The sequence below is a fragment of the Thermodesulforhabdus norvegica genome, from assembly GCF_900114975.1.
Lineage (GTDB): Bacteria > Desulfobacterota > Syntrophobacteria > Syntrophobacterales > Thermodesulforhabdaceae > Thermodesulforhabdus > Thermodesulforhabdus norvegica.
The window spans coordinates 286,977-344,647 of the sequence record NZ_FOUU01000001.1 but is presented as its reverse complement, the minus strand read 5'-3'; the positions used below and the strand labels follow the sequence as shown (position 1 = coordinate 344,647).

55 protein-coding genes (2 of these 55 cut by a window edge) are annotated in these 57,671 nt (G+C 49.3%); 37 read left to right on the top strand and 18 right to left on the bottom strand.

The window, feature by feature from the left end; genetic code table 11:
• Positions 1-1,295, bottom strand: the 5' portion of a protein-coding gene (locus BM091_RS01660; RefSeq protein WP_177193481.1) for a UPF0182 family protein. The gene continues 1,330 nt to the left of window position 1, outside the view; only the first 1,295 of its 2,625 coding nucleotides appear in the window; its start codon is at positions 1,293-1,295; the stop codon falls past the left edge of the window.
• A gap of 128 nt (positions 1,296-1,423) precedes the next feature.
• On the opposite strand from BM091_RS01660, the gene BM091_RS01655 reads away from it, so the two are divergent.
• The 3 genes from BM091_RS01655 to BM091_RS01645 are packed head-to-tail and all read left to right on the top strand — an operon-like array spanning position 1,424 to position 3,890.
• A complete protein-coding gene (locus tag BM091_RS01655) occupies positions 1,424-2,086 on the top strand; it encodes a precorrin-8X methylmutase (protein WP_218148767.1) in 663 nt (220 codons plus the stop codon).
• Entirely contained in the window at positions 2,086-3,108 is a 1,023-nt protein-coding gene (locus tag BM091_RS01650; RefSeq protein WP_093392988.1) for a FecCD family ABC transporter permease, read from the top strand. The genes BM091_RS01655 and BM091_RS01650 overlap by 1 nt, the downstream gene beginning before the upstream one ends.
• Positions 3,109-3,149: 41 nt before the next feature.
• On the top strand, positions 3,150-3,890 hold the full coding sequence (locus BM091_RS01645) for an ABC transporter ATP-binding protein (RefSeq protein ID WP_177193480.1): 741 nt from the start codon (positions 3,150-3,152) through the stop codon (positions 3,888-3,890).
• Here BM091_RS01645 and BM091_RS01640 read toward each other — a convergent pair.
• Positions 3,820-5,283 carry a CDP-archaeol synthase gene (locus BM091_RS01640; protein WP_093392985.1) on the bottom strand — a complete coding sequence of 488 codons (1,464 nt, stop codon included), beginning with the start codon at positions 5,281-5,283 and terminating at the stop codon, positions 3,820-3,822. The two genes, BM091_RS01645 and BM091_RS01640, sit on opposite strands and share 71 nt — an antisense overlap.
• A 12-nt stretch (positions 5,284-5,295) precedes the next feature.
• Complete coding sequence (locus BM091_RS01635; protein WP_093392984.1) at positions 5,296-6,279, bottom strand: calcium/sodium antiporter; 984 nt, start codon at positions 6,277-6,279, stop codon at positions 5,296-5,298.
• A gap of 146 nt (positions 6,280-6,425) precedes the next feature.
• Here BM091_RS01635 and BM091_RS01630 point away from each other — a divergent pair, with 146 nt between their 5' ends.
• Complete coding sequence (locus BM091_RS01630) at positions 6,426-7,739, top strand: TIGR04013 family B12-binding domain/radical SAM domain-containing protein (protein WP_093392982.1); 1,314 nt, start codon at positions 6,426-6,428, stop codon at positions 7,737-7,739.
• Positions 7,736-8,218 (top strand): flavodoxin family protein, encoded by a 483-nt coding sequence (locus tag BM091_RS01625; RefSeq protein ID WP_093392981.1) that lies wholly within the window; start codon positions 7,736-7,738, stop codon positions 8,216-8,218. The genes BM091_RS01630 and BM091_RS01625 overlap by 4 nt, the downstream gene beginning before the upstream one ends.
• 99 nt (positions 8,219-8,317) lie before the next feature.
• Here BM091_RS01625 and BM091_RS13815 read toward each other — a convergent pair whose 3' ends face one another.
• Positions 8,318-8,467: a hypothetical protein gene (locus tag BM091_RS13815; protein ID WP_177193479.1), complete on the bottom strand. Its 150-nt coding sequence runs from the start codon at positions 8,465-8,467 to the stop codon at positions 8,318-8,320.
• Between the two features lie 97 nt (positions 8,468-8,564).
• Positions 8,565-10,613 carry an elongation factor G gene (gene fusA, locus BM091_RS01620; RefSeq protein ID WP_093392979.1) on the bottom strand — a complete coding sequence of 683 codons (2,049 nt, stop codon included), beginning with the start codon at positions 10,611-10,613 and terminating at the stop codon, positions 8,565-8,567.
• 192 nt (positions 10,614-10,805) lie between these two features.
• Between fusA and BM091_RS01615 the strand changes: the two genes are divergently transcribed.
• The 11 genes from BM091_RS01615 (at position 10,806) to ileS (ending at position 25,331) form a co-directional block, all read left to right on the top strand.
• The gene (locus BM091_RS01615; RefSeq protein ID WP_093392978.1) at positions 10,806-11,753 is read left to right on the top strand and encodes a radical SAM/SPASM domain-containing protein; all 948 of its coding nucleotides are present in this window, start codon (positions 10,806-10,808) and stop codon (positions 11,751-11,753) included.
• Positions 11,754-11,780: 27 nt separating this feature from the next.
• The gene (locus tag BM091_RS01610; protein ID WP_093392976.1) at positions 11,781-13,160 is read left to right on the top strand and encodes a dipeptidase; all 1,380 of its coding nucleotides are present in this window, start codon (positions 11,781-11,783) and stop codon (positions 13,158-13,160) included.
• 5 nt (positions 13,161-13,165) lie between these two features.
• The gene (locus tag BM091_RS01605; protein WP_143083079.1) at positions 13,166-14,044 is read left to right on the top strand and encodes a radical SAM protein; all 879 of its coding nucleotides are present in this window, start codon (positions 13,166-13,168) and stop codon (positions 14,042-14,044) included.
• Positions 14,045-14,079: 35 nt separating this feature from the next.
• Entirely contained in the window at positions 14,080-14,262 is a 183-nt protein-coding gene (locus tag BM091_RS13810) for a hypothetical protein (RefSeq protein ID WP_177193478.1), read from the top strand.
• A complete protein-coding gene (gene aroB, locus BM091_RS01600; protein ID WP_177193477.1) occupies positions 14,252-15,343 on the top strand; it encodes a 3-dehydroquinate synthase in 1,092 nt (363 codons plus the stop codon). Before BM091_RS13810 ends, aroB begins: the two co-directional genes overlap by 11 nt.
• 119 nt (positions 15,344-15,462) lie before the next feature.
• Positions 15,463-17,172 (top strand): type IV-A pilus assembly ATPase PilB, encoded by a 1,710-nt coding sequence (pilB, locus tag BM091_RS01595; RefSeq protein ID WP_093392972.1) that lies wholly within the window; start codon positions 15,463-15,465, stop codon positions 17,170-17,172.
• Between the two features lie 34 nt (positions 17,173-17,206).
• The gene (locus BM091_RS01590; RefSeq protein WP_093392970.1) at positions 17,207-18,418 is read left to right on the top strand and encodes a type II secretion system F family protein; all 1,212 of its coding nucleotides are present in this window, start codon (positions 17,207-17,209) and stop codon (positions 18,416-18,418) included.
• Positions 18,419-20,188: an ATP-binding protein gene (locus BM091_RS01585; protein ID WP_093392969.1), complete on the top strand. Its 1,770-nt coding sequence runs from the start codon at positions 18,419-18,421 to the stop codon at positions 20,186-20,188.
• 146 nt (positions 20,189-20,334) lie between these two features.
• The gene (groES, locus tag BM091_RS01580) at positions 20,335-20,625 is read left to right on the top strand and encodes a co-chaperone GroES (protein WP_093392967.1); all 291 of its coding nucleotides are present in this window, start codon (positions 20,335-20,337) and stop codon (positions 20,623-20,625) included.
• 26 nt (positions 20,626-20,651) lie between these two features.
• Positions 20,652-22,271, top strand: a complete 1,620-nt coding sequence (groL, locus tag BM091_RS01575; RefSeq protein WP_093392966.1) for a chaperonin GroEL — start codon at positions 20,652-20,654, stop codon at positions 22,269-22,271.
• Between the two features lie 243 nt (positions 22,272-22,514).
• Positions 22,515-25,331 carry an isoleucine--tRNA ligase gene (ileS, locus tag BM091_RS01570; protein WP_093392964.1) on the top strand — a complete coding sequence of 939 codons (2,817 nt, stop codon included), beginning with the start codon at positions 22,515-22,517 and terminating at the stop codon, positions 25,329-25,331.
• A 39-nt stretch (positions 25,332-25,370) separates the two neighbouring features.
• Here ileS and BM091_RS01565 read toward each other — a convergent pair whose 3' ends face one another.
• Entirely contained in the window at positions 25,371-25,985 is a 615-nt protein-coding gene (locus BM091_RS01565) for an L-threonylcarbamoyladenylate synthase (RefSeq protein WP_093392962.1), read from the bottom strand.
• Positions 25,986-26,209: 224 nt separating this feature from the next.
• Between BM091_RS01565 and BM091_RS01560 the strand changes: the two genes are divergently transcribed.
• Entirely contained in the window at positions 26,210-26,776 is a 567-nt protein-coding gene (locus BM091_RS01560) for a flavodoxin family protein (protein WP_093392960.1), read from the top strand.
• 4 nt (positions 26,777-26,780) lie between these two features.
• Here BM091_RS01560 and BM091_RS01555 read toward each other — a convergent pair whose 3' ends face one another.
• From BM091_RS01555 to BM091_RS01540, 4 genes are all read right to left on the bottom strand, one after another.
• A complete protein-coding gene (locus tag BM091_RS01555; protein WP_093392958.1) occupies positions 26,781-27,710 on the bottom strand; it encodes a thiamine pyrophosphate-dependent enzyme in 930 nt (309 codons plus the stop codon).
• Complete coding sequence (locus tag BM091_RS01550) at positions 27,691-28,917, bottom strand: transketolase C-terminal domain-containing protein (protein WP_093392956.1); 1,227 nt, start codon at positions 28,915-28,917, stop codon at positions 27,691-27,693. The genes BM091_RS01555 and BM091_RS01550 overlap by 20 nt, the downstream gene beginning before the upstream one ends.
• Before the next feature lie 139 nt (positions 28,918-29,056).
• Positions 29,057-29,344, bottom strand: a complete 288-nt coding sequence (locus BM091_RS01545; RefSeq protein WP_093392955.1) for a PxxKW family cysteine-rich protein — start codon at positions 29,342-29,344, stop codon at positions 29,057-29,059.
• A 241-nt stretch (positions 29,345-29,585) separates the two neighbouring features.
• Complete coding sequence (locus BM091_RS01540; RefSeq protein WP_093392953.1) at positions 29,586-30,200, bottom strand: cytidylate kinase-like family protein; 615 nt, start codon at positions 30,198-30,200, stop codon at positions 29,586-29,588.
• Positions 30,201-30,444: 244 nt separating this feature from the next.
• Here BM091_RS01540 and ffh point away from each other — a divergent pair, with 244 nt between their 5' ends.
• The 11 genes from ffh to rsmI all read left to right on the top strand — a co-directional run bounded on the left by ffh (position 30,445) and on the right by rsmI (position 36,517).
• Positions 30,445-31,800 (top strand): signal recognition particle protein, encoded by a 1,356-nt coding sequence (gene ffh / locus BM091_RS01535; protein WP_093392952.1) that lies wholly within the window; start codon positions 30,445-30,447, stop codon positions 31,798-31,800.
• Positions 31,801-31,887: 87 nt separating this feature from the next.
• Positions 31,888-32,157: a 30S ribosomal protein S16 gene (rpsP, locus tag BM091_RS01530; RefSeq protein WP_093392950.1), complete on the top strand. Its 270-nt coding sequence runs from the start codon at positions 31,888-31,890 to the stop codon at positions 32,155-32,157.
• Between the two features lie 81 nt (positions 32,158-32,238).
• A complete protein-coding gene (locus BM091_RS01525; RefSeq protein ID WP_093392948.1) occupies positions 32,239-32,472 on the top strand; it encodes a KH domain-containing protein in 234 nt (77 codons plus the stop codon).
• Positions 32,473-32,497: 25 nt separating this feature from the next.
• Positions 32,498-32,869 (top strand): ribosome maturation factor RimM, encoded by a 372-nt coding sequence (gene rimM, locus BM091_RS01520; RefSeq protein WP_245735213.1) that lies wholly within the window; start codon positions 32,498-32,500, stop codon positions 32,867-32,869.
• A complete protein-coding gene (locus BM091_RS14585; RefSeq protein ID WP_483887642.1) occupies positions 32,870-32,986 on the top strand; it encodes a hypothetical protein in 117 nt (38 codons plus the stop codon).
• On the top strand, positions 32,983-33,738 hold the full coding sequence (gene trmD, locus BM091_RS01515; RefSeq protein ID WP_342745443.1) for a tRNA (guanosine(37)-N1)-methyltransferase TrmD: 756 nt from the start codon (positions 32,983-32,985) through the stop codon (positions 33,736-33,738). Before BM091_RS14585 ends, trmD begins: the two co-directional genes overlap by 4 nt.
• Positions 33,739-34,344, top strand: a complete 606-nt coding sequence (locus BM091_RS01510) for an RNA methyltransferase (RefSeq protein WP_093392944.1) — start codon at positions 33,739-33,741, stop codon at positions 34,342-34,344.
• Positions 34,334-34,681, top strand: a complete 348-nt coding sequence (rplS, locus tag BM091_RS01505) for a 50S ribosomal protein L19 (RefSeq protein ID WP_093392942.1) — start codon at positions 34,334-34,336, stop codon at positions 34,679-34,681. The genes BM091_RS01510 and rplS overlap by 11 nt, the downstream gene beginning before the upstream one ends.
• A complete protein-coding gene (locus BM091_RS01500; protein ID WP_093392940.1) occupies positions 34,647-35,384 on the top strand; it encodes a ribonuclease HII in 738 nt (245 codons plus the stop codon). The genes rplS and BM091_RS01500 overlap by 35 nt, the downstream gene beginning before the upstream one ends.
• Positions 35,294-35,662 carry a YraN family protein gene (locus tag BM091_RS01495; protein ID WP_093392938.1) on the top strand — a complete coding sequence of 123 codons (369 nt, stop codon included), beginning with the start codon at positions 35,294-35,296 and terminating at the stop codon, positions 35,660-35,662. Before BM091_RS01500 ends, BM091_RS01495 begins: the two co-directional genes overlap by 91 nt.
• A gap of 3 nt (positions 35,663-35,665) precedes the next feature.
• Positions 35,666-36,517: a 16S rRNA (cytidine(1402)-2'-O)-methyltransferase gene (gene rsmI / locus BM091_RS01490; protein WP_093392936.1), complete on the top strand. Its 852-nt coding sequence runs from the start codon at positions 35,666-35,668 to the stop codon at positions 36,515-36,517.
• Here rsmI and pyrE read toward each other — a convergent pair.
• Genes pyrE through BM091_RS01460 form a run of 6 tightly spaced genes read right to left on the bottom strand, consistent with a single transcriptional unit; the run spans position 36,486 to position 41,543 of the window.
• Positions 36,486-37,079, bottom strand: coding sequence for an orotate phosphoribosyltransferase (gene pyrE, locus BM091_RS01485; RefSeq protein ID WP_177193476.1), 594 nt, complete (start codon positions 37,077-37,079; stop codon positions 36,486-36,488). The genes rsmI and pyrE overlap by 32 nt on opposite strands.
• Positions 37,080-37,109: 30 nt before the next feature.
• Complete coding sequence (locus BM091_RS01480; protein WP_093392934.1) at positions 37,110-37,724, bottom strand: coiled-coil domain-containing protein; 615 nt, start codon at positions 37,722-37,724, stop codon at positions 37,110-37,112.
• Positions 37,708-39,138 (bottom strand): sigma-54-dependent transcriptional regulator, encoded by a 1,431-nt coding sequence (locus BM091_RS01475; protein ID WP_093392932.1) that lies wholly within the window; start codon positions 39,136-39,138, stop codon positions 37,708-37,710. Before BM091_RS01475 ends, BM091_RS01480 begins: the two co-directional genes overlap by 17 nt.
• Complete coding sequence (locus BM091_RS01470; protein ID WP_093392930.1) at positions 39,092-40,630, bottom strand: two-component system sensor histidine kinase NtrB; 1,539 nt, start codon at positions 40,628-40,630, stop codon at positions 39,092-39,094. Before BM091_RS01470 ends, BM091_RS01475 begins: the two co-directional genes overlap by 47 nt.
• Positions 40,627-41,109, bottom strand: coding sequence for a hypothetical protein (locus BM091_RS01465; protein ID WP_143083078.1), 483 nt, complete (start codon positions 41,107-41,109; stop codon positions 40,627-40,629). Before BM091_RS01465 ends, BM091_RS01470 begins: the two co-directional genes overlap by 4 nt.
• 32 nt (positions 41,110-41,141) lie before the next feature.
• Positions 41,142-41,543, bottom strand: a complete 402-nt coding sequence (locus BM091_RS01460; RefSeq protein WP_093392926.1) for a class II SORL domain-containing protein — start codon at positions 41,541-41,543, stop codon at positions 41,142-41,144.
• A 203-nt stretch (positions 41,544-41,746) separates the two neighbouring features.
• On the opposite strand from BM091_RS01460, the gene BM091_RS01450 reads away from it, so the two are divergent.
• From BM091_RS01450 to BM091_RS01415, 8 genes are all read left to right on the top strand, one after another.
• Positions 41,747-42,997, top strand: a complete 1,251-nt coding sequence (locus BM091_RS01450) for a Glu/Leu/Phe/Val family dehydrogenase (protein ID WP_093392923.1) — start codon at positions 41,747-41,749, stop codon at positions 42,995-42,997.
• A 3-nt stretch (positions 42,998-43,000) separates the two neighbouring features.
• Entirely contained in the window at positions 43,001-45,307 is a 2,307-nt protein-coding gene (locus BM091_RS01445) for a PEP/pyruvate-binding domain-containing protein (protein WP_093392921.1), read from the top strand.
• Between the two features lie 171 nt (positions 45,308-45,478).
• Positions 45,479-46,870, top strand: coding sequence for a TolC family protein (locus tag BM091_RS01440; protein ID WP_093392920.1), 1,392 nt, complete (start codon positions 45,479-45,481; stop codon positions 46,868-46,870).
• Positions 46,871-46,896: 26 nt separating this feature from the next.
• Complete coding sequence (locus BM091_RS01435; RefSeq protein WP_093392918.1) at positions 46,897-47,172, top strand: YHS domain-containing protein; 276 nt, start codon at positions 46,897-46,899, stop codon at positions 47,170-47,172.
• A gap of 34 nt (positions 47,173-47,206) precedes the next feature.
• Complete coding sequence (locus tag BM091_RS01430; RefSeq protein WP_093392916.1) at positions 47,207-49,426, top strand: efflux RND transporter periplasmic adaptor subunit; 2,220 nt, start codon at positions 47,207-47,209, stop codon at positions 49,424-49,426.
• 52 nt (positions 49,427-49,478) lie between these two features.
• On the top strand, positions 49,479-53,363 hold the full coding sequence (locus BM091_RS14195) for an efflux RND transporter permease subunit (RefSeq protein WP_093392914.1): 3,885 nt from the start codon (positions 49,479-49,481) through the stop codon (positions 53,361-53,363).
• Positions 53,364-53,370: 7 nt separating this feature from the next.
• Positions 53,371-55,032, top strand: a complete 1,662-nt coding sequence (locus BM091_RS01420) for a two-component system sensor histidine kinase NtrB (RefSeq protein WP_093392912.1) — start codon at positions 53,371-53,373, stop codon at positions 55,030-55,032.
• Positions 55,033-55,034: 2 nt separating this feature from the next.
• Positions 55,035-56,411, top strand: coding sequence for a sigma-54-dependent transcriptional regulator (locus tag BM091_RS01415; protein ID WP_093392910.1), 1,377 nt, complete (start codon positions 55,035-55,037; stop codon positions 56,409-56,411).
• A 41-nt stretch (positions 56,412-56,452) separates the two neighbouring features.
• On the opposite strand, the gene BM091_RS01410 is transcribed toward BM091_RS01415, so the two are convergent.
• Positions 56,453-56,866 carry a hypothetical protein gene (locus BM091_RS01410; RefSeq protein WP_093392908.1) on the bottom strand — a complete coding sequence of 138 codons (414 nt, stop codon included), beginning with the start codon at positions 56,864-56,866 and terminating at the stop codon, positions 56,453-56,455.
• Between the two features lie 23 nt (positions 56,867-56,889).
• Complete coding sequence (locus BM091_RS01405; protein ID WP_093392906.1) at positions 56,890-57,213, bottom strand: hypothetical protein; 324 nt, start codon at positions 57,211-57,213, stop codon at positions 56,890-56,892.
• Positions 57,214-57,532: 319 nt separating this feature from the next.
• Here BM091_RS01405 and BM091_RS01400 point away from each other — a divergent pair, with 319 nt between their 5' ends.
• Positions 57,533-57,671 carry the beginning of a hypothetical protein gene (locus tag BM091_RS01400; RefSeq protein ID WP_093392904.1) on the top strand. Its footprint extends 335 nt past the window's final position, so 139 of the gene's 474 nt are visible here — the first part of the coding sequence; it begins with the start codon at positions 57,533-57,535; its stop codon lies beyond the right edge, outside the window.

Sequence of the window (57,671 nt, the reverse complement as noted above, 5' to 3'; positions counted from 1 at the left end):
GTGTACTTCATGTGAAGATTAACCCAGGTTTTTGCATTCTCGGGGAGTTTGTTTACGGCCAGTTCACGAGCGGCTACAAAGGTTTGCTGATAAAGATTTCCTATGTGATAGCGATCTACATCGACATTCAGAAAATCGTAATAGGGTCTCAATCCCTGCAGTTGCTTGTACACATCAAGTAATAGCTCCTTATCCCATATCGGGATGTTTCTTATTACTTCGTCCATCCCTTCCAGAATTGCAGTTTTACCCCTTTCTACCGGACGGTATTCTCTTATTGTGACATCATTTAACTTATATGCGCTCAATGTGGCTTTTATGGATTTTGCTATATATTTGGATTCCCGTGATATTTCATTGGGTTTTACGAAGTATTTTTGAACCCTTTCGGTGAGGAAATTACTTTCTCCGGCTCCGTAGGACAGGAAAAAGAGAACCGAACATATTGCCGTGATGAGCCATCCTCGATTTGTAAATAGGAAGTAGAGGAGTGTTACAAAAGTGGCCAGAAGAAGAATCATGCTCAACCAGAGCAACGGAAGTTGAACGTTCATTTCCACAAAACCTGGCCCAAAGAAGCTTTTGTGGGTGTGGACATAAACCAGTTCATAACGTTTCAGCATTAAATGAGCAAAAACCAGCAAAAACAGAAAGGCTACTAACAGGGCAATGTGGATTTTGGCCATTTTCGGAAAGGCATAACGCCCTATGTTTTTTCGGACCACCTGAATCTCAATACCGTAAAGGAGTACGGTTGCGGCAAGGACCACTACGGAGACGAGAAAAAGTCGTAGTTGGACGAGCCGAAAAAGGGGAAGGGCAAAGAGATAGAAGCTCACATCTTTGCCGAAAATGGGATCGGGAACGCCCGCACTGGGCGCAAAGAAGAAAAGCATTGCGGTTTCCCACTGTTCATACAGTGGATAGGCAAGGATAAAAGCGAGCACAATGCTAAGGGGGGTATAGACTTTCAGAGAACCCCGTCGAAGTCTGCCGATAATGCGGGAGATCCTTTTCTCGGGTTCCGTTCCTCCGGGGGTTATTTTCTTCAGGGTAAGAGATGCCACCCAGAAGTTTGTAAACATGATCAGGAAGAATATCACCGTCGAAAGGCCGAAGATTATGTACTTATAAAGAACCCTTTGCCAGAAGTAGGTTCTGTAGCCCAGCGATTCAAACCACCAGGCATCGACAACGAAATCAAGGAAGAGAAGGTGAAAGGCCACAAAGGCGGCTGCAATCAATATCAAAAAGGTGAAACCCATACCCATTTTTTGCTTTATCCGCTTGATCATAAACCAAACCCCCTTAAATGGTTGCCATTGGTGTGGCATCTCCGGTAGAAAGAATACCGTTCAACGATATACGGAAAGGCGCTCTGAGGCAACCGGTCTGTTTAGAATGCAGGGAAAGGATGCTTTAAATGATGGATAACCGTGTTGAAGGAATCGTCCGGCCCGGGGCAGATATAGAAGCCCAAAGCTTTGCCATAATTGAAAGAGAAGTGGGGCAACATGGATACGATCCGCTTGAGTGGATCGTCGTAAGGAGAATCATCCACACTACTGCAGATTTTGAATACGCCCGGATTACGCTTTTTTCTTCCGGGGTTGTTGAAAGGGCAAGGGAAGCCTTTCACGGGGGCAGTCCGATCTATGTTGATACTCGCATGATTGCTGTGGGTCTGTCTCCCTGGCGTCTGGGCTGGTACGGTCTCAGGGTTGAAGTCCCCTCGGATGACCTAGGGATCATGGAGTTTGCCAGACGGCATGGTATTACACGCTCTGCTGCTGCCTTCAGAATGAAGGCGGAAAAGCTCAACGGATCAGTCGTTGTCGTGGGCAATGCACCTACGGCGTTAATGGAAATCGTCAGAGCCATTGAGGAGGGAATAGCCAAACCGGCCCTTGTGGTCGGGGTGCCTGTTGGGTTTGTTCAGGCTTCAGAATCAAAAGAAATGCTTATCCGAAACGGTATGGTTCCTTTTGTCGTCACAAAGGGCAGAAAGGGCGGAAGCACCGTTGCTGTGGCAATCCTTCACGGTCTGCTCGAGTGCGCACGTTTGATCGATGAAAAAGGGCTGTAGTGAAACGGGACATTCTTATCACATCCGCATGTATCTTCCTTTTTGTGCTGGCCTTTGTATGGGCACTTTCGGCCGGGTCGCTTTTCATTTCCTGGGAAACCCTTTGGAAGGCCTTTATCGGAGCCGATAGCGACGTAGATGAAAGCATACGCTACATCATCTTCGACATAAGGCTTGCCCGCACAGTGCTTGCCGCCGTTGTGGGGGCGGCTCTGGCCCTTTCGGGCGTGGTCTATCAGGGAGTGCTTCTTAACCCGCTTGCCGATCCTTACACATTAGGCGTATCTACCGGTGCTGCCTTTGGCGCTTCCGTCGCAATCCTTTTCGGCGTCGGAAGTGTGGGATGGTCGGGACATCTCACCATTCCTGTAGCGGCCTTTTTGGGTGCCCTCCTGGCTCTTTGCTTTGTTTACCTCCTGGGACAGATTGACGGTCAGTTTCACCCGGCCAATCTAATCCTTGCGGGTATCATCGTTTCGACCTTTTTATCGGCTCTGATAAGCCTGCTTAAAAGCCTTCACGAGGAATCAATATCTGCCATCGTTTTCTGGATAATGGGCTCTCTTTCCGGAAAAACCTGGGAGCAGGTTTTAATAATTCTGCCCTATTTCCTGCTCGGTACGGTCGTTATGTTCTATTATTCGACAGAGCTTGATTTGCTGGCTCTGGGTGATGTCCAGGCAATGCATCTTGGTGTATCCGTGGCCCGGGTAAGGTTCGTTTTGCTTTCGGTTGCCTCTTTGATGACGGCCGCCTCGGTATCGTTTACCGGTATAATTGGCTTTGTCGGGCTGGTGGTTCCTCATGTCGTTCGCCTCATGGTGGGCCCTAAGCACTTCAGACTTCTTTTCTACAGCATCTTTGCAGGTGGTATATTGATGCTCGTGGCAGATACGGTTTCCAGAACCATTCTGGGAGAGGGTCAGGAAATACCGGTGGGCGTCGTTACGGCCCTTATCGGTGGACCTTTCTTCTGTTTAATCCTGGTAAGGCGGAGGAAGGAAATGGGGATGTCGTCCTGAGACTGGAAAAGATCCGCGCCGGATACGGTAAGACCGTCGTATTGGACAATATATCGCTTGAAATTCCGAGGCATTCTTTTACGGTCATTCTGGGTGCTAACGGATCCGGAAAAAGCACGCTCCTTTCGGTGGCTTCCGGGGTTCTCAAGCCTTTTTCCGGTCATGTTGAAATTTTGGGAAAGCCTCTGGATTATTACTCACGCCGTGAACTGGCCAGAACGGTTTCGGTTCTGCCTCAGGACACCTCTGTACGTTTTCCCTTCAAGTGCGGGGACATCGTCAGAATGGGGCGTTATCCCTATAAGAGACGCTTCCACCTTCCTTCTACACGGGATCGCGAAGCCGTAGAGAGAGCAATGAGTATTACTGATACCGCTCCCCTCGTGGATCGGCTTATTACGCACACCAGTGGCGGTGAAAAGCAACGGGTTCTTATTGCCCGTGTGCTTGCCCAGGAGACTCCTCTGATCATGCTTGACGAACCGACTTCGGCAATGGATGTAAAATGGAGTCTCAGAGTGCTTGCAATCATGAAGGGCTTGTGTTCGAAAGGACTTAAAACCGTTCTGGTGGTAATGCACGACATAAACACCGCCGTTCAATTCTGTACCCACCTGGTTTTTTTGAAAAAAGGCCGTGTTTTCGCTTCGGGCACGGTCGACGAAGTTTTGAAACCCGAGATTCTGGAACAGGTTTACGAGGCTCCCGCCTCTATTTACCGCCCGCCGGGGTTCGTAAGGCCTCAGGTGATATTCTCTCCCGATCCAGACACCGCAGGGTGATAATCACAATTTCTCCTCTGGTTCCGTACCTTGCAAAGAGTCCGGATGCCCCAACACCGGAGCTGGTATAACCCTGCATACCTCCGTATTGCCATTTGCCGTAGTGGAAGCGCCGTCCAGTTCGGCTGTGAGTGAATACCGGTCCCACCCTGGGAAGGCTGAACTGACCGGCATGCGTGTGTCCGCAGAGATATAGATTTACTCCGAAACGGTGGGCTTCTTTATAGACTTCCGGGGAATGGGATATGAGCACCGTGAACAGGTCTCTTCCCGTGCCCCGGAGCGCTTTGCCTACATCGGCACAGCGATAGTAATGAGGATCGTCAACACCCGCAAAGCACAATGCTTCATTACCCCGTTTGATAATAACGTGGTCGTTTACCAGAAATTTCAGGCCTCTATTTCGAAAAGCCTCCTCAATTTCAATGCAATCATGGTTACCCAAGACGGCAATCACCCCATCTCGCGCCTTGGCGGTAAGCAGCGGAAGGAGACTCTTCAGGTAACCAACCGCCGGCGCAAAGTCACCGACGGTCTCAAACCTGTAGTCTCCTCCAAGAACGCACAGGTCAACGTGGTCAATTTTTTCTATGCTTTTCCGTAAGTTATCGGTGATCCGGGGATGGCCGTCGAGGTGCAGATCCGTCATAAAGAGAATCCGATAGCCGTCAAAAGCCACCGGAAGATCGGGGAAAAAGAATGAGACACGGTTTGTATTTATACTAAGAGCGTTTCTTACGCCGATTTCGTAAATACCGAGGATTCTGAGAATCATGTATAGCAGCGTATGGTAGTAGAGGGCGTCTTCGAAATGGAATACATCCGTCCAGGGGCGCTTTCTTATCTGGCAGGATTTCCATTCCCGGAAGCGCAGGCGAGGGTGCAGAGGTCTGGGATAGGGATTACACGGGGGGCTCAGGAGGACTTTTTTGAAGAAGATTGAACCGGCATAGGCGATTGAGCTAAAGGCCGTTACGGCAATTACGAAGTAAAACAAGGAGATGTTCATTTTATACTTCCAGAAAAGTGCCGGCATGACGCATTCTAGAAATTGATCTCCCCCGATAACCACACTCCCGCTCGGAAGATTTGCACGGCGCTTGATAAAACTTGTTATGAGATCTCCCAGCATGGAAAGGATGGCAAGTGCAGTTCCTTCCAGAATTCCCCAGCCGAAGAAGGGAGAGATAAAAACACCTGTTACAACTCCGCCGAGAACCCCACGAATGGTTTTATGAGGGCCGAGCAGGGGCCTGCCGTCCCAGAATTTTCTACCCCCATCAAGAGGAGCATCGTATTTGGAGCCGAAAAAAAATGCGAGAAGTGGCGGTGACAGGTTCACCAGAGACAGAAATAGAACGAAATTCACCGTATTGAGAAAGTCGGTAAGCATCGTTTATCTTCCTCACCTTTTGAGAAACATGAACAGTATGTACGCAAAATAACCCCCCAGAAGAATCATTGCTTCCGGCCTGGATATACGACCGGCCTCCGGTCCTTTTGGCCTGGCAAGAGGCCACAGCAAAAGAGTCGTAAAAAGCATTATAGGGAAGTCTCTGCTAACGGCGGTCTGAGAGACCTGCAGAGGGTTTACAAGAGAAGATATTCCGATGATTCCAAGAATGTTAAAGATATTTGAACCAACCACGTTTCCCACAGCAATGTCGTCGCTTTTCTTTATCGCTCCCGCAATAGATGCCGCAAGCTCTGGAAGGCTTGTACCGAGAGCGACCAGGGAAAGTCCTATGATCAGCTCCGGTACGTTAATCCACCTGGCGATACCGACTCCTCCCCAGACCAGAGAACGGCTTGCCAGGGTTAAAACCAGAAGTCCGGCCACAAGATTAAAAGCCAATTTGAGATTGGACTCACGGTCTGTACCGGCTTCAGAGGTGCTCAATTGATCGGCTTCTTTAAGCAGAATCGCAGCAACTTCCGAATTTGAAGGGTGTTTAACCATCCATATCAGGTATCCGATCAGGGTTAAAAACAAAACAGCCCCCTCTGTCCTGCTTAGCCGATCGTTGTAGCTCATAAACCAGAAAAGCAACGATATGACCACAAGAAAGAGATATTCTCTTTTCATTGTGGTCTGGCTTACGAGTAGCGGTCTGAAAAGCGCCGCCGTACCCAGGATAAGACACACGTTTGCTATGTTACTTCCGATCACGTTTCCTACCGCAACGTCAGGGTGCCCTGTAAGATTCGCTATGACCGTTGTTATCAGTTCGGGAAGGGATGTGCCGAATGATACCACGGTAAGACCAACCACAAGGGGCGATATTTTCAGAGCTCGGGAAAGTTGAAGTGCTCCATCGATGAATTTATCGGCACCCCAGACGAGGCCTAGGATTCCGAAAACCGTGGCCACCACGAACATTGTTAGCATCGGTTTTTTCCTCTCTCACAATTATATTCTCAACAAATAGCGCCATATACTAAAACCGGGTCGTGTTGAAAAGACATAGCTTGATGCATAACAATAGTAATTGCCATGGTTTTATGAAACAAATTTGATCGGACGGTAAAGGTGAAATGTTAAGCTTTGCAATTCCTGAAGGAAGCACTGCCCGGAAAGGGGCTATCATTTTCCGATTATCGAAATATAACCGTTACAGCATCAATGCTCTGGCTTCCGCAATAGAAGATCACCCCCTCATTTCTTCGGGGTGGGTCGGCCTTCTGTTCTTGAATAAACAGAAGTTTTTCGAACATGCTTCAGAGCTCGCAGAGGGCCTTACGGGACCGGTGGTTCTGGTTTACTCTTTCATGAGTTGCGAGTGGTCGGACATCAGGGCAGAATGGAAAAGGGTAAGGAGCATGCCCTGGAGAGGGCCTTGCATCATCTTTTGCGGTGGGCCTCACCCCACGGGTTCTGTTAAGTCGGTTCTCAAGGAAGGAGCCGATTTCGTATGCGCCGGTGAGGGAGAAGGTGCCGTAGTATCATTCCTTGATTTTGCTTTTAACGGCTCCTGCAATTTGTCTTCCTCGATTTTTTTCTACGACCAGGGTAAATTAAAAAAAGGAAGGATCGCAGATAACTACCCATGGGAAGATTCCCTTCCCTTTCCCAGGAAGCCTTACCGCTTTGGACCCATTGAAATAACCCGGGGATGCCCTTTCAGGTGTGCCTATTGTGAAACTCCGGTTATAAAAGGAACCCGGATAAGGCACAGGACCGGGGAAGTAATTTCCGAAGCCGTACGGGTCATGGTTGCCCACGGAAGAACCGATGTGAGAATGATATCGCCTAACGCTCTGGCCTATGGCTCTTCTGACGGACGTCGACCCGACGTCAACGCCCTCTACGAGATGCTGGCGTCAATTCGGAGAATTCTGCCTTCTCAGGGCAGGATATTTTTCGGCAGTTTCCCGTCGGAAGTACGACCCGAGTTCGTGACCGAGGAGACGGTCGAAATCCTTAAAGAATTCTGCAATAACAGGACGATAGTTGTGGGAGCCCAGAGCGGAAGCCTGCGTATGCTTCGGGCGATGAGGCGTGGGCATGGTGTTGATGAGGTCGTGAAGGCCGTTGAGCTCCTCGTTGAAAAGGGCTTTGAGCCTGCCGTCGATTTTATTTTTGGCCTTCCAGGAGAAACCCTGGAAGATGTCAACCATAGCCTTGATCCGGCAGAAAGGCTTGCTCAAAAAGGGGCTCGCATTCATGCTCATGCTTTTATGCCTCTTCCGGGATCTCGATGGGCTTTTGCAGAACCCACGCCGATTCCGGATTTTGCCAGACGCCGCCTTGAAAGTCTTATATCCCGTGGTAAACTTTTTGGACAGTGGATGCATCAGGATCGAATGAGATGGGATCAACTTAGATGCAGGAGGGAAGGTGAGCGATGAAGGTTCTTGTTTTGTATTATTCTCGGGGAGGAAACACGAAAAAGCTTGCAGAGTATGTGGCGGAGGGAGTTCGTCAGGTAAACGGCGTTGATGCGGTTTTAAAAAACACTTCAGAGGTGACGAAGGACGATTTTGTCGAAGCTGCCGGTATTATAGCCGGCTCACCGGTTTACTTCGGCAGCATGGCTGCAGAACTCAAGAAAGTCTTTGATGACTTCGTCGGGGTTCGAAAAAAGATGGAAAACAAGGTTGGCGCCGCCTTCACCACATCAGGTGATCCCACGGGCGGAAAGGAAACGACGATGATGTCCATAATTCAGTGTATGCTCATTTACGGAATGATCGTTGTGGGGGATCCAATGAGTGCTACGGGTCATTACGGCGTGGCCTGCGTGGGGGCTCCCGACGAGAAAACGGCTGAAAATGCCAGGAAGCTGGGAAGGCGTGTTGCCGAACTCTGCTTGAAACTCCACGGATAACTCAATGGGCAGGCACAGGCTTACCGTGCCTGCCCATCATTTCGGGCTAACAAATCGATCTTTCTGCCCGGGGCCGTACCCGGCCTCAAAAACGGGCACTCAATGGGTTTTCAATTCTTCCTTGACCTTTTTCGCCAAAACCGTACGAAGGAAGGAAAAGGCTTCTTCTGGGTCTCCATCCATGTCTATACGCAACACTTCCTGAACTTCTTCGGGTGTCAGGGTTATAATGACTTTCTTCAGTCTCAAAGCTACCCTCTTCTTGCCGGTTCACGTTTTTATTACATTTTAATCTTTATGTCTCCGCCGGGAAAGTGTTTGAACAAACCGGGAAGGATATCTTAAATTAGGTTGGCGAATCCACGGCCGTATCGTAATGAGAAAACTGCATGGTAAAGGTTGCCCTGCCCTGAGTGGCCGACCTCAGATCTGTTGAATACCCGAACATTTTGGAAAGAGGCGCAAGAGCCGTGACGACGTGTACGGCTTTTCTGGCGGTGATGCTTTCGATGCGACCCTTACGGGTATTTAAATCACTTATGACTTCACCGAGGAATTCTTCAGGGGTGAGAACCTCCACGGTCATGTAAGGTTCGAGGAGCATCAGTTTCCCGAGTTCACAGGCATTCCTGACGGCCATGGTGGTCGCTACCCTGAAGGCAAGTTCGCTGGGATGCTGTACGTCAAAATCGGCATCGACAACGCTTACTTCCACGTCGGTAACGGGATACCCCATAATTGTTCCGGAAGATAAGGCGTCCTCTACCCCTTGCTCAAAGGCAGGCAGAAATGTTTCCGTAACCTTAGCCGGATCAATGTCTATTGAAACAATGTTCCCTTTCCCACGCTCTCTCGGCCTGACAATTACGCTTACCCTTGCAAAATGCCTTGTTCCGCCTATTTCTCTGTCGAAGCTTGCATCTGCCCTGGCCTCCTCCTGAATCGTTTCTCTGTAAACTACCTGTGGTTTTCCTGCTCTAACCCCAACATGATAATCCCTTTCAAGACGGGTTAAGAGCACTTCGAGATGGAGTTCTCCCATGCCGCGAATAATTATTTGACCCGTATCGGGGTCCTCATGAAAGCGGAAGGTAGGATCTTCCTCGGACATTTTCATCAGGCTGTCCATTAGTTTATCCTGATCTGCCCTGGTTCTGGGCTCTACGGCCATTGATATAACGGGTTCATAAACGTCTATGGGTTCCAGAAGGATGGGAAAACGGGGGTCGCAGAAGGTATCCCCTGTGGTAGCGCTCTTCATACCCATAAGCGCTACGATATCTCCCGCCTCGGCCTTGTCTTTGCGCTCTCGTTTATTTGCGTGCATGGAAAAGATGCGGGATAATTTTTCCCGTGTCTTTTTCGACGCGTTGTAAACATCCATACCCACGCTCATGGTGCCGGAATATATTCTCACATAGGTGAGCTTGCGCCCTTCGTCCATGAATATCTTGAAGGCTAACGCAGCAAGAGGCTCCTTACTGCTGGCATGGCGCTCTTCTTTTGCTCCCGTTTCCGGGTTTACGCCCACCACAGGAGGGATATCCAGAGGGGAGGGCAGAAAATCAACGATTGCATCGAGGAGAGGTTGAATACCCTTATTCTTCAGGGCCGACCCACATAGGACGGGCACCAGCTTTAGCTCAAGGGTAGCCTTACGAATAACGGGAATGAGTTCCTCGGCGGTGATAAACTCTCCTTCGAGGTACTTTTCCAGTAGCGTGTCATCGAATTCGGCAACCTTTGCAACAAGAGCGTCCCGGGCCTCTTCTGCAGCACTCCTGAGTTCGGGTTCTATGTCCACATACTCATAGGCCGCACCAAGGGTTTCTTCCAGCCATACAACCTGACGCATTCTCAGAAGATCAACGACTCCTCTGAAGTCCTGTTCGGCTCCAACAGGCATCTGAAGCGGTAAAGGCACCGCCTTTAGTTTCTCTTCCATTTGCCTTATAACGCCGGGAAAATCGGCGCCAATTCGATCCATTTTGTTAACGAAGGCTATCTTCGGTACCCGATACTTGTCTGCCTGATGCCATACGGTCTCAGATTGAGGCTCAACTCCTCCGACGGCACATAACACGGCCACAGCTCCGTCCAGGACCCTTAAGGACCTTTCAACTTCTACGGTGAAATCCACATGACCGGGAGTATCCACAAGGTGTATCTCGTGATTACGCCAGAAACAGGTCGTGACGGCCGAGGTTATTGTGATGCCTCTTTCCTGCTCCTGATCCATCCAGTCCATGACCGTCGTTCCGTCGTGGACCTCACCCATCTTATGAGATCGGCCGGTGTAATATAAAATCCGCTCGCTTACGGTTGTTTTGCCCGCATCTATGTGGGCTATTATTCCGATGTTCCTGATCTTTCTGATTCTTTTTATGTCCGACATGATCAACCTCACAAAAATAACGATTCAAGCCCTCAGGGAGCTTAAATCGCCGCAACACAGGCAATATTTATTGCGCAGGTTACTCTAGAAATTCAACCGTCCTGTGTCAAGTAAAGCAGCCGGCCTGTTTTTTGTAAAAATTAAGATATAATATAATGAAAAATCAAAGCTCAAAACGACAGGAGGAATACCATGGGCCATCCTTTCAGGTATTACATTCCGGAAGATAATGCTGGATTTATGGACAAAGTCTGGCGTTTTATCTCTAAAAAGGAATTACCTGCCTGGAGCTTCCCCAGGGTAATACAAATTCAAACCGTTGCGGGCTGTAATGCTTTCTGCATTTTCTGCCCTCACGGTAAGACCAAAAGACCTTTGCCTAAAGGGCGAATGGACTGGGATCTTTACAGAACGATTATCGACGAGTGCGTTCGCCATCGCATGTGGAGAATCAGCCCTTATCTGATGAACGAGCCTCTTCTTGATCCGGAGATTGGCGAAAGGATTCGTTATATTTCTTCAAAGAAGAGGTTTCCCACATACACGAAAATAAATACAAACGCCAGCCTTTTAACTGAAGAAGTGGCAAGAGATCTTCTGGATTCTGGACTGGATGTTCTTACCTGTAGTGTCCATGGGATTGTAAAAGAAAAATACGAGAAAACCATGGTTGGTTTGAAACTGGAAAAAGTTCTGGACAATATCGATCGGTTTCTGGAACTTAAGGCAAAGCTAAGGAAGAAAAAACCGGAATTGAGAGTTACAATGATACGAACAAAGCTTATCGAACCCGATGTTGAAAAGATCAGAGAATACTGGAAAAGAAGAGGGGTTCGTGTAAGTATAAGACCAATGAGCAATCGCGCCAATCCTCAGATTGCCGATCTCGGGGTAAGTGCCAGACCTCTGGAGCCTTTTTCGTGGTGTGTGCGCCCTATGGAGCAGGCCTATGTGAACGTCAGAGGGGAATTGCTTCTTTGTTGTAACGACTGGGAGCAGACAACAATTCTTGGAGATCTGAAGACGCAGAGCCTCGAAGAAGCGTGGAATGGAGATAGGTACAGAGAAATCAGGAGAAGACTTCTTGATGGCAGGGTGCAGGGACTTTTGTGCGAAAAGTGCACCATGCAAAGAGAATAGGTATATCCGAAAGGAGACATTACTCCCATGGCCGAGAAGATTGATGAAGTCTTCAAAGTAATTGATGAACAACGCGATGGCTATCTGCACGAACTCCTTGAATTGCTTAGACTGCCGAGTGTCAGCGCTAATCCGACCTGTCGAAAGTACATTGAAAACGCAGCAGAAAGGCTGTGTAAGGCACTGAAGGCGCGAGGAGCCGGTTGTGAGGTTCTTGAGACCGAAGGGCATCCCGTCGTATGTGGAAGCTTTCAGGCTAAAGATAAGGGGCCAACGCTTCTTATTTACGGCCATTACGATGTTCAACCTCCTGATCCCTTGGAAGAATGGCAGAGTGATCCCTTCGATCCTGTGATAAAGGACGGGTATGTTTATGCCCGGGGGGCAAGTGATGATAAGGGTCAGCTCTTTTGTTATGTTGCCGCCCTCGATGCTATAAATCGCGCAGGTCTGCAGGTTCCCGTGAATCTGCGATTTCTTTTTGAAGGCGAGGAGGAAATCGGAAGCCCGAACTTGAGGAAATTTTTGCTCCATCGTCATGAACTCCTGGAATCGGATGCCGTGGTCATCTCCGACGGCAGTCAGGCAGCGCCGGGCGTCCCTGCGATTACCTATGGCCTTAGAGGCCTTGCCTATCTACAGATTGACGTTGAGGGGCCAAAAAGAGATCTTCACTCGGGGGTTTACGGAGGAATCGTCGTTAATCCTCTCCAGGCCCTGGTGGACATTCTCTCTCACCTCAAAGACGAGAACGACCGTGTAATGATAGAAGGGTTTTACGACGATGTGCTGGTTCCTGATGAGACCGAAAGGGCTATGATCCGTTCTCTGCCCTTTGATGAGGAGCAGTTAAAGGAATATCTGGGTATAAGTGTATTTGGTGGTGAAAAAGAGTTTCATCCCCTTGAGCGCAGGCTTCTGAGACCCACTCTGGACGTGAACGGCATCTGGGGAGGGTATTCAGGCCCTGGAGCAAAAACGGTAATTCCGTCCAGGGCCGGAGCCAAAATAAGCATGCGCCTTGTTCCGAATCAGCGATACAAAAAAATAACCGACCTTACCGGGCAATACATAAGGAAGGTTACCCCTCCCGGAGTCCGTGTGAAGGTAACCCCGATGGAAGGAACCGACCCCGTTTTGGTGAATACGAAGAGCAGAGAGGTTCAGATTGCCGCAAGGGCCTTGGAAATTGCTTTTGGCAGGCCCCCGGTTTTTATGCGTGAGGGTGGTTCGATCCCTGTGGTCAGCCTTTTTTCGGAACTGATGGGGTCGAAACCCATACTGCTGTTGGGGTTTGGAAGACCCGATGACGGCATACACGGGCCCAATGAAAGGTTCAATCTCGATGATTTTTTCAAGGGAATAAAAACCGCCGTGGCTCTGTTCTTCCTCATGGCCGAAAGATAACCGAGATGTTTGAAGAATATACTCGTTGCAGGCTATGTCCCTGGATGTGCGAGGTTAACAGAAGAGAAGGGAAAAAAGGGAGATGCGGTGCCGGAGCTGATGTGAGGATTGCGGGGGCTTTCCTTCATTTTGGTGAAGAAGCTTGCCTCGTGGGAGAGACGGGTTCCGGAGCCGTGTTTTTTTCACACTGCGTTATGCGCTGTATGTATTGTCAGACCTATGAAATGAGCTGGTTCGGTCGAGGCGAAGATTTAACCGATCCGGATTTCCTTGGAATTCTCAAAAGCCTGGTGGAACGGGGCTGCGAAAACCTTAACTTTATAACCCCTACCGCCTATATCCCTCATATTCGCTGGGCCGTGGAAGAGCTTCGAAAAACGGAAAAAATACCTCCGGTGGTGTACAACACGGGAGGATATGAAAGCGTTGAAGCCCTGAAAAGCCTTGAAGGGATTGTGGATATTTACCTGACGGACATAAAATATCTTAATGGGGAACTGGCAAAAAAATTGAGCCATGCGCCTGATTATCCCGATATTGTAAAGGTCGCCGTTATGGAGATGTACAGGCAGGTCGGGGATCTTGAAATGAACGGGAGGGGGGTTGCAAAAAGGGGGCTGATAGTAAGGCATCTCGTTTTGCCCGGTTATGTGGAGGAAAGCCTGAAAGTGCTCGAGTGGATAGCCGAAAACCTTTCCGTGCAAACCTACATCAACGTAATGGGTCATTACAGACCCTTCCATCTGGCCCCCAATATACCTGAGCTTTCAAGGACTTTAAGAAGGCAGGAGTATGAGCTGGTTATATCAAAGGCCCGTGAACTCGGTTTAACCCGAATGGATACCACTCACCGGAATCTGTATCCATTGATTTGGGAAAACTGATGGGCCTGCCGATTATATATGAGGGAGTTAGGTAAATGTTTCAATGGATCGTTGTAGTTTTTACCGTGCTTTTTGCGCTTATTGTTGCCTGCAGGCATATAGCCAGAGGGTTAAAAGGGCAGTGTTCATGCTCTCCCGATGACTGCAGTGGATGTTCTGCTCTTGAAATTGCAGAATCTTCCGAAAAATGCCGTTGCGAGGGAAATAATGAAACTTAATGTTGTGCTTTCCGGCGGGGAAAGTCGATCGTACGAGGTAATGTGTGAGAGTGGGCTGCATAGGCGGCTTGATCGAATTATAAAAGACCTTTCCCGGGGACGCCGGGTTTTTTGTGTCTGGGATCGATTTGTCCATGGCCTGTGGGGCCACAGGTGTTTGACCGCTACGGAAAGCATAGTATGGGACGCTTCGGAGCAGAATAAAAAGCTTTCTGCCGTGGAAGAGCTTGCAAGGGAGCTCGTAAGGCGGGGTGCTGACAGACATTCTCTGCTCGTGGCCGTGGGAGGTGGGGTTACCGGCGATGTGGTGGGATTTTTGGCGTCAATATACATGCGCGGTATCCCGGTTGTCCAAATTCCGACAACCCTTGTTGCTCAGGTGGACAGTAGTGTTGGTGGGAAGACGGGTGTTGACCTTCCCGAAGGCAAAAACCTTCTGGGAACCTTTCACCAACCTCTGTGGGTCGGTATAGACCCCGATTTTCTGCAAACTCTGAGTGAAGAGAACTTCCGCGAAGGCATGGCGGAGGTAATAAAAACGGCATGGATCGGTGATGCCGATTTGGTTCGTTTTTTGCTCGATAACAGCGATGATATTCTAAGGCGAAGGGCCGATGTGATGGCCCACGTGGTTTTCAGATGTGTTGAGATAAAGGCCGGGATTGTTATGGAAGACGAGAAAGAAGGCGGTGTCAGAAAGGTGCTCAATCTGGGTCATACCTTTGGACATGCCGTTGAACGCATCAGTAACTATACGATAAATCACGGGCATGCTGTGGCTATGGGTTTAATCTGCGCGGGGATTCTGGGAAGACAGCTGGGATACCTGGACCGAGAACATCTTAACATGCTCAAAGATCTCCTGTCTGCTTACGGTTTACCCACAGGCCTTCCTTCTGAATATTCCCCCGACAAGATGATGAGCGTTTTCCAGGCGGACAAAAAAAAGGTAGGGAATTCACTGGTTTTTGTCATTCCCGGGCCGCCCGGTAAGGTAATCTGGAAGACCATCGAGGATAAAAAGCTGATCGATGAGGTTATCAGGCTGGCACAGAAGATAGGTAAGATCTATTTGACTTAAGTGTGTAAGGTATTCTAAACGTTTTCAGAAAAGTCATGCTTGATGTAATTCTCATGTTAATTTATAAAATTCAAAAAGAATCCAGAATGTGAATAATACACGTAACAGAGGCTTGAGTCATGACACAGCCGGCAACGTATCAGAGGATAGGTCAGATTTTGGTGGAAAGTGGTTTTATTACCAAAGACCAGCTTCAGGAAGCTCTCAACGAGCAGAGACGTACCCGGGAACGGCTGGGAAAAATCCTTCTGAAACGTGGTTATATAGATGAAAAAGATCTTGCCGTTGCTCTTGCGAGGCAGATGAAGCTTCCTCTGGTGGACCTGAGAAAGTTGAACATTTCCGAAGATGTTATGGGGATCATATTGAGGGAATCTGCCGAAAAGCACGGAGTTGTGCCTTTCGGTCTGACCGGAAATATTCTTCATGTGGCGACTGCTGATCCCACCAATAGAATGGCTGCGGATGATCTGAGATTCCTTACTCAGAAAACCATCAGGTTTCATGTTGCTACCGAGAGCGCCATTAACGAAATACTGGAAAAGCGTCGTGAGGTGAGCACAGAACTGGACGCGGCACTTAAGATGCTCACCGATGAAGCGGATCTCAGTGTTATTGAAGACACGGAGGAAATCGATCTTGCGGAACTTGAGGGAGATGCGACAGAAGCACCTGTTGTTCGTCTGGTAAATTCTCTGCTGACCGATGCAATCAGAAAAAAGGCCAGCGACATTCATATAGAGCCCTACGAAAAAATGCTTCGTGTGAGGTATAGAATTGACGGTATTCTTTACGAGGTCATGAGGCCGCCGGTTCGTTATAAACATGCCATTTCGACCCGTGTGAAGATTATGAGCAATCTTGACATAGCCGAGAGAAGGCTTCCTCAGGATGGTCGCATAAAGGCCAAGATTCTGGGCAAAGAAGTGGATTTTCGTGTTTCCTGCCTCCCGACTATTTTTGGTGAAAAAATCGTTCTTCGAATTCTGGACAAGTCCAATCTGCAGCTCGATATGACCCAGCTGGGCTTTGAAGAAGATCAGTTAAGCATTTTTCGGGAGGCCATTTACAAGCCCTACGGCATGGTTTTGGTGACGGGGCCGACGGGTAGCGGTAAGACGACCACGCTTTACAGCGCTTTAATGGAGCTTAACAAGGTTGAGCGTAATATCTCCACGGCCGAAGACCCTGTTGAATACAACCTCCCCGGTATAAATCAGGTTCAGGTTCACGAATCCATAGGTCTTACCTTTGCAGCGGCTTTAAGGTCCTTCCTGAGGCAGGATCCTGACATTATCATGGTGGGAGAGATTCGAGACCTGGAGACGGCAGAAATAGCCGTGAAGGCTGCTCTCACGGGTCACCTTGTCCTGAGCACTCTGCACACAAACGATGCCCCCAGTACCGTTACAAGGCTTATCAACATGGGAGTGGAGCCCTTTCTTATCGCGTCGGCCTTGAATCTTGCTCTGGCCCAACGTCTCGTAAGAAAACTCTGCGATCAATGCAAGGTGCCCGATGACGTGCCCCCGGATGTTCTGCTTGACCTTGGAGTTTCGGAACGTGAAATAGAAAACTTTACCTGTTATCGGCCCAGAGGATGTCAGGCCTGCAACAATACCGGGTACAGAGGTCGAGTTGCTCTTTATGAGCTTATGCCCATGTACGAGGAAATACAGGAGCTGGTCCTGGCAGGGGCTTCCGCCGCCGAGTTGAAGAAGGAAGCAATGCGGCTTGGGATGAAAACGCTTCGTCAGAGCGGAATCAATAAAGTCAAGGCCGGGATAACCTCCATTGAGGAAGTCATACGAACAACTGCAAGAGACTAGCCTAAGGTAATTCAGGTTTTTACAGGGGAGTGCTATGGCCGAGTTTATATGGACGGGTATAAACAGACAGGGGCTCACCATAAAGGGCAAGCTGGAAGCCGATTCTCCCGGTGCCGTCAGGCAAATACTTGAGCGTCAGGGTATAAAGATTTCCAAGGTTAAACCCGCTCCAAAGCACATTTCCGAGTATCTGCCCTTTCTGGCTCCTAGGGTCAAGCTGGTTGATCTGGTTATTTTTGCCCGACAGTTTTCCACCATGATTAACGCCGGAGTTCCCATCGTTCAGATTCTCGACATTCTGAGGGAGCAGTCCGAGAACATAACCTTTAAAAAGGTGCTTAGAGAAGTACGTGAATCCGTGAAGGCCGGCGAAAGCTTTTCGGCTGCATTGAGAAAACATCCCAAGGTGTTTGACGAGCTTATGGTAAACCTTGTCAATGCAGGGGAGGCCGGAGGAGCGCTCGATGTAATTATGAATCGGCTTGCCTCCTATCTTGAGAAGGTTATGATGCTTCGCCGCAAGATTCAGGGTGCAATGGTATATCCGACCGTTATTGTTATATTTTCGATAGTTGTTGTGGCCGTAATGCTGGTTTACGTAATACCGATTTTTGCGAAGATGTTCCGGGAAGCCGGAATGGAGTTACCTTTGCCGACCCTTGTCGTTGTAAAGATTAGCGATTTGGTACGAAGTTATATTCACTGGGTTGTTGTGGCGATTTTTGCAATTGGCTGGTTGATAAGACGATGGTCTAAAACGGAGAAAGGTCGGTATGCCTTGGATGCCCTGATACTTCGTTTACCCGTATTCGGTCAGCTTATAAGGAAGTCCTGTATAGCCAGAATGTGTCGTACCCTGGGGACGCTTGTGGAGAACGGAGTCCCCATTCTGGAAGCCCTTAATATCGCATCAAGAACTGTCGGAAATAGGGTCCTTGAGAGAGCCATTATATACGCCCGTGAGGAAATATCTCGGGGACGTAATCTCGGTGATCCCTTAGAAGAAACCCATGCCTTTCCGCTTCTTGTGCCCAGAATGATTAAGGTCGGTGAAAATGTAGGAGCCCTTGACGAAATGCTGGGCAAGGTTGCCGATTTCTACGAAGATGAGGTGGATCGCACCGTTGATGCTCTGACATCTCTGATAGAACCTCTGTTTATTGTATTCCTGGGTGTGGTCATCGGTGGGCTCCTTATCGCAATGTATCTGCCTATATTCCAGATGGGTCATGTGGCCGGAGCATAAATGGCGGAGCAGGAGCTGAAAATCGGAAGTCGGAATTACAGGGTAGATGAACTTATAAGACGATTGTATCTCATTCTGATCACAAGGTTATTTTTAGGGCTTCTTTTTTTTGGGTTTGTTGCCATTTCTTATAACGCTAAGGACGGTTTCCCACCCGATTATCCCGTACGAGCACTTTATATATTTTCAATTCTCCTATTAACCTTCACAGCTGTCGGAGGCCTAACCTTTAAATTATTTTCGGAAAAAACTTTGCCCGTTTATGCCGCCTGCCAGGTTGGGTTTGATATAGTAGCTGTTTTTGTTTTCGTATGCCTCTCCGGAGGCGTGCACAGCCCTTTTGTTCTCTTCTTTGTTCCTGTAATACTGCTTTCTTCTTTAGTTCTGGGGCTGAAGGGAAGTTTCTGCACGGCTCTAGTAGCTACGCTGGCCTATGGGATTATGTCCTTACTCCAGACTTATCCCGGTTTATTGGCTTTGCTGGGGTTCAATCTATCCGTGCCAGAAGCTGATGCCACGCGAGCCTTCTCATCCTTTATCACTAACGGTGTAACCCTTATTATAGCTGCAGTTACATCAGGGCTTTTGGTTGAGAAATGGAGAGGGGCGGAGGGCCTTGTTGGCGTTTACGTGAGAAAACTGACGCTTTTACGAAAACTGCATCAGCATATTATAGAGCACATACCATCGGGAATTATTCTTGCGGGTCTTGACGGCAGGATTCTTTATGCGAATAAGGCAGCCGAAAGAATCCTTTTTCGTAAGGCCGAGCACATCCGTGGACAAAGTATGGTTGAGCTTTTTCCGGAGTTGAACGAGTTTGTGGAGTGGGCACGTAAAGGGCATGCTGATGAGCTATCACGCCGGGAATTAACCTATAAGGATCCGGAACGGGGCGATCTGATTCTTGGATGCACCATTTCAACGGTTTTTGAGGAAAGAGGAACTCCCAAGTTGCTCATGGTTTTTCAGGACATTACGGCAGTAAAACAGGCCGAGAAGGAAATCCGGGCAATGGAGGAACTAAAGCTCGTTGCAACGGCTGCATCTGAGATTGCCCATAATGTGAAAAATCCTCTCGGTGCCATAAGCGGAGCGGCTCAGATGTTACGTCAGGAGCTCGCCTCCGGCGGGGATGCCGAACTGTGTGAACGTCTGACTTCCATAATTGTCAGAGAAAGCGAGCGCCTGGATGATGCCATTCGAACGCTTTTGTTTGTTTCCAGAAGCACGCTTAAATCACCTGAAGTTACCGAACTTGACGTGGAGAAGGAGTTGCGTCGGATATTGACCAGCTTTCGTGGAAAGGAGCCTTCTTACGAAATTCATCTGCACGGGAGTGAGACTTTGTACGTCCGAATAGATAGATCCAATCTGGAAGTAATAATTTGGACGCTTCTTGAAAATGCCGTTGAGGCAATGCCGGAAGGGGGAAATATATTTGTCAGTCTGGACGCTTCAACGGACGGACGATGGGTGGAGATACACGTACGTGATGAAGGCCCCGGAGTTTCCGTGGATACTCTGGAAAATCTTTTTCGCCCCTTTTACACCACGAAGTCAACGGGAACGGGGCTCGGGTTGTGCATAGCACGGCAGCATGCTCGCCGTGCGGGTGGCGATCTTGAATACATTCCCGAAGAGAAAGGTGCTCACTTTTGTGTTCGTCTTCCTCGGTTTGTGAAGGCCTTTGGAGAAAAGGAAGGCGGGCCTGTTACTGATAAGCTTGAAAAACCTTCCCGGGAAACTGAAGTAAAGATGCTTTCCTGAAGACTCCACCAGCCAGATACCTGGACTTTTTGATTTTCTTTTGTTTATCCCCTTGTCAGATTTACTTTTCGATCTTATATTAGCACTCGCAAGTGATGAGTGCTAGCAAAGGTGGTATATTTCATAGAAAATGGAGGGGAGTGCAGATGAAGTTGAGACCTCTTAACGATCGGGTTGTGGTAAAGAGAATTGAGGAGGAGCAGAAAACAGCCGGTGGAATTATCATTCCCGATACAGCCAAGGAAAAACCCATTCAGGGCGAAGTGCTGGCCGTAGGGCAGGGTAAACTCCTTGAGGATGGAACAAGGCGTCCTCTGGATGTGAAGGTAGGTGACAGGGTCCTTTTCGGAAAATATGCGGGTACAGAAGTAAAGGTTGGCGGTGAAGAAGTCCTCATCATGAGAGAAGATGATATTCTGGCGATTATCGAAAAATAAACCGTAGGAAAGGGAGGGAATAAAAAATGGCTGCAAAGCAGTTAATCTATAACGTAAAAGCCCGTGATGCACTTCTGAAGGGAGTCAATACCCTTGCCGATGCGGTGAAGGTAACCCTGGGTCCCAAAGGTAGAAATGTCGTTATTGAAAAGCCTTTTGGAGGGCCCGTGGTAACGAAAGACGGAGTTACCGTTGCTAAAGAGATTGAGATCGAGAATAAATTCGAAAATATGGGCGCTCAGATGGTAAAAGAAGTTGCCAGCAAAACCAGTGATGTTGCCGGTGATGGAACCACAACCGCTACGATCCTGGCCCAGTGCATTTTCTACGAAGGATCCAAGCTTGTTGCCGCAGGCGCCAACCCCATGGCTCTTAAGCGCGGAATCGACAAAGCAGTGGCTGCCGTGGTGGAAGAGCTTAAAAAGCTAAGCAAGCCCGTTAAAGACGAAAAGGAAATCGCTCAGGTCGGTACCATATCCGCCAACAACGATCCGACCATAGGAAACATTATTGCAGAGGCAATGAGCAAGGTCGGAAAAGAAGGTGTCATTACCGTAGAAGAAGCCAAGGGTACGGAGACCACTCTGGAAGTCGTTGAAGGAATGCAGTTTGATCGTGGTTACATTTCTCCCTACTTCATCACCGATGCTGAAAAGATGGAAGTGGTTCTCGAAGAGCCCTACATCTTAATCCACGACAAAAAGATCAGCAGTATGAAGGATCTTCTTCCGATTCTGGAAGAAATCGCAAAGATGGGACGTCCGCTTCTTATAATTGCCGAAGATGTTGAAGGCGAAGCTCTGGCCACGCTGGTGGTGAACAAGCTTCGTGGGACCCTTCAGGTCTGTGCCGTCAAAGCTCCCGGTTTCGGAGAGCGCCGCAAGGCAATGCTCGAAGACATAGCGATCCTTACCGGCGGGCAGGTGATAAGCGAAGAGAAGGGTATCAAACTTGAGAAGGCCACTATTAGCGATCTCGGCCGTGCAAAAACCGTCCGTGTAGATAAAGACAACACGACGATAATTGACGGTGCCGGTGACAGAAAGGCTCTTGAAGCAAGGGTTAAACAGATCCGCACTCAGATTGAAGAGACTACCAGTGACTACGATAGGGAAAAACTTCAGGAACGGCTTGCAAAACTGGTCGGTGGTGTGGCCGTGATAAGTGTTGGAGCCGCTACCGAAACGGAAATGAAAGAGAAGAAGGCCCGTGTTGAAGACGCACTGAATGCAACTCGTGCTGCCGTTGAAGAAGGAATCGTTCCGGGTGGCGGTGTTGCCTACCTCCGTTGCATACCCGCTCTGGACAAGTTAAACCTCGAGGGCGACGAGCAGATGGGCGTTAACATCATTCGTCGTGCCCTTGAAGAGCCGGCAAGGCAGATTGCCAAAAACGCCGGTGAGGAAGGTTCGATCATTGTTCAGAAGATTAAAGAAAAGGAAGGATCCTTCGGGTATAATGCTCAGACCGGTGAATTCTGCGACATGTATGAGGCCGGGATCATTGATCCTACAAAGGTCGCCCGCATTGCCCTTCAGAATGCCGCAAGTGTTGCCTCTTTGATGCTTACCACCGAATGTATGGTGGCCGAGATTCCTAAGAAAGAGGAAAAGTCGGCTGCTCCGGGAATGGATGAAATGTACTAAAACTAAAAATAGTCTTGTTTAAAAAACCCGGTGCCTTTCGGGCACCGGGTTTTTTATTTCGATGGAACTTCCCGGCCTGCTCATTTTGAAATCAGGTATAAAAGCTTTAAACGGCGATTTACGAATGCCCTTTTTGATCCTGCAGGGGCCTCCCGCTTGACTTGCACGGTTTATGTGCTATGACAGTGAAGCCTTTGTTTTTTATGGACCCTTGAGGCTTTATCGTAAAGAGGTGGTGACGCCATGGATTACAAGGAAACTTTAAATCTCCCTCGTACCGAATTTCCTATGAAGGCCAATCTGGCCAGGAGAGAGCCTGATTTCCTGCGTTACTGGGATGAGATAGACCTTTACGGGCGTTTAAGGGAAAGTAGTAAAGATAGGCCTCTTTACATACTGCACGACGGGCCGCCCTATGCGAACGGTCATATTCATCTCGGCACGGCCTTGAACAAAATACTTAAAGATATGATTGTCAAATCCCGTCAGATGGCCGGTTTCAATGCCGTATATGTACCGGGGTGGGATTGCCACGGGCTTCCCATTGAACATCAGGTTGATAAGGAACTGGGTGATCGAAAAAAGAACATGACCCCTGTGGAGGTCCGCCAGTACTGCCGAAGGTATGCGGAAAAGTTCATAGACATACAGCGGGAAGAATTTAAACGGCTGGGAGTTATTGGCGACTGGAAAAATCCATACTTAACCATGTCCTACGATTATGAGGCCACCATTGCCAGGGAACTGGGAAAGTTTTTTGAAAACGGCAGCGTTATCAGGTCAAAAAAACCCATTTACTGGTGTCCTCACTGTCGCACAGCCCTTGCTGAGGCCGAGGTGGAGTACGAAGACCATGAGTCGCCGTCGATATATGTAAAATTCCCGCTGAAAAAGGAATTCTGTTGGGCCTTTCCGGAATTGGAAGGTAAAAAGGTCAGCATCCTCATATGGACCACCACTCCCTGGACCATACCGGCCAACCTGGCGATAGCACTACATCCTGAGTTTTCCTATGTGGCGGTGGAGGTAAGTGGTGGAGAGGTATGGATACTTGCCGAAGGCTTATTGGAAGAGTGCATGAAGAAGTTCGGTGTGGATGGTTATCGCACCGTCCGGAAGTTTAAGGCTTTCGAACTCGAACGCAAAGCCTGTAAGCATCCCTTCGTGGAAAGGGATTCCCTCATCGTTCTGGGAACCCATGTAACCCTTGATGCCGGTACCGGTTGCGTTCACACTGCTCCGGGCCACGGCCGTGAAGACTACGAAGTGGCGCTGGAGTACGGCCTTGATATTTATTCTCCCGTCGATGATGGCGGTTGCTTTACGGAGGATGTGCCTTTCTTTTCGGGCCGGTTCGTTTTCGATGCAAACAGGGCCGTTACATCCAAGCTTGCCGAAGTCGGGGCACTGATAAAGGAAGAGAAGATAGTTCATAGCTATCCTCATTGCTGGAGGTGTAAACAACCGGTCATTTTTAGGGCAACCGAGCAGTGGTTCATCTCAATGGACAAAACGGGTATCCGCCAGAAAGCCCTTGAGTGCATTATGAACGATGTGGAGTGGATACCCTCCTGGGGGCGTGACCGCATCTACAGCATGGTTGAGCACCGCCCCGATTGGTGTATTTCCCGGCAGCGCTCCTGGGGTGTGCCCATTACGGTCTTCCTGTGCGAAGAGTGCGGGAATTATGTGGCTTCAAAAGAAATTTTTGACCATATCGTGAAAATCTTTGAGAAGGAAGGAGCAGACGCCTGGTTTGAACGCCCCGCCGAGGAGTTAATGCCGCCGGGTACCAGGTGTGGTAACTGTGGTTCCACTTCACTCCGCAAAGAAACCGACATTCTTGATGTTTGGTTTGATTCAGGAGTTTCTCACGCCGCCGTTCTTGAAACCCGCAGTGACCTCAGGTCTCCGGCAGATCTCTATCTTGAAGGAAGTGACCAGCACCGTGGATGGTTCCATTCCAGTCTTCTGACATCGGTGGGAACAAGAGGTCGGGCTCCTTATCGGGCCGTCCTTACTCACGGCTTTGTGGTGGACGGTCAGGGATATAAGATGTCGAAGTCTCTGGGTAATGTGATTTATCCCCAGGAAGTTATTGAAAAATACGGAGCCGAGATTTTGAGGCTCTGGGTTGCTGCCGAAGATTATCGGGATGACATACGAATTTCCGAAGATATTCTGAAGCGTTTGAGTGAAGCATACCGCCGCATAAGGAATACGTGCCGTTTTCTGCTGGGAAATCTATACGATTTTAATCCGGAAAGGGATGCGGTTGAATACTCGGAGCTTGAAGAAATTGACCGATATGCTCTTCATGAACTCCAGAGAATAGTTCAAAAGTGCAGAAGAGCTTTCGACAGGTATGAATTTTTCAAGGCCTACCATACCCTTTATCAATATTGCGTTGTCCATCTGAGCGCCTTTTATCTGGATGTGTTGAAGGATAGGCTTTACACCTCTTATCCTTCGAGTACTGAGAGGCGTGCGGCTCAGACCACGATTTATACAATTCTTGACACCATGGTTCGGCTGATGGCTCCAATACTTTCTTTTACGGCAGAGGAAGTATGGAGACATATACCGGGGAATAAAGAAAAGGGCTCCGTGCATGAGGAGTTATTGCCGGAGGTCAGAGACGAATGGCTCGATGATGGCCTTGCGCGCAGGTGGGATATGATCCTGGATATCCGCTCAGACGTGGCCAGAGCCCTTGAACATGCCCGGCAGAAGAAGTTGATCGGACATTCTCTAGACGCTCTTGTGCATCTTGGATTGCCTTCAAATCTCTACGAGGACTTTGCAGGGGATTTCAAACTACTCCGTGATGTTTTCATAGTGTCCGGCGTTGACATCCGAAAGGTGGAAGAGATGGCGGAAATGGACGAGATCGTGACGGGCGAGAACGTTCCCGGTCTGTGCGTGAAGGTCGAAGTTGCGCCCTGGGGAAAATGTTCAAGGTGCTGGATCAGAGACGCTTCGGTGGGAACTCACGCAGATCACCCCGAACTGTGCGATCGATGCTACGATGTGGTGAAGACCATGCTGAAGGCGGTATAGATCGGGATGAGCCCCTGTCCGGGGCTCGTCCGATATTGCTTATGACCGAAACATACTTACATCTCCGCTGCCTTCCCGTATAACTTCGGGCTCGTCGTTTACGAGGGAGATAACACTTGAGGGTTTTCCGGGGATTGGCCCGCCGTCAATGATAAGGTCAACGGCGTGACCCAGAAACTCCTTTATTTCCTTTGGAGTCATGAGGATCTCGCCTGTTTCAGGATGAGTAGCCGTTGTGTTGATGATGGGATGTCCCAGCTCTCTTACAATTGCCAGGGCAATTTCGTTGTCGGGAACCCTGATCCCTATGGTCTTGCGCTTTGTCAGCATGATACGGGGCACAAGTCTTGATGCCTCAAGCACGAAAGTATAGGGGCCGGGCAGGCATCGCTTCATTGTTTTGTAGGCGTAGTTGGTTACCTGAGCGTATTCGCTTATGTTCTTCAAATCCGAACAGATGATGCTGACGGGTTGATCATGAGATCTCTGTTTGAGGGCATATACCTTTTCTATGGCCTCCTTGTTAAAGATGTCGCAGCCTATGCCGTAGTATGTGTCCGTCGGGTATGCTACGATCCCTCCGTCTGCCAGTATTTCCACGACTTTTCTGACTTTTCTGGGTTCCGGATGAACAGGATTCATTTCCAGAATCATAAGACCCCCTTTTGTTGGCAGATTGGTTAGACCGAATCGAAAAACCTACAGGGCTATTATTCTGGTTGAAACTAAACAGATCGGACGGTGCTAGTCAACCAATAGGAAAGATTTCACATATTCCGGGCCGTTTTCCGGGCATCGGGTTGAATCCCGGATCTTTAAGGTTTACAAGTATATTTGGTTGAAAAAATTCACGTAAGCCGGCTCTGGAGGGTTGAAAAATGAAAGTTGTGGCTCTTCTTTCAAGTCCCAGGCAAAACGGAAACAGTGCATCCCTTGCCCGACGTGCAGTCGATGTTTTAAATCGGAATGGATGTGTCGTGGAAGTTTTTGCCCTGAATCAACTTTCTTTTAAAGGTTGTCAGGCCTGCATGGCCTGCAAGACCAAAATGGACAGGTGCGCGGTGGACGACGGCCTAACGCCCGTGCTCGAATCAGTTCGAAACGCCGAAGGCCTTATAGTTGCCACTCCTGTTTACTGGTACGACATATGCGCCCAATTAAAGACCTTTGTAGATCGCTGTTATTCTTTTCTCAAGCCCGATTATCTTACAAATCCTCAGCCCAGCCGACTTGGTACGGGGCGTAAGCTCCTGTTTATTCTGACACAGGGCGCCCCGCAACCTATAGAGGTCTATCCGAAATACCGGGACATTTTCAAATGGCTTGGTTTTTCCGAAAGCCGCCTTGTTCATGCCGTAGGGGTTAGAGACCTGGGTGATGTGGACAAACGGGAGGATCTATTTTCCGAGGTGGAAAAGGCTGCTCTGTGGCTTATCGGAAAATAAACCGCTAGTTAGGGCGGGATTCGCCATTTGTACTGATACCCGCCCTTTTCAGGTAATCCTCCCAGCGTCTGTCTACGGCTTCCTGTATGATTTTAAGCTGTTCCGGGTTTATTTTTCTGAATCTGGCCTGGGTTTTCAGGTAGTCTTCAACGGGTTTCTTCCTGCCCGATCTTGCTATGGTAAGGCTTTTTCCGGTAAGCCGAAACTCTCCATTTTCTATTTCGTAAAGAACGACAACGCCCGTTTCTACGGCCAGCCTTCCGATCTCAACGGTCTTTGCGGTGGGGAAGCCCCATCCCGGAGGACATGGAACATAGAGATAGATAAACCTTGTACCCTTTGTGTCTCTTGCTCTGACCAGTTTCTGATAAATATCCCGGGGATAGGCCGAACAGCAGGTTGCCATGTAGGAAAGGTGATGGGCCTCCATTATTGCCAAAAAATCTTTTTTGGGCTGATCCTTCGGGTTTACGGGCGTTGTGGTCGTGAGGGCTCCAAGAGGAGTTGCGCTGGATCGCTGAACGCCCGTGTTCATGTAAGCTTCGTTGTCATAGCAGATGTAAATAAAATCGGTTTGCCGTTCCGCTGCGCCGCTCAAAGCCTGAATCCCCATGTCAAAGGTTCCACCGTCTCCGGCCATGCCGACCACGGTGAACTGGCCTTCTTTGCCCAGTGCTCTGAGCCCCGCAACCAGACCCGATGCGGAAGCGGCGGTGCTGGCAAAGGTCGTGTTGACTGCGTTAACTGCTACGGGTGTCTTGGGATAAATACCGTGCAGGATCGTCAGACAGCAGGCGGGTAGCGTGATTATCGTATTTGGTCCAAGAGCCTTGAGAATGTAGCGATAGGCCAGTGCCAGACCGCAACCGGCGCAGGTTCTCGTTCCCGGCAATATGTATTCCTGATCGGGTATATCAACAAAAGGTGAGCTCATTTTCCAAAACCTCCTCGTGCCACCAGAAGGGTCGATCCCACTTTTGCTCAAGTTTCATTGTGGCCTCGAATATGCCGATAAGATCCACGGTTTTCACATCTTTGCCGCCCAGCCCCACAACCCACGATGTTACTTCGGGATGTTTATCGGGGGTGTGAGTATATAGGGCCGCCTTTAGCTCCGTTGCAAGAGGGGTTTCATAACCGTAGCTTATGGCTTTTTCAACGACGATTAGACGAGAGGCCTGAAGAAGGACTTCCGAGAGGTCTTTACCGGGAAAGGGCCTGAAGACTCTCAGACCGCAAACTCCTGCCCGATGTCCCCGCTCCCTCAAAAGATCCACGGCATCCATTGCTTCGCTGGTAAGAGACCCCATCGTTACAAAAATGGTATCGGCGTCGTCCACTCTGTAGGTGCTGTATGGTAGCGTGTAATCCCGCCCGAAAAGCTCCCCGAAAAGCGATCCCGCCTTTTTGATGACTTCAAGAGCCCTTTCGTGTGCCCGCTGAAGGCGCAGCCTGAACCCCATGTAATCGGGTCTTCGTGTTCCGTCAACGCCCGGGAGACAATCCCCCATAACAACGGGGTTTATGTTTACGGGTCTTTCGGGGTTAAGCTCGTAGTTGGGTTTCCTGGGTGGCAGGTAAGCATCAACCAGTTCCTGAGAAGCCGTTTCGACGGGCATGACCGTGTGAGATAACCTGAAGCCGTCAAAACACACCATGCAGGGAATGAGAACTTCTTCGGCAACTCTATAAGCCATGATCAGGTTGTCGAAGATTTCCTGATTGTTCATGCAGTAGAGCTGCATCCAGCCGGTGTCTCTCTGGCTGATGCTGTCCTGCATGTCGTTGAAAATCGTCCAGGGTGCCCCGAGCCCGCGGTTAACGACGGGCATAACAACGGGGACACGAGCTCCGGCGGCCCAGTGAAGCTGCTCGTGCATGTAAGCGAGACCGTTTGCCGCCGTTGCGGTAAAAGCACGAGCCCCCACCAGAGATGCGGATATACAAACGGTCATTGCCGAGTGCTCACTTTCTACCCGAACGAATTCCGCTTTGAGTTCCCCCTCTTCAACGAATTTCGATAAAATTTCGGGGATTTTTGATTGAGGAGTGATGGGATAGGCCGCAATGACCTGTACTCTGCATAATTTTGCGGCCAATGCCGCAGCCTCATTCCCGGTAATAATGCGAACCTTATCCACAGTTTTACCTCGCTAAAGGATTCCTCCGGTTGATCTGCTTTAAGAAGCCGATGGGTCTTGTAGCATCAAATAGGCGGGATGAACAAGATGTTTATCCTTGAAAAAGGCACGCCGGAGCGTGCCTTTTTGTCGGGGTTCCTTATTTGCGCTTGGCGGCGCGCTTGGATGCTTTGAGAGGGTTAAGCTTGATTTGCTGCTGCTGGAAGTTTTCAATCTTCACGTGAGTTGCAAAATTGCAAAATCCGGTTCTCCACTTAATTGCAGGATTGGGATAGGTCGAGCAGAATTTACCCGCATCGAGGGTCAAAATACGCTGGCAGCCTTCACACTGCTCGACTATCTGGTGACAGCTTCCACCGTTGTAGCTGCAACCTTTTGGGGTCATAAAGGCACATTCCATACCCGCTTTAACGGTCTGACAGATCATTTCCGGTTCACCTCCTTTGAGCTCTCTCCTGTTGACCGAACAAAAAGCGAGCAAATATTAAGCAAGAGAAGTCGCTTGTCAAGGATTTTTGAAGGGGTCGAAAAATTTTCGCCCCCCTGTCGATTGTTGTTACAAAGGCACTTCTTCTGAAAGGGACACACATGCAAAAAGCAAATCTCCCTTCGGCGGGCAATAATGCAGAGGTCAGAGTTCTCAGCAATTCCCGTTTCAAGTATTCGAGTTAGGCAACGGAATTTACGAGTTGTACGACCATGTCCACGGCCTGTTCAAAGGTCACCCTGCTTAAGTTTATTACTAAGTGGTAAAGGTGGGCGTCGTCCCACGAACGCTTGAAATAATGCTCGATGTACTTTGCGGATTCCCGTTCTTCACGTTCAATGAGCTCTTTTGCGCCCCTGTCGTCGAGATCGTACTTTTGCTTCAGTATGGCTATGCGCTCTTCCAGGTTTTTGACCACCCGAATGTGTACGGCCTTTGGGTGGTCTGCAAGAATACACTGTCCGCCCCATCCCACTATAATTACATTGTCCTGTTCTGCGGCTTTCAAAATCAGATCACGGGTAACTTCGTAGTAGCTACGATCGTCGAGCCTTCCGTAGCCTCTGTCGACTATTTTCTGTATTGTTGCAGCTGTGTAACGGTCGATGAGCTGAAGAAGGCGTGATTCACGACCGCGCCTTAAGAGGGAAGCTTCTGCCTCCGATATGTTGAGTTGTTTTGCGGCTTCCGTTATGAATTCTTTGTCCAGTATCGAATAGCCGAGTCTGGATGCCAGTTTTTCTGCAAAAACTTCGCTTTCCGCAGCATACTCTTTGCTGACTGTAACTATCGCCATGGCTCACCTCACAGGCCCGGGGGTTGTCGCTCTGTTATTGGTAGGAGAAACTACAAATAACCCCAACATTAACATTCTATCGCCCTCTTCCCTTTTGCACAATAGGAGAAGAGATTCATGATATTTTCTTCACAAGATGTGTTCATGACTTATTGCAACTATTTGCTATGTTAGTCAACGGTATTGTGGCATACTAACCTGGAATTCGGTCTATCTGCCGTGAAACGGGAGGTTACGAAGAAGCATGTTTGAAAATCTTACGGCAAGATTTGAAAAGGTTTTCAGGTTTCTTAAAGGGCAGGGAAAGCTTACGGAAGCAAATATAAAAGAGGCGCTCAGAGAGGTGCGTCTCGCTCTTCTTGAAGCGGACGTAAATTACAGGGTCGTAAAGGATTTCGTTTCCAGAATTCAGGAGCGTGCCGTCGGGCAGGAGGTGATGTCGAGCCTTACCCCCGGTCAGCAGGTTATAAAGATCGTTCACGAGGAGCTGATAAAGCTTCTGGGGGAGAAGGCAGAGCCTCTGTCGCTTAAAGGGCCGTCTCCTGTGACGGTGCTCCTCGTAGGGCTTCAAGGATCAGGTAAAACTACGACGGCGGCAAAGCTTGCCCTGAAGCTCAAAAAGGACGGTCGGCATCCCTGCCTTGTACCTGCTGATGTGTACAGACCTGCTGCGATAGAGCAACTCCGGGTTCTGGCGGGACAGGTTGGGGTTCCATGTTACGAACCGGGTCAGGGAGAAAGCCCTGAGTCAATCGTTAAGGCCGCCCTGAATTATGCCGGCTCTCAAAGGTGTGACACTCTCATAGTCGATACGGCGGGCCGTCTGCATATCGATCGGGATTTGATGGAGGAACTCCGGCGCCTTAAACAGATCCTTTCTCCTGAGGAAATTCTTCTCGTGGTCGATGCCATGACGGGTCAGGATGCCGTCAATGTTGCGGAAGCCTTCCATAAGGAGCTTTCCATAACGGGTGTTATTCTGACGAAACTCGACGGTGACGCCCGTGGTGGTGCGGCCCTTTCTGTCAGGGCTGTTACGGGATGCCCGATAAAGTTTGTCGGCGTGGGTGAAAAACTGGATGCCCTGGAAATTTTCCATCCCGACCGGATGAGTTCCCGTATCCTGGGCATGGGCGACATCCTGAGCGCCATCGAAAAGGCTCAGGAAGCCATTGACCAGGAGGAAGCGGAAAGGCTTTTCAAAAAGCTTCAGGAGGATAGCTTTACTCTTGAGGACTTCCGTGATCAATTGAGACAGCTGAGAAGGCTTGGGTCGCTCGATCAGATACTGAAGTTGCTTCCGGGCACGGGTATGCTAAAAGAGCTTCGCAATATGCATGTGGACATGAAGGAATTGATCCATGCCGAGGCTATCATCAATTCGATGACCAAAGAAGAAAGGCGTAAACCCGAAATAATAAACGCCAGTCGAAAAAGGCGAATTGCCCGTGGTAGTGGGACCTCGGTACAGGAGGTAAACAGAGTACTGCGGAGTTTCGAGCAAATGAGGAAGATGATGAGGCAGATGGTCGGGACGGGGCGCTCTTCAGGAACAAAGGCGGCAAAGAAGAAAAAGAGGCGGGCATTTTTCCCTTTCTAGTCTGTAAAAAATCGAGTAAAAAATATACTTTGATTTTCTCAAAGGTAAGCTGAAAAGGAAGCTGAAAAGGGGAGGTAGATAGGAAAAATGCCGGTAAGAATTCGTTTGGCTCGTCATGGTAGAAGGAAACGACCATTTTACTGGATTGTTGCAGCCCATTCAGAGGCGCCGAGAGATGGAAGATTTCTTGAGAAGCTGGGAACCTATAATCCGCTGACCGATCCGGCGGAGGTCGTGATCCGATGGGATCGTCTCCAGTACTGGCTCGATCAGGGAGCACAGCCCACGGATACGGTAAGAAGCCTTATAAAAAAGTATCGGAAACAAATGAATGAGTCTCAGGCTCAGGCTTCATAGTGGAGGATGCTCCCGCCCGCAAAGGTGTTACGACGGAGCGAGCAGGGTTGATGTGGCATACCAGAGTGGAGGGGTTGAGCTATGTTGAAAGAACTGGTTGAGCAGATGGCTAAAGCACTGGTGGATCATCCGGAACGCGTTCAGGTTTCCGAAATTGAAGGTGAGCAGACCTCTGTCATTGAGCTGAAAGTAGCGAAGGAAGATCTGGGTAAGGTCATCGGCAAGCAGGGTCGTACGGCTCGAGCTATGAGAACTATTCTCAGTGCGGCTTCGACAAAGCTAAATAAAAGGGCGGTTCTGGAAATTATTGAGTAGTATGGAAGGCGAAAGGATGGTCCCTGTGGGCAAAATCATCAGAGCTCACGGGGTCCGGGGTGGTGTTAAGGTATATCCCTATGGAGAAAGTTTTGAAGCCAGAGAGGAGGGGGAAAGCCTTTTCATTCTGACCGATGAAGGCTACAGGCCTTTGACTCTCAGGAGGATCCAGCGACAGCATCGTTGCTGGATCCTGACTTTCGTCGAAATAACCGATCGAAATAGAGCCGAGAGTCTTATAGGTGCCGAACTGTTCGTTCCGGAACGCGAACTGCCGGAAACCGGGGAAGGAGAATACTACTACTATCAGCTCATAGGCCTGGATGTCGTCTCGCAGGAAGGCGATTATCTCGGTACCCTTACTGGCATTATAGAGACAGGTGCAAACGATGTTTAGGTGATATCGAAGAGCGGGCGGGAAATTCTGATACCGGCGATTGAGGATGTCATCCTTAAGGTGGATCTCTCTGCGGGTAAGATGGTTGTAAATCTTCCGGAAGGTCTCGTGGAATAATGATTATAGATGTTCTCTCCATATTCCCTTCTTTTTTTTCTGGACCTTTGAATGAAAGTCTTCTCGGAAAGGCAATATCCCAGGGGCTTATCCGGGTCCGGGTACATGACATAAGGAAGTACGCAAGGGATAAGCATCGTACCGTGGATGATAGGCCTTACGGTGGGGGAGCCGGAATGGTCATGAAGCCCGAACCCATCGTCGAGGCAATAGAGGACTTGCAGAAGGAGTCGCCCAGAGGAACGGTCATACTGCTTTCTCCTCAGGGAGAGGTATTCACACAGGCTACGGCCCGTGAGTTGAGCGGGCTACCCAGAATAATTCTGGTTTGCGGAAGGTATGAAGGTATCGATGCGAGGGTGCTTAACTTTGTTGATAGGGAGCTTTCCATAGGCGATTACGTTCTCAGCGGAGGTGAGCCTGCCGCATTGGTTGTAATCGATGCCGTATCCCGGCTTATCCCGGGTGTTGTGGGAAACCTGGCTTCCGTTAGAAGTGAATCCTTTGAAGAAGGCCTTCTGGAATACCCTCAGTACACGAGACCCAGGATTTTTCGGGGACTGCCGGTTCCGGATGTTCTCATCTCGGGAAATCACGAAGCGGTAAAAAGATGGCGACGCAGTCAGGCGCTTCTTCTTACTAAACTGCGGCGTCCCGATCTTTTTGAACGATTGAAACTATCCGATGAAGACCTTGAATTACTCCGGGAAGCGGAAAGAGCTATGGAAAGAGAGAGCTCGGGAGAATATTAAATGGCCAACCTTTATCTGGCTCTTGTTCATTACCCTGTTCTTAACCGGCATGGAGAAGTAGTCGCTTCGGCCATAACCACAATAGACCTACACGATCTGGGAAGGACGGCAAGGACTTATGACCTGCCCGCCTGCTATGTCGTAACGCCTCTCGCGGACCAGATTGATCTGGCCAAAAGGTTAATAGCTCACTGGACCGAAGGCGTGGGAGGACAACTTCATCCCACCAGGAAACAGGCCCTGGAATTGCTCGTGCTCGTGCGGTCAATAGAGGAGGCAGTTGCCGATATTCGAAAGCGAGAGGATCGGTCCCCGGAAATATGGGCTACTTCGGCCAGACTGAAGAGTTCCCCAAAGTTGTTGGGCTATCGTCAGGCAGGTACCCGCCTGAAAGAAGGCTCTGAACCGGTTCTATTGCTCCTCGGTACTGCCTGGGGGCTTGCTCCGGAACTTTTTGAACGGGCCCATCGAATACTTGAACCAATTCGAGCAAATTCTTCGTATAATCACTTGTCTGTTCGCTGCGCAGCGGCTATTATGGTCGACCGCCTTCTTGGCGATAACGATAGGTATGAAGGAACGGAGGATGATAGCCATGGGCATTGATGTAATCGAAAGGATTGCTCGCGACCACATGAGGCTGGACATACCCGAGTTTCGGGTGGGCGACACCGTGAGAGTGCACTCCAAAATTAGAGAGGGAGATAAGGAGCGTATTCAGGTTTTCGAAGGCGTCGTAATCCGGAAACATCGTGGGACGACCAATGCTACTTTTACGGTAAGGAAGGTTTCTTACGGGATAGGGGTCGAAAGAATCTTTCCTTTGCATTCGCCCCTTATTGAAAAGATAGAGGTAGTCCGCAGAGGGCGTGTCAGAAGAGCAAGGCTCTATTATCTTCGCGATCGCTATGGTAAAGCGGCCCGTATCCGGGAAAAACGATAAGAAGTCTGCACTGTTTTTGAGGCTTGTTGAGTTTGATGAAACCTTTCGCAGGAAAGGATACGGTTGTATTGCGGGTGTTGACGAAGCTGGTAGAGGGCCACTGGCGGGGCCCGTGGTGGCCGCCGCCGTGGTGATGCCTGAAGGGATTGTTGTGGAGGGAATTGCCGACTCGAAATCACTCCCGGCGGGCGACCGTGAGCTTATCTTCTCAGAAATGATGCGGAAACGGTTGCCTGTAGGTATAGCCTGTATTCCACCTCATGTTATTGATAGGTTGAACATCCTCAGAGCTACTCATCTGGCTATGGCGAGAGCGGTGTTAAACCTTCCCGTCAAACCGAACCTGATACTCGTGGACGGCCCTCATCCAATTCCGGACCTGCCCATTCCCAGTCGTGCGGTTGTTAAGGGAGATTCAAAAAGCCTTGCCATAGCCGCCGCATCCATTGTTGCAAAGGTTTTTCGCGATCGTATCATGAAGCGATATGATGCCCTTTATCCGGAATACGGCTTCGGGAGGCACAAAGGATATCCCACCAGAGAGCATCTGGCCGCAATAGAGCGTTTTGGCCCCTGTCCGATTCACCGACTCAGCTTCGGAGGATTAAGAAGATGCAACGAAGAAGGACGGGGTCGAAGGCGGAAGCCTTTGCAGCTGACTTTCTTCGGAAACAGGGATGTTCCATCATCGAGCGTAATGTAAGGTATCCCTTTGGAGAGATAGACATTGTGGCTCTTCAGAAGGAGACGGTTGTTTTTGTGGAGGTACGTTCTTCCAGAGGTGGAGACTTAATACGCCCCTCGGAATCAATAGGAGCAAAGAAAATAGAGCGCCTGACGAGAGCGGCCTTCCGCTTCTTACAGGAACATCCCGTACTTCAGAAATCACCGGTACGCTTTGACTGCATTATTATTACAGATGTCAACGCCGATCCACGGATTTCGTGGATAAAAAATGCCTTTGAGCCTGCGCGTTTGTAATCAATGTTTTATGTGGTCGGAACCCCAATAGGCAATCTTAAGGATATAACCCTGAGAGCCTTAGAGGTTTTGCGTTCTGCCGATGTTATTTATGCCGAAGACACCCGGATTACCAGAAAGCTGCTTTCTGCTTATGATATTCATGTTCCACTCCGCAGTTTTCATGAGCATTCCCCTGAAGGCGTTGACGAGGTCATAATTAAGGGCCTGGAGAAGGGCTTGAAAATTGTCCTGGTCACCGATGCGGGAATGCCTGGTTTTTCGGATCCGGGTTACCGTATTATCCGCAAGGTTATAGAGCGAAACCTTCCGATGACGGTCGTACCCGGCCCTTCTGCCCTTCTGTGTGCCCTGCTCCTTTCGGGTTTTCCCCCTTATCCGTTCGCCTTTCTGGGATTTCCGCCTCCCAAAGGAAAAGCCCGACAGGAGTTCTTCCGCCTTTATGAAAAACTTCCCATGACTGTTGTTTTGTTCGAATCCCCCCACAGGATAGGTCGAACTCTGGAGGATATTTTGAACTACTGGGGAGACCGCCCTATGGTACTTGCCCGTGAGATGACAAAGGTACACGAGGAAGTGCTGCGGGGGAGTGTACGGGCCATTGCAGAAGCCCTGAAGGACAGGGGAAGCATTCGTGGTGAAATAACCCTCGTCGTTTCACCCGGATCTGAAAGAAGTAATGCCGCTGAAAACGGTGCTGGCTGGGAAGTTGAGCTGGCAAAGAGGCTCGAGAATCCGGATGCAGGGCTTTCCGACATCGTTAAAAGTGTATCCCGTGACTTCGGCGTGCCGCGTAATCTGGTTTACAGGAAGGCTCTCTCCGTTATTTCGAAAGACTCCGATAATAATCCATGATTTCCGTTCTGGTAAAAATCGGTTCCACATCGGCCACGAGTTCCATAATATTGCCTCTGCCGTTCATCTCCTCACGATCCACGAGAGCCACGACCTTGATGACTTCGAGCCCCGCCGTTCTGCACGCTTTTATTGCCTTTATAGTCGAGCCCCCGGTGGTAATAACATCATCAACGACCACGACCTTATCACCCGGCTGGAGGTTGCCTTCAATCTGACTCATCGTACCGTGTTCCTTGGGTTCTTTCCTGACCACGAAGGCTCTTATGGGCCTTCCTCTCAGCCATGAGGTGTAGGATACGCTGAGGGCGATGGGGTCCGCCCCCAGGGTTAACCCGCCTATTGCCCTGGCTTCCGTAGCCTGGATCATCTCGTAGATAATGTGACCGATCAGGTACTGGCCTTCGGGATCGAGGGTTACCTTTTTGCAGTTGAAGTAAAAGCAACTCAGACCTCCGTGTACGAGACGGAATACCGGCTCTTCTGAGAACTGAAAGGCCTTAACGGTAATGAGGTGCTTCAGTCTCTTTCGCAGGTCCTGAAGGTTCAACGAGTTTTCCATAAGAAAAGCCTCCTGTGCATTTATGGAAAATCAATCCCAGGTTAGCATTCTGATCAGCCGATCCCAGAAGCCTTCTTTTGAATTTTTCGATACCGATGGCACGGGAACCTGAACATCTCTGCGTTGTATTTTCTGAAGCTCTTCTTCCATCTTTGCCATTCTATCGTGTAACTGGGAGATTTCCTGACTCAGAAAAGCGAAGAGCTCTCTATAACGATCCTCAAGCCTCTTCAGCCCTTCTTCAGGCTTTCCAGATTGTAGCTCCAGTTCTTTTCGAAGCTGGGCGTTTTCAAACTCTTTATAGCTTAGCTCTTCTTCGAGTTCCCGGATTCGAAATCTCAAGGTATCCAGTTGTTCTATCCACTTAAGCTGCAGGTCTTGAAAATCAGCAAGATCTTCAAGCTTTGCCAGGATTTTCGTCAAAAGATCGTACTCGCTTTCGTTTCTGTCGAGAGCCGATCGCCTGTTAAGTTTCCTCAGCGCTTCGCGGGTTCGCACAAAGACCCTTATACTCCACTCAGGAATTTCCCATCGGCCTTCCTTCCATTCTGCCGATATCGTGCCCTGTCTTATGTTTTCCTCGATTTCTTCAACGGTTGTGCCCAGAATTTCTGCTGCCTTTTGAATGTCATAGACCATTGCCATTCTGCTCTCTTCGGTCAGGTCTGTAATTGTTTACATCTATGTTGTATCGCTTGATGATGTGTTGCAAAGCCTGTCTCTCAAGACCGCACATTCGGGCGGCCTGAGATATATTGCCTCCCGTTTTTTTCAGTATCTGTCCTATGAAGCGGTGATGAAACTCATGGAGAACGGCTTCCCTGGCTTCTCGATAAGAGAGGTTCGTGGGCACGGAAGTGGACCACGGTTTTCCGTTACTCCGTCGGGCGAAGCCTATGTGTTCCGGCCTGATTTCATCATCCACGGAGAAGAGGATTCCTCTGATTATCGTGTTTTCCAGTTCACGGATGTTGCCTTTCCATTCATATCCCAGAAATATCTCCATCAGCTCCGGGGTAACCCTTTTACGAGGGCGCTTCAGCTCTCGAGAGTACTTTTCCAGAAAAAATTCAACGAGCAGAGGGATATCCTCGCGGCGTTCTCTTAAAGGTGGAACATGGATGGGTACCACATTCAACCGGTAAAAAAGGTCTTCCCGAAAGGTACCATCTTTCATCTTTTGTTCGAGATCCTGATTGGTGGAAGCAACAACCCTCACATCAACCCGGATCGTTCTCGTGTCTCCCAGTGGTTTGATTTCTTTTTCCTGAAGTACCCTCAGCAGTTTGGTCTGAAGTCTGGGATCGAGGTCGCCTATTTCATCCAGAAATATGGTTCCTTTCTGAGCTTCCTCAAAGAGACCCTTTTTGTTCTGAGTTGCATGGGTGAAAGCTCCTTTACGGTAGCCGAAAAGCTCACTTTCAAGGATTTCTGCCGGGACGGCAGGACAATTCACGGCAACAAAGGGACCGTCACTCCTTGAACTGAGTTCGTGTATTGCTCTGGCGAGCAGTTCTTTTCCCGTTCCCGACTCGCCTCTGAGAAGCACCGTCATGTCCGTTGGAGCAACCATCCTTATGAGATCGAAGACCTTACGCATCGGTTCACTGCGACCGACTATATTACGAAATACTTCCTGAAACCGAACGCTCTGTCGCAACCGGAGGTTTTCCCTGAGCAGTTCTGTTCGCTCCAGGGCCTTTTTCAGGCTCATAAGGAATACGTCCTGCTCTACGGGCTTCGTTATGAAGTCGTAGGCCCCCTCTTTTATGGCTCTGACGGCAACTTCTATACAACCGTAGGCGGTTATCATGATTACCGTAAGCCAGGGATGGTTCTCCCGAACATATGAAAGAAGCTCGAATCCATCCATCCCCGGCATCTTTATGTCAACAAAGGCCAGATCTATGTGGTAATTTTTCAGTATTTCTACTGCCTCATAACCTGAAGTGGCCCTGTAAATTTCGCACTGCACCTCTTCAAGTATCAGCCTTTCCAGAAGCCGGATGAAGTCAATTTCGTCGTCCACTATCAAAATTGCCGGCTGGTTTTTGCCCATTCCCGTCGTTACCCTCCGTCACCGGAAATGTTATGGTAAAAGTGGTTCCTTTTTCCGGTTCGCTTTCTACGCTTATCGTCCCGCCGTGTTCTACGATTATGCCGTAACTTACCGACAAACCCAGTCCCGTACCCACTCCTGTAGGTTTCGTGGTGAAGAAGGGATCGAAGATTCTGGGCAGGTGCTCAGGTGGAATACCGCAACCGTTGTCGGATACCCGAACTGTCAGAAAGCCGTCTTTACATTCCGTTTCAACGCGGATAAGGCCGCCCCGGTTATTCATCGCCTGACGGGCGTTCATGAAGAGATTCATAAAAACCTGCTTCATTTTGTTTATGTCCCAGTGCATGGTGGGCACCTGGGGATCCAGGTGGGTTTCGAACTCCACGTTGTCAAGAGAGAACTGGTGCTTTAGGACCGATATAACCTCGTAAATGGCGTCGTGTATGTGGGCCGGTCCTTTTTTGGTGGGAGCACTCCGGGCAAACTTCAGCAGGTCTTCCACGATAACCTTGCAGTTTCGGGCATGTTTTTCGATCGTTTTAAGATCTTCGTAAAACTGATCTCCTGGCTCGCTACGGCGGAGCAACAACTGAGTGTATCCGAGTATAATCCCAAGAGGGTTGTTTACTTCGTGAGCAACCCCGGCCGCAAGCTGTCCCAGAGACGCCAGCTTGTCGGCTTGAAGAAGCTTCTTTTCCATATTCTTGCGCTGAGATATGTCCTTTACCCAGAAGTAAAAAAGTTCCCGGTCGTTTTCTCTGCTGCAAAATGCGCTTACCAGTACTTCTACGGGTACCGCTCCCTCTTTAATGAGCAGGTATTCTCGATCCCGGATCTCCGTGCCCGAAAAAAGCTCTTCCTTAAGGGTTTGCCACTCCCGGGGATTGGCAAAGCACTCGTAGAACCTCCGAGATGCTAACTCACTTTCCTTCCAGCCTATCATCTTCAGGCCTGCCGGGTTTATGTCCATAATGGAACCGTCCGGTTTCACTATTACCACCATGTCCCGGGAGACTTCAAAAAGGCGCCTGAATTTTTGCTCCGATATCGCAAGATCCCTGGTCCTTTCGGCTACCATCTCTTCTAAGTGCCTGTTGAGATAAAGTAGCTGAGTGTGCGCATCTTCAAGGGCTTTCTGATGAGCCATCATTCGCTGATATATTTTCCACACCCGTTCGAAGAAGAGCGTAATGGAGGCGACGACCACAAACATCAGCGTGTTTATTGCTCCACTGTAGGGCTGAAGAGCTTCCCATAAATCTGCGTGGTGAGTGCTGACCAGAAACCTCCGAAGTATGTGACCTACGGATCTGGAAACGGCAAATCCTGCCAGCCCGTAGCAGAACCACAGGAGATAGATCCACACGACATTATTGGGGTCCCGTCTTCTTAGCTGATGGCACTGCCATACACTGAGAAAGGCAAAAACTATCATCAAAACGGACCCGTAGAAATCCACAATCCATACAGGAAGCAGAGGCAGTGTCATGATGCGTCACCGCCCTTTTCCACACTTTTTAGATCGGCAAGAAGAGCCCTTAACCCCAGAAACCAGAATACAATGGCCGGTACACAGAGAAGATGATCCAATTTGGCCACGTAATAGACCAGTGCCAGCAACGGAGATGCCGATTCAATCCTTATGGCACCCTCCCATCCTTCAATCCCCTGAACCGTTGCAAAACCTTCCGTTCCGTCCAGATGATGAACCAGCATGGCATCGAGGTTCCAGAGCATAAAGAGTAAAGAAGCATGGCGAATATAACGCCACCCTCTGTGACGAATCAGTTCCATCTGTCTGAGCCAGTAAACGAGTATTCCCATGGAAAAAACGAAGAATAGATGGGCAAGCTGATGCGCATAAAGCCCTTCCGGTTCTGAATGAATCTGTGTGGCTACTGCCCTGTCCGAAACAAACACAACAAACAGGACGGCCAAGATTACTAAAAGAAACCTTCCTTTTCTCACTTGCAGATTATCCGATCTCATCAACCGCATAACTATCTGGATCCGCTCACATCGATCCTTGTTGAACTGCTCCAGAGACCGTGAATGTTACAGTAGGCAGAAGCCATCAAATAACCCGAGATACCCGTTTTAAACGCAAAAAGGGCTACGGGTTCCGTATAAACTGAACTGGTGTTCGGCCCCTCAACGGATGCACCATGAGCCCTGAATTCTGCACGGCCTACCTGAAAAGGAAACCTGGCTCCGTCAGGCTGAAAATAAAGCTCCACCCATTCAATATGATGCTCCGTTGTGTTCGGATGCGGAATTTCCTTGCCCACCGAAACGGTAACGTGTATCGTTTGATCCGGATAAACTTTTTCCGGTAATTCTATAACCGGTACGTGTTTTTCTTTCTTCCAATCGGCACTTTGATAGAGGTCTCCGATGTTCATCTCTTCCTCCTTTTTGTTCCTTTTCGAATCCTGTTACCCTGCTAGTGTACCCGAAAGATTTTGGCTTTCAAGCTTTGAAATCCCCGGGGCTTTCTATGATGGCTCCGGGTGTTTTGGTAAGTTTTTCGCAACCTGCGGAAATGGTGCTTTCCGGCTTTCTGGAGTGGTAGAGCCTTTTTTCGTGCCTTAAGGGAGGTAAGACCATGGGTGAGAGGTTTAATCCCTTTGCCATCGTTCAGCAACAGCTTGACAGAGCGGCCGAACGCCTGGGGCTGGATCCGGCGACTCATGAATTGTTGCGATGGCCCATGAAGGAACTTCACTTCACCCTGCCGGTTAAAATGGATGACGGATCGACCAGGGTTTTCAAGGCCTTTAGAGTACAGTACAACACGGCAAGAGGTCCTGCTAAAGGCGGCATTCGATGGCATCCTGATGAAACTATCGATACAGTAAGAGCCCTTGCCGCATGGATGACCTGGAAGACGGCCGTTGTTGATATCCCTTTGGGAGGCGGGAAAGGCGGGGTGGTTTGTAATCCCAAAGAAATGTCCCCCTCTGAGAAGGAAAGACTGGCACGGGCCTATGTAAGGGCAATTGCCGAGGCTCTCGGGGTCGATCGAGATGTGCCGGCTCCGGATGTTTACACGGACCCACAGATCATGGCATGGATGATGGATGAGTACGAAACGATTGTAAGGCGCCATCATCCCGGCGTGATCACCGGTAAGCCTCTTTCCGTCGGGGGATCTCCCGGTCGCTATGACGCAACGGCCCGAGGAGGAATCTACGTGCTCAGAGAGGCTGCAAGGGCCTACGAATTGAACCTGGACGGTGAGACTATGGCCGTGCAGGGTTTTGGCAACGCCGGACAGTTTGCAGCCCTGCTGGGCCAGCAGCTTCTGGGCCTTAAATTGGTGGCAGCTTCTGATTCCCAGGGCGGTATTTACAATCCTGGAGGGATAAATATCCCCGAGCTTATCAGGCACAAAAAAATGTACGGAACTGTGGTGACCTTTCCAGAGGGCGACAGGATAACAAACGAAGAACTCCTTGAGCTGAACGTTACGGTTCTATTTCCGGCTGCCCTTGAAAATGTCATAACCGGGGAGAACGCTTCCAGAATCAAAGCCCGTGTGATCTGTGAACTGGCCAACGGCCCTACAACGCCAGATGCCGATGACATATTGTTTGACAGGGGTATAATAGTATTGCCGGATTTTCTGGCAAATGCCGGCGGCGTAACGGTTTCCTATTTCGAACAGGTGCAGAACACCTATAATTTCTACTGGGAAGAGAAAGAGGTTCACTGGCGTCTGGATGAGGTCATGAAAAGAGCTTTCAGATCCGTTAAGGAGATGAGTGATCGGGAAGGAGTGCACATGAGAGATGCGGCTTACCTCGTTAGTGTTGCCCGTGTTGCGGAAGCCTGCAGGATCAGAGGATGGGTTTGATCGATGAAGGGTGACCTTTCTGAGTATATAAACCTTTGCGGTGATCTGGTCGTACGCTTTCATGAGATGCTCATGAAGATGGGCTCCTATCCCGAGCTCATTTCTGAGATGAGAGCTCTCTTTCTGGAAGTTTTAAAAAACCGGGGGATGGTTGCGGACGAGCTCATCGAAAAGTGGGTACAGAGGTTGATTCGCGATGGGAGAGGTGATCCCGAAAGGCTGAAGGCGGCGCTCGTCGACTTCGCCTTTGCCGCAGCTTTCAGTGAAGAGGAAATTGAAAATCACATAAACCTGGTTCGGAAAAGAGACCGCTTTCGTAACCTCTGGCGGGTTGTCAACACAGAAGGCGTAAGTCAGAAAAAGGTTATCAAGGCCCTTAAAGAGTTTTGCTCCATACCGGAAGGAAATCTTTACATTGATCCGGGCGATGCAGAGGGTGTCAGGGTCGTATTAATACAGCGCTTTATATCAACCCATCTTCCTTTTGTGGGAGTGGCAAAGAAGCATATTACCATAAGAGATGTGGACGAGCTGATTGATAGAACCTACTCGAGCCCACGCAAGGTCGGTCTTGTTGGCGGGAAAGCGGCGGGAATGATCCTTGCCTACAGGATACTGGTTCCAAGGCTCGGCAATCGAGATCCCGAACTCGAAAAGTATCTGACAATACCCGAATCATATTACTTCAATTCCGGAATCTTCTCGGAGTTCATTGAATATAATAACCTTCATCACTTCAGAACTCAGAAGTACAGGTCCCGTGAAGAGATTGAAGAAGATTATCGGAACATTGCCGAGCTGTTTAAGCAGGCCAGATTTCCCCCCGATACGGTAACAATGTTTGCAGATTTTTTGGAGAAAATCGGAGAAGTTCCCCTGATTCTGAGGTCTTCCAGCCTTCTCGAAGACAGTTTCGGCCATGCCTTTTCAGGGAAGTACGACTCTGTTTTTCTGGCGAATCAGGGGCCTCTGGAAAAACGACTTGATGAATTCATCTGGGGACTGAAACAGGTCCACATGAGTACCTACGGCCCCGACCCCATCCTTTACCGGCGTGATCACGGACTTCTCGACTTTGACGAAAAAATGAGCGTGCTCGTACAAAAAGTCGTCGGGCGAAGATACGGCAACTACTTTATGCCTTTTGCATCAGGGGTGGCCTTTTCTCGAAACATGTATCGATGGTCTCCGAGAATACGGAAGGAAGACGGCATAGTAAGACTTGTGCTCGGGTTGGGTACAAGAGCCGTTGATAGGGTGGGTGGAGACTATGCGAGGCTCGTTCCCCTGAGCCATCCTCAGCTCAGACCCGAAGGCAACGCCCAGCAGATAGTGAAGTATTCTCAGAAATTTGTCGATGTGCTTAACCTCAATACCGGAAAGGTTGAGGCGGTGCCCTTTTTTGAGGCAATCGATGTTATGGGCCCAAAGGCCGCACATCTGGCACTTTCCTATTACAGAAACGGATACATTCAAAAACCCACTACTTTCTACGAAGAAAATTCTCCGGAGACCGGCTGTATAACCTTCGACAACTTTCTGGAAAAAACCCCCTTTGTTCGAATTATGAAAAAGGTTTTGAGAAAACTCGAGCAGGAATACGGCAGACCTGTGGATGTGGAATTTGCCTGGGAAAACGACAGGCTTTATCTGCTTCAGTGCAGAACCCTGGCTTCAAGGGATGAACCTGATTATGTGGTTATCCCTTCAGGCATTGATAGTGCGAAAATCGTTTTTAAGAACAATCGGGTATTATTTAATGCGGATCTTCGAAATATACGTTATATCGTGTTTGTTGATCCCAGGGAGTACCGGGAGATACGGTCAGGTGAAGAAAGGATTGCAGTAGGACGGATTGTGGGCATGGTTAATAGGGCTTTAGATGATAAGTATGCGCTTTTTGGCCCGGGGCGCTGGGGCAGTAATGACCTTCGCCTGGGGGTTAGAGTCGGTTATCAGGACATCAACAGAGCCGTAATTCTGGGAGAGATAGCCTTTGAACAGGAAGGCATGACTCCGGAAGTTTCCTTCGGTACTCATTTTTTCAACGACCTGATTGAGGCTCGAATAGTCCCCGTTGCGATTTTTCCAGATGAGCCTGAAAACTTCTTTAACGAATCACTCCTTGAGCACTTTCCCAACGAACTTTTTAGATTTGCACCTGATTATTATGAAAAGTTTTATAGGATTTTGAAGATAATCGATCTCGAGAATGCTCAACCTGGTACTCGATTGAGAATCCTCCAGGATGTTGAAAATCAAAAGGGCATTGGTTATCTGGAAGTTTCCGCCGGTAAATTTCGTGAATAAAATTTACCCATCTGCATTTTACCCGCTCTGGGTAAAATTTACTCAGCCGATTAACGACAGTGTGGGTCCTTTTTAGTGAAGGTTACCTGAAAACAGAACGTTAGCAATATGGCATAGTTTATGCTTTATCGGGGATGGAATTGGGGACTCTGACATTGAACGGAGTATAACATGCGAAAATACCGGGCAGGTAATCTTTATCATCCGGTGGTAATTCCGCTTATATGTGCATTTTTCTTTAATATCTGTGGATGTGGATACACGGGCCGTCCCTTTAAAGAGGAACCGGGAATGGTCGAGCTGTTAGAAGAGGATGCCGGAATAGGAGAGTTTTTACAAAACGAAAATTACCAATTGCCTTCCAATCCTTCCTTCGACGACTATTTTACCTATGCGGCTTTTCGGAACCGGGAGCTTCGGGCAATTTTTGAAAGATGGAAGGCTGCACTGTGGAAGATACCACAGGTGAAATCACTTCCGGATCCAAGGTTTACCTATGCATACTACATAAAAAATGTCGAAACCCGTGTAGGGCCTCAGCGCCAGAGCTTCTCAATTGCCCAGACCTTCCCATGGTACGATAAGCTCAGGCTGAAGGGTGAAACGGCCTTTCTGGAAGCCGAAGCGTTGCGCTGGGAGCTGGAGTCTAAAAGGTGGAAACTCTACGAGGACCTGAGCAGGCTTTATTATGATCTGGCCTACACCAGGAGAGCCGTTGATATCACAAATGATCACATTGCCTTGCTTGGACATCTGGAAAGTGCTTTGAAAATAGGCTATTCCGCAGGGATAGTCCCCTATGGGTACCTGACCCAGCTTCAAACGGAAATGGGAAAGCTGGAAAACAGATTGAAAACGCTGGAAGATTACATCGCTGCGCTGGAAGCAGAGTTCAACTCACTGTTGCACCGTTCTGTGTGGGAACCTGTAGTGGTAGGAGAACTGCGCGATGTCGGTTCCGTGAGCATAAACGAGAGAGATGCCTTAAGGCTTATTGAGGAAAGTAGCCCTGATCTTAAGGTGGCAGAAAAACGTGTGGCGCTGGCGCAAAAAGGCGTGGATCTTGCGAAAACGTTCTATTTCCCCGACCTTACCCTTTCGGTTACCGCAATCGACACCGGTGATGCCGATAATCCATTGACGCCGGAAAGTGGAAAAGATCCCGTAATTGTGGGAGTAAGCGTAAATCTTCCGTTCTGGTGGGAACGTATTGAAGCAGGGGTTAAAGAAGCCCGTACGAGATATGAAGCTTCTATCGCAGATAGAGAAAAAACACTGGACCTGCTGTCTGCAAGACTTAAGCTCATTTTGTACAGATTGAGGGACTCTGAAAGAAAAATCAGGCTGTACGGCAACGACCTGATCCCCAAAGCTCGTCAGTCTCTTGAGGTAAATCTGGAAAATTTGAGAACGGGTGAGGCTACTTTCTCGGACGTTATAAATGCGGAGCGGGTTCTTCTGGAGTTTGAACTGTCCCTTGAAGAGGCCCGTGCCGGTGCGGCTAAGGCTCTCGCGGCTTATGAGCGCCTTATCGGCCGTAGAGTGGATAAGGCATCAAAATAATAAAACAGGTGAGGGAGGTTTTTGTTATGAAAAGGATAAAAATAGTGGTCTTTACAATGATTTTGCTTCTCGCTTTTGTGCCGGCTTTATTGCCCATGGCGTATGCCGGTAAGGGACGGCCACAGGAAAAGTGCCCTGTTATGGGAGGTCCCATTAACAAGAGTTACTTTGTAGATTACAGGGGGAAGCGCATATACTTCTGCTGTCCTGCCTGTCCTCAGGAATTCATGAAGAACCCCGATATGTATATGGAGAAACTCGAGAAGGAAGGGGTGGAACTGGAACCTGCACCGACCGATTGATCTGATCCGTCCGGGAAGCGCTGAGGTGATTGGTATGAAAAGAGTCGGGTTGTTTATGGTAGTTAACCGGCAGGGTGGGAGGGTATTCGGTACAATCTTTACTTTACTCCTGGCGCTGTCGGTTATTGCCGTCGTTGTCGTGGGAGTCAATAGCACGGTTGCGCGGGAAACCGATTCCGCGCCCGGAGAGAAAGCTCAGATCTGGACCTGCTCCATGCATCCTCAGATAAGGCTTCCGGCTCCCGGCAAGTGTCCTATATGCGGAATGGATCTTATACCCGTTGTGGACGAGAAAGAAGGAAAGCCCGAGTCGCTGAGGGAAATAACCCTGTCGCCTGTTGCACAAAAACTGGCCGAAGTCCAGGTCAGCCCCGTTGAACGGAAAAAAGTCCAGGTAACATTAAGAATGTTCGGAGTTCTGGACTATGATGAGCGCAGGGTGGCTCACATAACCGCCTGGGTTCCGGGGCGTATCGAAAAACTCTATGTCAACTTCACGGGTATGACCGTTTCCGAAGGGCAACCGATGGTGGTACTCTATAGCCCGGAACTCATGGCCGCTGAGGCTGAGCTTATAGAGGCCCGGAGGTTGCTTTCAAGGGTCGAGTCCGGTAGCACCAGGGCAATAAGGGATACGGCGCGGGCTACCGTGCGCTCCGCCCGTGAAAAGCTCCGCCTGTACGGGCTGACGGAAAAGCAGATCGATGAGGTCCTGGCGAGAGGTATTCCTTCCGACCGCATTACCATAGTGGCGCCCATCGGTGGGACCGTCGTGGAAAAGCATGTAAACGAAGGAGTTTATGTCCAGACGGGTACGCGAATCTATACCATTGCCGATCTGTCTCAGTTGTGGCTTTTCCTCGATGCCTATGAATCGGACGTCCAGTGGATGCGTCTCGGAGAGACCGTAACTTTTGAAACGGTCTCTTATCCCGGAGAGGTCTTTTCGGGACGGATTTCTTTTATACAGCCCGTGCTTGAAAAAAAGAGCCGCACGGTAAGGATCAGGGTTGATGTCCCTAACGCAGACGGACGGTTGCTTCCGGGGATGTTTGCTCACGCCGAAGTAAGAGTAACCGTGGGAGACAAAAGGCCTCCTCTGGTAATCCCCGCCTCGGCTCCACTGATAACCGGAAAACGAGCTGTCGTTTATGTTCAGATTCCCGACAAACCTTATTCTTACGAAGGTCGTGAGATAGTTCTGGGACCCCGGGTGGGTGATTACTACATAGTCAGGTATGGCCTCAGGGAAGGAGAAAAGGTTGTAACCAGGGGCAATTTCAAGATCGACAGTGCCGTTCAGATCCTGGCAAAACCCAGCATGATGACCCCGGAAGGTGGCGGAGGCGGCATGATGCATCATCACGGCGGCGGTTCCGCTCCAAAGTCGGAGGCCTCTAAAGGTTCGGGCACTGTTATGGAGGTACCGCAAAGCTTTACCATGAAGCTTCATGAGCTGGCCGCACGGTTCGACAGAATACTTCAGAAAGTTCCCGAAGATTCGACGCGCATTACCCAGCGACAGTGGCTTGAAATCAAAGAAGAGATTTCGAATCTTGAAGAACTCCTTTCTAAAATTGATGGTTCAGAACTGAAGGGCCACGCCCGGATGATGTGGGACGAATTGTCCATGAGGTTACATAACGATCTGGTTGTTGCGATCTATGCCCGCAGGGCTCAGGAAAGGGCTGAGGCTCTTGAGGAACTTAAGGCCGGCATGGCGAGGCTTCTGACCCGGTTTGGTGTGCACCACCCAGGGCACCGGGATCACGGCGGACTTACAGAACCTGGCGTACCGCAGGAATTTTCAGTACAGCTCAGACCCCTGGTTGAATCGTATCTGTCCCTGCAGAAAGCCCTGGCGGAAGATGATGAGAAAAGGGCAATTCATGCACTGGAGGCCATGAAAGAGGCTCTAGATCGGCCGTCTATGGAGTTGCTAAAAGGTGATGTACATGTGAAATGGATGAAGATACGGGAGCAATTGTCTCAAAATGTTTCGTCGATGCTTGCTTCGGGCAATATTTCGGGCATAAGAGAGCGGTTTGATGAGTGTTCCAGACTTTTCGGTGAACTTGTGAGAACCTTCAAGCCCGTGTCCGTTCCCCTTTATGAGATGTTCTGCCCTATGGCTGCGAACGGTAAGGGTGCAATCTGGTTTCAGAGCGAAAGGGAGATCCACAACCCCTATTTCGGTTCTTCTATGTCTTCTTGCGGAGAAGTCAGAGCTAAGATCGATCCTGTGGATCGCTAGCTTGTTGCCTCGGGGAAAAGCTTTTTGGCCGCAATCAGGAGGATAGAGCGGTATGGCAAAGGAGTCATTGATAGGGCGGTTGATTCGCTGGTGTCTGGAAATGAGATTAATTATTTTCGTATGTACTCTTTTTGTTATCCTATGGGGTATTGCCGTTGCACCCTTCGACTGGAAGATTTCCTGGCTACCGAGAAGTCCTGTGCCGGTAGATGCCATACCCGATATAGGAGAAAATCAGCAAATAGTCTTCACCGAGTGGATGGGGCGTTCGCCTCAGGATGTGGAAGATCAGATAACCTATCCCCTTACCGTGTCACTTCTGGGCATTCCCGGTGTTAAAACGATTCGCAGTTATTCCATGTTTGGATTTTCTACGATCTACATAATTTTCAAGGAAGATGTCGATTTTTACTGGGCTCGTTCCAGAATTCTGGAAAAGCTCAACAGCCTTCCTGAAGGAACCCTCCCGGAAGGTGTCAAACCGGCTCTGGGCCCCGATGCGACGGCCCTGGGACAGGTTTTCTGGTACACCCTTGAGGGTCGTGACCCTCAGGGAAATCCCACCGGAGGCTGGGATCTCGATGAACTTCGTAGCATACAGGACTGGTACGTCCGATACGCCCTTATGTCGGCCGATGGAGTCAGTGAGGTTGCATCCATTGGGGGCTTTGTCAGGGAATATCAGGTTGACGTGGACCCCGATGCCCTGAGGGCTTACGGTGTTACGCTCCCACAGGTGTTTCAGGCCGTGAAAGCATCTAACCTGGATGTTGGAGCCAGGACAATTGAAATCAACGGCGTGGAATATGTGATAAGGGGTCTGGGGTTCATAAAGAGCCTTGAGGATCTGGAGAAGTCGGTTATCACTTCCAGAGACGGCACGCCCATAAGGATAGGCGACGTTGCTCATGTTACCACGGGGCCGGCATTGCGCAGAGGAGTGCTGGATAAAGCAGGTACAGAGGTTGTCGGGGGGATCGTCGTAGTAAGATATGGAGAAAACCCTCTTAAGGTTATTCAGAATGTGAAAAAGAAGATTGAAGAGATTGCCCCGGGACTGCCTAAAAAAACCCTTCCCGATGGGACAGTCAGCCAGGTGACCATAGTCCCATTTTATGACAGAACCGGTCTTATCTATGAAACCCTGGGAACTCTTTCTCGTGCCCTCTACGAAGAAATTCTCGTGACCGTTATGGTAATACTCCTGGTGCTTATGCATATAAGAAGCTCCATTCTGATATCAAGCCTTCTGCCCCTGGCGGTTCTTATGTGCTTTATCGCCATGAGGCTCTTTAAAGTGGATGCCAACATTGTTGCTCTATCGGGCATTGCCATTGCCATAGGAACCATGGTGGACATGGGAATAGTGATCTGTGAGAACATACTGCGTCACATGGAACAGATGGAGCCCGGCGAAAGTCGATTTTCCGTAATCTATCGGGCATCTTCGGAAGTGGGAGGAGCTGTTCTTACGGCGGTGGCAACAACGGTGGTTAGCTTTTTACCTGTTTTTACGATGATAGGCCCCGAGGGCAAGCTCTTCAAGCCTCTTGCTTTTACCAAAACCTTCGCTCTTATAGCATCGATAATAGTTGCACTTATGATTATCCCTCCGGCGGCGTTAACTGTATTCCGTACTCCTTACGATAAAACCGGTGTAAATCTCCTGAGGAAGGTAACTTACGGATTCATCGCTCTAATCGGTATTGTTATGTATTTTTTCATGCCCTGGTGGGTGGCTCTGCCGATTTTCGTGGCCGGCCTGTATTTCCTGGCAGAAAACCTTTTACCCGCAAAGATTTTCAGGGTTTTTTATATCCTGGTTAATGTGTTTATTGTCGCAGTCGTGGGTATTTTGCTTGCCCGGGACTGGTTACCACTGGGTCCCGAAAAAGGGCTTCTAAAAAATGTGGTTTTTGTGGGTATTTCGGTGGGAACCATATTCGGCATACTTCAGATATTTCGCAGGGTCTATGAGCCCCTTCTTCGGTTTTGTCTGCGTCATAAACTTCTATTCGTCTCCCTTTCGGTTCTGGTAATAGTTTTGGGCTGGACCGTTTGGTTAGGTTTTAACAGGGTTTTCGGCTGGCTGCCCAACTTTTTGACGAAAACCGCGGTTGTGAGGAGTATTGCCGGGGCTTTTCCGGGACTTGGCAAAGAGTTTATGCCCCCCCTTGACGAAGGCTCATACCTGCTCATGCCAACCACCATGTCTCACGCTTCCATAGGCGAAGCCTACGACATTCTAAGGAAACAGAACATGGCCATTTCCGCCATTCCCGAGGTTGAGACGGTCGTCGGAAAGATCGGGCGGGCCGAATCGCCTCTCGATCCTGCGCCAATATCGATGATTGAAACGGTTATCAACTACAAACCGGAGTATCTTGTGGATAAAGAAGGCCGTCGCCTCCGTTTCAGGTTCTTTCCCGATGAAACCGACTATTTCCGTGACGAAAAGGGTAACCCGCTACCCGCACCGGACGGAAAGCCTTACATCGTCAGGGGCAGGTTTGAACGGAACGAAAAAGGGGAATTGATTCCCGATCCTAAAGGTATGCCCTTCAGACTCTGGAGAGCACCACTGGATCCGGCACTGAATCCCGGGAGGAAACCCTGGCCCGGTGTAAAAAATCCCGACGACATATGGAATCTTATCGTGGAGGCTGCCAGGGTTCCCGGTACCACTTCGGCACCCAAACTTCAGCCGATAATCACGAGAATAGTGATGCTTCAGAGCGGTATGCGGGCTCCGATGGGTGTTAAAATCAGAGGGCCCGATCTTCAGACTATTGAAAAGGTGGGTTTAGAGATCGAAAGATTTCTTAAAGAGGTTCCGTCGGTTGAACCCTCTACCGTTGTGGCGGATAGAATAGTCGGAAAACCTTATCTCGAGATCGTAATAGACAGAGACGCGGTGGCACGCTACGGTATTTCAATCCGTCGGGTTCAGGATGTTGTCGAAACCGCCATTGGCGGAAAGTGGATTACCATGACCGTTGAGGGAAGGGAGCGATACCCTGTCAGGGTCAGGTATCTCCGGGAGCTTCGTGACTCCGTTGAAGCCCTTTCACGCATTTTGGTTGCCGCCCCCAATGGCGTGCAGATTCCCTTGGGCGAACTTGCCCATATCCGTTATGTAAGGGGACCTCAGGTTATAAAAAGCGAAGACACCTTTCTCGTTGGCTATGTGGTCTTTGACAAGAAACCCGGCCACGCAGAAGTCGATGTAGTAGAGCAGGCTAGGAAATACCTGAACGATAAAATAAAATCCGGAGAACTCGATATACCCCCCGGCGTAAGTTTCACCTTTGCCGGTAATTACGAAAATCAGATTAGGGCTCAAAAAACCCTGTCCGTTGTTTTGCCTCTCGCTCTTTTCATAATTTTCATGATCCTTTATCTTCAGTTCAGATCTGTGCTCACGACGTGCTTTGTCTTTACAGGGGTGTTTTTTGCCTGGTCCGGTGGCTTTATTCTTCTGTGGCTTTACGCTCAGCCCTGGTTTCTCGACTTTTCCGTATTCGGAATTTCCATGAGGGAGTTATTTTCCGTTCATCCCATAAACCTAAGTGTTGCCATATGGGTGGGATTTTTAGCCCTTTTCGGAATTGCAACGGACAACGGAGTTATTGTGGGCACCTACCTTGATGAAAGCTTTAGGGAAACCACAATAAGGACGATTGAAGACGTGCATGAAGCCACGGTAACGGGTGCGGTCAGGAGGATTCGACCCGCTCTTATGACGTCCGCTACCACCATACTTGCCCTTCTACCCGTTCTCACGTCAAAAGGCCGGGGATCCGATATTATGATCCCCATGGCCATTCCCACCTTCGGCGGTATGCTTGTATCTCTTATGAGCGTCCTTCTGGTACCCGTGCTTTACAGTGCCCGTGAGGAATTCAAACTCAGGAGAGCCAATATTCCTCGAAGTTGAATAAAACATGACGGCAAAAAGAGGCGTTGGAAAAAATCGGTTTCTTGAACTGGCACCCTGGGCAATCGTAAGCTCCGTGGTCATCCTAGTTATTCTGCTTATCGCTATGGCTTTTCGTAGCCTCCACAGAGGCCGGGATATGATGGAGCAGGCCTTGCTCTCCGAAGCACTGACACTGGCCAACTCCATTGAGGCTATGTGCAATTGCGGAGTCATTCACAATGTTCACCCTCACGCCCTTATGCCGCTCTTTGGTGAGATTTCCAAACTGCCGGGTGTATTGTATGTAATGATTGTAAAAGCCGATGGAACAATTGTTGCTGCCGGTAAGCCTGAAAGAGTTGACCGAAAAATACCTTTTAATCCACCCGGACCCGGGTCAAAGTGGGTTGGGCTTAAAGAACGGATGGGCATGAGGGCTTATGAAGTAACCCTTCACTACAGACCGATGGCAGGAGATAAGACACCGCCGGATGATTTATACTTTGTTCTGGGGCTGGATCCCCTGCCTTACGAAACGGCTATAAAGCGTGATTTCCAGTTTTTTGTATTCATGCTGGCGGTTATGCTTCTGGTAGGTGCTGCAGGAATGGTCTCCCTGTGGTGGGTTGGCCGTTATCATGAAAGCCTTCGATCTCTCGCCGATGTGGAATATCTAATGTCCACTTTGATTGAACAGATACCTGTCGGCTTCGTTCTGGTCGATAATAAAGGGGTGGTGGAAAGAATCAACAGAGCGGCAGAGGCGCTCATTGATGCCGAACAGGGGAAGGCTTTCTCGAATTGCCCCGGTTTTGCCGATCTATGGAGAAACCTTCAGTACGGCGATAATGGTAGATTGGATCAGGAAATCACAATAAGCGGCAATCGTACCAGAAAGCTACATTTGATGGTTAACGCCCTGCGCTTCGAAACGGATACGAGGTCGGGATACGTCTTTCTCATAACCGATGTTACGAAAATGAGGGAACTGGAATCAAAACTTAGCCGGACGCGCCACCTGGCGGCTATAGGACACCTGGTAACGGGGCTCGCCCACGAAATTAGAAATCCTCTGAGTTCTATAAAAGGTTTCGCTACTGTCCTTGCGAAAAGAACTGCATCAGATGAAAAAAACAGGTATATCGCTGAGGTCATGATCAAAGAAATCGACAGATTGAACGGGATTCTTTATGAGCTTCTGGACTTTGCACGCACTCCTAATCTGAAGCTTGACGAAGTTGAGTGCCGGAGCCTTATAGAGCACGCCTTAAGGGTTATCTCCAGAGACCTGGAACAAAGCAAGGTAAAGGTAACGATGGACATAGAACCTCCCGATCTTTACATTAATGTAGATCCAAACAAGATGATCCAGGTATTTATAAACCTTTTCCTGAATGCCCTGCAGGCGATCGGCAGAGAAGGAACAATAAGGGTGCAGGCTAGAAGGGATGATGAAGAGGCCGTTATTGCGATATCTGACACAGGACCTGGCATACCGGAAGAGGCTCTTGATAAAATTTTCGATCCCTACTTTACAACAAAGCCTCAGGGTGTTGGCCTGGGTCTGGCAAATGTTCGAAAGATTGTGGAAGCCCATGGAGGAACTGTGGTTGCGATGAATTCACCTGAAGGAGGAGCAAGCTTCATTATAAGATTGCCCTTTTCTCCCGGGTATGAGGAAACATAGCGATGACGGAGCAGGCAAGAATTTTAGTTGTAGATGACGATAATTCACATCGCCTTATGTTGTCCACCGTGCTTGATGAGTGGGGTTATGAGGTAGTAGAGGCGGATAGCGGTGATAAGGCCGTGGCTCTGGTCAGATCGGAGCCCGTCGATCTGGTAATAATGGACATCAGGATGCCGGGTATTGACGGAATAGAAGCAACAAAACTTATACGTCAGTTCAATCCCGCCCTGCCGGTCATTATCCTTACGGCCTACGGCTCCATACCCTCGGCCGTTGACGCAGTTAAATCCGGTGCCTTTGACTATCTTACCAAACCCGTGGATCTGGATGCTTTGAATGCGGTTATCAATAAGGCGCTTGAGCATGAACGATTGAAGGCAGAAAACGAAATTTTGCGAGAACAGCTTGCACGATTTCAAATTGCCGACATTGTGGGACGGAGCCCTGCAATGGAGCGGGTTTTGGAGTTGATTTCTCTTATTGCTCCGACAGACGCCACGGTGCTCATAACCGGCGAAAGTGGCACGGGCAAAAGCCTCGTAGCCCGGGCCATACATGCCCACAGCCCTAGAAAGCACAAGCCTCTGATTGAGGTTAACTGTGCCGCTATTCCGGAAAACCTCGTTGAGTCAGAGTTGTTCGGTCATGAAAAGGGGGCTTTTACCGGGGCGGAAAAGGCCAGAGCCGGAAAATTTATGCAGGCTAACGGTGGTACCATTTTCCTCGACGAAATAGGTGAACTAAACCTTTCCGTTCAAAGCAAACTTCTTCACGTTCTTCAGGATAAGAAGATACAACGCGTCGGAAGTGATGTGGCAATTCCAATAGATGTTCGGATAATAGCCGCCACTAACAGGAATGTTGAAGAGATGCTTTCGAACGGTAGTTTCAGAATGGATTTGTATTACAGGCTGAACGTTACCAGGATAGAGGTACCGCCTTTAAGGAAAAGGCCTGAGGATATTCCCATATTGGCCGAACACTTTCTGAAACGGTTTTCTGAAAAGTACGAAAAAGATGTTAAAGGCTTTACTCCTGAGGCAATGCACTTTTTAATGACTCATTCATGGCCCGGTAATGTTCGTGAATTGGAAAACGCAATAGAGAGAGCTGTGATCTTAAGTCGGAATCCCTACATTGATGTGAAAGAGTTGAACATTCTGGGGGCGGGGTTACCGGAACCCGGAGATGTTACTCGATCATCCTTTGAGCAGGGTAACTTGACTTTAGAAGATGTAGAACGGATAACGATTTTGAAAACCCTTGAGGAAACAGGGGGTAACAAGAGCGAAGCAGCTCGCCGTCTCGGGATAACCCGGCGGACCCTTAAACTTAAATTGAAGAAGTATAACGCAGAAAAAAAGCGGACACCCTGATCGGGTGTCCGCCGGGGTTAGGGCAGGGCATTCAGAGGATCTCAGGGTACATCTCTGAACCATCCGTTACGTCTGTTGATGAGGAGTCTTCTGATCACATTGCCCGAAGAATCTTCGATCGTGGCTTCGAACACGTCTCCCTTATCTGCCAGCTCCCCTATTTTCAGATCAGGCCTGTTTCCGATGGCATAGCGTTCCAGAAGTTCAATAGCCTGCTGCCGTGTCATCAGTCCGTTGCCCAGAAGTTCCATGCCCGGTGGAGTTTCCTGATAGCGGTTGGGTTGTCCGTAGTATCCACCGTGGTGGCCGTATGAAGGTCCCATGTGATGATGTCCGGTGTTATTCATCCACGGACAGTACCAGCCGTAACCCTGCCCGTCCGTCTGCCCGAAGACCAGTCCCAGCCCTATGAGGGTCACAAGGGTGGCCAGGGCAATTCCCGTGATGACTTTCATTTTGTGATCCTCCTTTTCAAAGTCTACCTTCTGCGAGGCCAGTAGCCCCTGTCGTATTGCCTGTAGTCATTGTAATTGTGCCAGTAGGGTCGGTTATGCATATAATACCGGTAACCATCGTAGTTGTATCCCCCATATCCGTTCATCATACCGTATCCCCCATAATACCCGGGACAGTTCCATGAACTCTGACCGTACCCTCCGTAACCCCCACCGTGCATTGCCAGCCTGTAGAAAGGTCCGCCGATGTTTCCTTCAGCACGGGCGAGCGTGGTACCGGAGATGCCCGCAACCGTTAGAGAACCGATCAACATTGCCGTTACCAGTACTTTTTTCATCCTACCCATTTTTAACCTCCCTGTGATTTGTTTGTTTTTCTTTGTTTGCTTATGCACATCATTTTTCATGCCAAGTGTAGGATCGGGCAAAATTGGGGGCTTTGCGAGGGGTGAGGTAAAAGACTCTGGATAATTTTTATCCGCAAAGGATCCGGCGGGTGGATATTTTTTATTCTCTGTAACTCTTCTATAGCCCCGCGATCGATAGCCGGGACATGAGACAGATTAAACAATAAGACAGGACATTCCTTGCCGGTGGGAACTGGCATGGAATTTGACTACCTCTCCTGGTGCCAGACAAAATTCACTTTAATTAGGAGGGATGATCATGGAAGTTTTGAGAAAGTTTAGGTCTCTGCTGGTTTTTGGAGTTGGGGTGCTACTTGTCAGTAGTGTATGGGCTTTTTCAGGAGGTCACGAAGCCACTTCTTCAATGATGAGCGGTAATCCTTTTTACTATAATACCG

Excerpts from the sequence above, each read along its gene's own strand:
- BM091_RS01410 (WP_093392908.1), bottom strand. The coding sequence starts at position 56,866 with ATGAAAGTCATCACGGGAATTGCCCTGGCCACCCTTGTGACCCTCATA.
- BM091_RS01640 (WP_093392985.1), bottom strand. The coding sequence starts at position 5,283 with ATGCTTACCGACTTTCTCAATACGGTGAATTTCGTTCTATTTCTGTCT.
- BM091_RS01435 (WP_093392918.1), top strand. The coding sequence starts at position 46,897 with ATGAAAAGGATAAAAATAGTGGTCTTTACAATGATTTTGCTTCTCGCT.
- BM091_RS01420 (WP_093392912.1), top strand. The coding sequence starts at position 53,371 with ATGACGGCAAAAAGAGGCGTTGGAAAAAATCGGTTTCTTGAACTGGCA.
- BM091_RS01590 (WP_093392970.1), top strand. The coding sequence starts at position 17,207 with ATGGCCGAGTTTATATGGACGGGTATAAACAGACAGGGGCTCACCATA.
- BM091_RS13810 (WP_177193478.1), top strand. The coding sequence starts at position 14,080 with ATGTTTCAATGGATCGTTGTAGTTTTTACCGTGCTTTTTGCGCTTATT.
- BM091_RS01545 (WP_093392955.1), bottom strand. The coding sequence starts at position 29,344 with ATGATCTGTCAGACCGTTAAAGCGGGTATGGAATGTGCCTTTATGACC.
- pyrE (WP_177193476.1), bottom strand. The coding sequence starts at position 37,079 with ATGGAAAACTCGTTGAACCTTCAGGACCTGCGAAAGAGACTGAAGCAC.
- BM091_RS01605 (WP_143083079.1), top strand. The coding sequence starts at position 13,166 with ATGTTTGAAGAATATACTCGTTGCAGGCTATGTCCCTGGATGTGCGAG.
- BM091_RS01540 (WP_093392953.1), bottom strand. The coding sequence starts at position 30,200 with ATGGCGATAGTTACAGTCAGCAAAGAGTATGCTGCGGAAAGCGAAGTT.
- BM091_RS01430 (WP_093392916.1), top strand. The coding sequence starts at position 47,207 with ATGAAAAGAGTCGGGTTGTTTATGGTAGTTAACCGGCAGGGTGGGAGG.
- groES (WP_093392967.1), top strand. The coding sequence starts at position 20,335 with ATGAAGTTGAGACCTCTTAACGATCGGGTTGTGGTAAAGAGAATTGAG.
- BM091_RS01405 (WP_093392906.1), bottom strand. The coding sequence starts at position 57,213 with ATGGGTAGGATGAAAAAAGTACTGGTAACGGCAATGTTGATCGGTTCT.
- BM091_RS01475 (WP_093392932.1), bottom strand. The coding sequence starts at position 39,138 with ATGGGCAAAAACCAGCCGGCAATTTTGATAGTGGACGACGAAATTGAC.
- rsmI (WP_093392936.1), top strand. The coding sequence starts at position 35,666 with ATGTTTTATGTGGTCGGAACCCCAATAGGCAATCTTAAGGATATAACC.
- ffh (WP_093392952.1), top strand. The coding sequence starts at position 30,445 with ATGTTTGAAAATCTTACGGCAAGATTTGAAAAGGTTTTCAGGTTTCTT.
- BM091_RS01655 (WP_218148767.1), top strand. The coding sequence starts at position 1,424 with ATGATGGATAACCGTGTTGAAGGAATCGTCCGGCCCGGGGCAGATATA.
- BM091_RS01565 (WP_093392962.1), bottom strand. The coding sequence starts at position 25,985 with ATGATTCTGGAAATGAATCCTGTTCATCCGGAACCCAGAAAAGTCAGA.
- BM091_RS01450 (WP_093392923.1), top strand. The coding sequence starts at position 41,747 with ATGGGTGAGAGGTTTAATCCCTTTGCCATCGTTCAGCAACAGCTTGAC.
- BM091_RS01560 (WP_093392960.1), top strand. The coding sequence starts at position 26,210 with ATGAAAGTTGTGGCTCTTCTTTCAAGTCCCAGGCAAAACGGAAACAGT.
- BM091_RS01445 (WP_093392921.1), top strand. The coding sequence starts at position 43,001 with ATGAAGGGTGACCTTTCTGAGTATATAAACCTTTGCGGTGATCTGGTC.
- BM091_RS01510 (WP_093392944.1), top strand. The coding sequence starts at position 33,739 with ATGGCCAACCTTTATCTGGCTCTTGTTCATTACCCTGTTCTTAACCGG.
- rplS (WP_093392942.1), top strand. The coding sequence starts at position 34,334 with ATGGGCATTGATGTAATCGAAAGGATTGCTCGCGACCACATGAGGCTG.
- BM091_RS01500 (WP_093392940.1), top strand. The coding sequence starts at position 34,647 with ATGGTAAAGCGGCCCGTATCCGGGAAAAACGATAAGAAGTCTGCACTG.
- BM091_RS14195 (WP_093392914.1), top strand. The coding sequence starts at position 49,479 with ATGGCAAAGGAGTCATTGATAGGGCGGTTGATTCGCTGGTGTCTGGAA.
- BM091_RS01615 (WP_093392978.1), top strand. The coding sequence starts at position 10,806 with ATGGGCCATCCTTTCAGGTATTACATTCCGGAAGATAATGCTGGATTT.
- BM091_RS01470 (WP_093392930.1), bottom strand. The coding sequence starts at position 40,630 with ATGACACTGCCTCTGCTTCCTGTATGGATTGTGGATTTCTACGGGTCC.
- ileS (WP_093392964.1), top strand. The coding sequence starts at position 22,515 with ATGGATTACAAGGAAACTTTAAATCTCCCTCGTACCGAATTTCCTATG.
- BM091_RS01630 (WP_093392982.1), top strand. The coding sequence starts at position 6,426 with ATGTTAAGCTTTGCAATTCCTGAAGGAAGCACTGCCCGGAAAGGGGCT.
- BM091_RS01635 (WP_093392984.1), bottom strand. The coding sequence starts at position 6,279 with ATGCTAACAATGTTCGTGGTGGCCACGGTTTTCGGAATCCTAGGCCTC.
- pilB (WP_093392972.1), top strand. The coding sequence starts at position 15,463 with ATGACACAGCCGGCAACGTATCAGAGGATAGGTCAGATTTTGGTGGAA.
- BM091_RS01610 (WP_093392976.1), top strand. The coding sequence starts at position 11,781 with ATGGCCGAGAAGATTGATGAAGTCTTCAAAGTAATTGATGAACAACGC.
- BM091_RS01625 (WP_093392981.1), top strand. The coding sequence starts at position 7,736 with ATGAAGGTTCTTGTTTTGTATTATTCTCGGGGAGGAAACACGAAAAAG.
- BM091_RS01555 (WP_093392958.1), bottom strand. The coding sequence starts at position 27,710 with ATGAGCTCACCTTTTGTTGATATACCCGATCAGGAATACATATTGCCG.
- rpsP (WP_093392950.1), top strand. The coding sequence starts at position 31,888 with ATGCCGGTAAGAATTCGTTTGGCTCGTCATGGTAGAAGGAAACGACCA.
- BM091_RS01495 (WP_093392938.1), top strand. The coding sequence starts at position 35,294 with ATGCAACGAAGAAGGACGGGGTCGAAGGCGGAAGCCTTTGCAGCTGAC.
- BM091_RS01440 (WP_093392920.1), top strand. The coding sequence starts at position 45,479 with ATGCGAAAATACCGGGCAGGTAATCTTTATCATCCGGTGGTAATTCCG.
- BM091_RS01525 (WP_093392948.1), top strand. The coding sequence starts at position 32,239 with ATGTTGAAAGAACTGGTTGAGCAGATGGCTAAAGCACTGGTGGATCAT.
- BM091_RS01460 (WP_093392926.1), bottom strand. The coding sequence starts at position 41,543 with ATGAACATCGGAGACCTCTATCAAAGTGCCGATTGGAAGAAAGAAAAA.
- aroB (WP_177193477.1), top strand. The coding sequence starts at position 14,252 with ATGAAACTTAATGTTGTGCTTTCCGGCGGGGAAAGTCGATCGTACGAG.
- BM091_RS01415 (WP_093392910.1), top strand. The coding sequence starts at position 55,035 with ATGACGGAGCAGGCAAGAATTTTAGTTGTAGATGACGATAATTCACAT.
- groL (WP_093392966.1), top strand. The coding sequence starts at position 20,652 with ATGGCTGCAAAGCAGTTAATCTATAACGTAAAAGCCCGTGATGCACTT.
- BM091_RS01585 (WP_093392969.1), top strand. The coding sequence starts at position 18,419 with ATGGCGGAGCAGGAGCTGAAAATCGGAAGTCGGAATTACAGGGTAGAT.
- BM091_RS01480 (WP_093392934.1), bottom strand. The coding sequence starts at position 37,724 with ATGGCAATGGTCTATGACATTCAAAAGGCAGCAGAAATTCTGGGCACA.
- fusA (WP_093392979.1), bottom strand. The coding sequence starts at position 10,613 with ATGTCGGACATAAAAAGAATCAGAAAGATCAGGAACATCGGAATAATA.